We start from the raw sequence: 55617 nt of genomic DNA on the forward strand, positions 1-55617 counted from the left end.
GTAGGGCAGGTCGCGGGAGATGCGGATCTTCGAGCGGATGTAGCCGCTCAGCACTTCGCTCGGTACGCCGTCCGGGTTGAACGGGGTCGAGGCCTGCAGAATCGGCTCGATGATGCTTTCCAGCACCTCGCGATAGAGGTTTTCCTTGGATTTGAAGTAGTAGTAGACGTTGGGCTTGGGCAATCCCGCCTTGGCGGCGATGTCGCTGGTTTTGGTCGCCGCGAAGCCCTTGTCGGCAAACTCTTCGCTGGCGGCGCGCAGGATCAGTTCTTTGTTACGCTCGCGGATTGTGCTCATAAACCCGGTGGTTCCTTGCCTGTTCTGGCGGTGGCGCATGGTAGCACCGGCCTTGAGCGGCGCTCAACAATGCAGCCTGTGGCCGGCGGTCGCGTTATGCTTGGCAACATTCATACACAGAAGGAAACAGGATTCATGGCAGGAAGCAGTTTGCTGGTGCTGATCGATGACATCGCCACCGTTCTGGATGACGTTGCATTGATGACCAAGATGGCCGCGAAGAAGACCGCCGGGGTGCTCGGTGATGATCTGGCGCTCAATGCCCAGCAGGTTTCGGGCGTGCGCGCCGAGCGGGAAATTCCCGTGGTGTGGGCGGTGGCCAAGGGCTCGTTCGTCAACAAACTGATCCTCGTGCCGTCGGCGCTGGCAATCAGCGCCTTTGTGCCTTGGCTGGTGACGCCGCTGTTGATGGTCGGCGGCGCGTACCTGTGTTTCGAGGGTTTTGAAAAGCTCGCGCACAAGTTTCTGCACAGCAAAGAGGAAGACGAGGCAGAACACGCACAGTTGACCGAAGCAGTGGCCGATCCGGCGACCGATCTGGTGGCGTACGAAAAGGACAAGATCAAAGGCGCGATCCGCACTGACTTCATTCTCTCGGCAGAAATCATTGCGATCACCCTCGGCACCGTGGCAGATGCCTCGCTGACCCAGCAAGTGGTCGTCATGTCCGGCATAGCCATTGTCATGACCGTGGGCGTTTACGGTTTGGTGGCGGGCATCGTCAAGCTCGACGACCTGGGGCTGTGGCTGACGCAGAAGCCCGGGCAGATGGCGAAAAAGATCGGCGGCGGCATTCTCAGCGCCGCGCCGTACATGATGAAAACCCTGTCGGTGGTTGGCACGGCAGCGATGTTCCTGGTCGGCGGCGGCATCCTGACCCATGGCGTGCCGGTGCTGCATCACTGGATCGAAGGTGTCGGCGCAGCGGCGGGCAGTGCCGGGTTTGCCGTACCGATGCTGCTCAATGGTGTTGCGGGGATTATTGCCGGTGCTGTGGTGTTGGCGGTGGTTTCGGTCGTAGGCAAGCTCTGGAAAGCGCTGAAGGGTTAGTCAGCAACACATAACAAATGTGGGAGCGAGCCTGCTTGCGAATGCGGTAGTTCAGTCAATATCGATGTTGACTGAAACTCCGCGTTCGCGAGCAGGCTCGCTCCCACAGTGTTTTGCGCCAGCCGATTTACTCGGCGATCTGCAACTTGCGCGCTTCGGTGTAGACGTACCGCACTTTCTCGTACTCGAACGGCGAGTTCATCTGGCCGTAGCGGAAGCTGGTCTGGTAGCGCTTGTCGATCGCACGCAAGGCCCAGACTTCCGGGTGGTTGGAGCTGACTTCCGCGACGTTGAGGAAGTTGATCGCGGTGTCGGCGGTGTAATCCACGGCCAGACCTGCGGTGTCGCGGATGTTCGACGGGCCGAAGATCGGCAGTACGAAGTAGGCGCCGCCCGGTACGCCGTAGAAGCCCAGAGTCTGCCCGAAGTCCTCGTTCTGGCGCGGCAGGCCCATGGCGGTTGCCGGATCCCACAGACCGGCGATGCCGATCGTGGTGTTGAGCAGCAGGCGCGCAGTGGTTTCCATCGAGCGCTGGCCCTTGAACTGCAGCAGGCTGTTGACCAGGTTCGGCACGTCGCCAATGTTGTTGAAGAAGTTGCTCACCCCGGTACGCACGAAGCTTGGGGTGATGTAGCGATAGCCATCGACCACTGGCAGGAACACCCACTGGTCGAAGCGGTAGTTGAAGTGGTAGACCCGGCGGTTCCACGATTCCAGCGGGTCATAGACGTTCAGCGCATTGAGCGTGGAGCGTTCGAATTCGCGCTGATCCAGGCCCGGGTTGAACTTGAGTTTGGTCAGCGGCTGCTTGAAGCCATCGCTGTCGACCACCGCCGGTGCATCGGCTTTACTGTTGTCGGCCTGGGCCACGCCTGCACAGAGGAACGCTGCAATCAGCAGGAGATATTTAGCCACGGAAGAACTCCAGCATGGCGTCGCTGTTGACGCGGTAGTTAAGGTTGCCGCAGTGGCCGCCCAGTGGATAAACGGTCAGGCGATCACCGAAGGTTTTACGCAGGAAGCCCAAGTCGCCAGGGCCGAGGATGACGTCGTCGGCGTTGTGCATGACGGCGATTTTCGGGCTGTCGTGCAGGTAGTCCTTGAGCGCATACAGGCTGACCTGATCGATCAGTTGCAGCAGGCTGCCGCCGTCGGTGCGTGCGCGCCACATCGGAATAACCTGCTCGGTGATGTAGCAGTCGAAATCGCATTGCAGCGCACGCTTGAGGAACGGCGTGAGGCTGGTGCCTTCGGTGATCGGGAATTTCGGCGGGGTGATCAGGCCGCGACGGTTGACCAGGTCCGAGGTGTAGGCAATGTCGGCTGCAGAAAAGCGGAACGACGTGCCGATGAGCATGGCCATCTGTTCGTTGGTCAGGTGCTGTTTGGACTGCTGGAAGTCATACAGCAGCGCATCGTTGAGATCGATGTAGCCTTTCTGTTGGAAGTAACGGGTCAGCTTGGTCAGTACCAGTTCATAGAACGTGGTGCTGTTGTTGATGCCTTTCACCTCGGTCTGTACCAGCTTGTCGAGGTTGGTCACCGAGGTATAGAGGTTGACCGGCGGGTTCAGCAACAGGACTTTCTTGAAGTTGAAGCTGCGGCGCGTTTCGTCCAGATGCGCGACGAACGCGGCATCGAGGGCGCCGAGGCTGTAACCGGTCAGGTAATACTCGGTGACCGGCAGTTTCGGGTTCTGCGCCCGCACGGCCTGCATCACCCGGTACATGTCTTCGGCATCTTCCTTGGTCACGCCCGGCGTGGCGAAACGCGAGGCGGCGCTGATGAAGTCGAAGCTGGTCGGCGACGACAACTGCACGACATGGTAGCCGGCCTTGTAATACAGCTTTTTCAGGTATTCGTTGAGCGTGCTGTCAAAGCGCGCGCCGGTGCCGGCGATCAGGAAGATCAGCGGCGCAGGTTTGTCCTGCGTGGCGATGCGGTAGGTGAGTTTTTTGACTGCCCAGAAATTGTCCGGCAGCTGGAATTCACGCTCCGGGCGCAGGGTGAGGCTGCGGTCCGTTTGATTGATGTCGTCGTCCAGCGGCAGCTCCGGACGCAGGTCCGGTGGTGTCGTGGCGATCGTCGCCTCGAACGGGTTGGTCAGCGGGTAGCCATAGCTGGCGGCGTCGATATCCACCGCCAGCGCGGACGCACTCAAGATAAGGCCGCTGAACAGCGCGGCGAAGCGCAAGGAACGGAGCATGACTAGATCCCTTAGAGGAAGGTGCCGATTGAAGTTCGCAGGCTATGACCACCGGCCGTGCGCCAAAGTGCCATGCTGCGGCACCAAACAGGCGGAATTCGGGGTAATAGTAGCTGGACGATACACGTTGCGAGGGCTCGCTGAACAGTTAACAGTTGTTAGTGCTTGCGAATGCCGGTCGGCAGATTAAGCTGGCCGCCGATTTCCGCAGATTGGAGTGCTCCATGTCCCGCCGCTTGCCCGTTATTGTGCTGCTCGTTTTGTTGCCGCTGTGGCTGGCCGCCAGTTATGCCGCGCGCTATGGCTTCATGGAAGACGGGCAGTGGGTGGGCATCTGTGTCGACGAGGCCGGCCGTTGGGAATGCGTGGTGCGCTCGAACCTGGGGTTGATGATTCATTTCAAGGTGCTGGGCTGGGCGGCGGTGGGCGCGGCGGTATTGGCGTTTGTATTGCCGGGACGGGCAGGGTGGTGGCTGGCGGTGCTGGCGCTGGTGTTCGGCCTGCCGGCGCTGGCGTTGTACAACACTACATTAGCGGTATTTGCGGTGGTGATTGCCGGGTTGCGCCTGGTCCGCGAGTCCCGCAGCGCCTGACAGTCAGTCATCGCGGGCAAGCCCGCTCCCACAGGGATTGAGGTGAACACAACATTTGTGTGCAGCAGAAATCCTGTGGGAGCTGGCTTGCCAGCGATGGCGATTTCGAAAGCGCTGAAATCAGGCCTTGCGAACCCGCAGACAGCGCCACAACGCCACCACCATCAATCCACTCACCAGCGCCCAGCCCCACGCCTGCTGATTCAGCATCCTTTCCTGATACAACTGCGGTGCAATCCCCGCGCCAACGATAAAGGTCAGCAGAGCAATCTCCCGACGCGGCACGCTCACCGGGCGGCACAGGTAGACCAGCGCCGGCAGGACGAACGCCATGCTGGCGAAACTGCGATAGCGCGGGTCGAAGACCATTTCCAGCATCATCACCGCCGCGGCAAAACCGGCCGCCGCGATCAGCCAGCCGGCGCGCCGTTCGAGGAAATCGAAGGCTCGCGCGCGCCAACCGCTGCGTGCGCTCAACGTCAGCGCGGCATGCGCGAGCACCAACAGACTCAACCCGGTCAGCAAGCCGACCCACAGCCATTCACCGGCAAACCGTGTGGTCAATCGAGCCAGATCGCCCCAAGCGCCAATCGAGCAAGCAGCGACAGCGCCCAGCAGCGGTAGCAGCAACGCCGAACGAGTGGTGCGCACGCGTCCACCAAGGATCAGCGTGCCGAGGAAAATCAAAGCACCGACTGCCAGCCATTCTTTCCAGTACGGCACATTGCTCACCGGTCCGGCGAGCACGCCTTTGTCCTGCCGATCCGCATCGAACAGCCCCCAGTAGCCGCCGACCGCGCCTTCACTGCCGCGCTTCCACGGTTGATCAAAGGCTTCGATCAGGTTGTAACGCCAGCCTTCCTGCTCGGCCATCGCCACGAATCCACGAATGAATTTCGCCTCGTTGACCCGGCTCGGCACGGCGGTTTCGCGCTGGCGGCCTTCGCTGGGCCAACCGGTTTCGCCGATCATCACGTCCTTGGGCGCGAACTTGTTGCCGAACACCTGACGCACATCCGCCACATGCCGCAGCGCCACGTCGATATTCGACGGATCGTCTTCCCAGTACGGCAGCAAGTGGATGGTCAGAAAATCCACAGCCGGCGCGACTTCCGGGTGCTTGAGCCAGAATTCCCAAACATCGGCGTAAGTCACCGGTTGCTTGACCTGGCTTTTGACCTTGTTGATCAGCCGGGCCAGTTGCGCGCCGGTGACTTCTTTGCGCAACAGTGCCTCGTTGCCGACGATTACGGCTGTGACCACGTCGGGGTTGGCATTGGCCGATTTGATCAGCAGCTCGACTTCCTGCTCGGTGTCGACCGGGTTGCTGTTGACCCAGGCGCCGATCATCAACTTCAGACCGTGCTTGCGCGCCAGATCGGGCAGGGCGTCGAGGCCGGTCATCGAGTAGGTGCGGATGCATTCAAAGCGCGTCGCCAGCAGCGCGAGGTCGGCATCCATGCGCTCGGGGCGCAATTTGAACGGCACGTCGAACGGCGATTGGTCTTTGTCGAACGGTGTGTAGGAGGCGCATTGCAACTTGTGCGTCGGCGTCGCGGCGTCCGGCAGGATCACCGGTTGGCCGAGGCCATACCAGAAACCGCTAAGGGCCAACAGCCCGAGCAGGCAGGCGAACAGATAAGGCAGAAAAGGAAATCGGTACGTTGCGGACATGGTCAGGCCGAGTGGCTGCAAAGCGACGCATGTTACCTGCATTTATAGAAGGGCTGGTGGCTTGCAGGCGTTGTCCATGCAAAGTTCGGGCGGATTGTCTGGCGTCAATTAATCTCGCTTGATTAATGGCTTTCTGATGTCGTTTCTCGCTGCCTTGAGGTCGCTGACAGAGCAGGTCGCCGGCCGCTTGAGGTTGATGATCAAACCATCAGTACCCTTTTTGAAAAATCGGCTGATGTTCGGTGTGTGAGGTCCGGCGTGATGGGGGCGCTGTGCACCATAACAATACGTTGACGATGCCCGGCATCCGTCGGGCGCAGCATTTCGGGGAAGTAAACGATGAAGATGCGACGACTTTTAGGCGCAGGTGCCGCTTTGGCGCTTGCGATGAGTTCCACTTTCGCCAACGCTGAAAAACAGACCCTGAACATCGGTTACGTTGACGGCTGGTCCGACAGCGTCGCGACCACCCACGTGGCGGCCGAAGTGATCAAACAGAAGCTCGGTTATGACGTGAAGCTGCAAGCTGTCGCCACCGGGATCATGTGGCAGGGCGTGGCCACCGGCAAACTCGATGCGATGCTCTCGGCCTGGCTACCCGTGACCCACGGTGACTATTGGACGAAAAACAAGGATCAGGTCGTCGATTACGGCCCGAACTTCAAGGACGCGAAGATCGGCCTGATTGTGCCGGAGTACGTCAAAGCCAAATCGATCGAAGACCTGAAAACCGACGATACCTTCAAAAACCGCATTGTTGGCATCGACGCCGGTTCAGGCGTAATGCTCAAGACCGATAAGGCGATCAAGGATTACGGCCTGGACAAATACAGCCTCAAGGCCAGTTCCGGCGCCGGCATGATTGCCGAGCTGACCCGCGCCGAGAAGAAGAACGAATCCATCGCCGTCACCGGTTGGGTGCCGCACTGGATGTTCGCCAAGTGGAAACTGCGCTTCCTCGACGACCCGAAAGGCGTATATGGCCAGGCTGAAACCGTGAACAGCATCGGCAGCAAAGGCCTGGACGCCAAGGCGCCGGAAGTGGCCAAGTTCCTGAAAAACTTCCAGTGGGCGTCGAAAGACGAAATCGGCGAGGTCATGCTGGCGATTCAGGACGGCGCCAAGCCTGATGCAGCGGCCAAGGACTGGGTGGCCAAACACCCGGATCGTGTAGCTGACTGGACCAAATGATTTAAATCCCGCCGCACCCCTGTGGGAGCGAGCCTGCTCGCGAATGCAATCTGTCAGTTGATGCAATATCGACTGATACGACGCCTTCGCGAGCAGGCTCGCTCCCACAGTTTTTTTCTGTGTACCGGAAAATGGCCAAAACATCATGGCCATCTACTACTAAGGTCGTCTGGAACCTCTCTCGCAGCCGCATACATTAGCTACGTTCCAACAATAATTTGTGCTGCGAGGATAAAAACAATGAACGACAGCATTTACCTCTCGATTCAGAACAGTCCCCGATTCAAGGAGCTGGTTCAGAAACGGGAACGATTCGCCTGGATTCTCTCGGCAATCATGCTTGGGCTCTACTCCGCATTCATCCTGCTGATCGCATACGGGCCGCACGTGCTCGGGGCGAAACTCAGTCCTGAATCCTCGATCACCTGGGGCATCCCGATCGGTGTCGGTCTGATCATTTCAGCCTTCGTCCTGACCGGCATCTACGTGCGCCGCGCCAATGGCGAGTTCGACGACCTGAACAATGCGATTCTCAAGGAGGCTCAGCAATGATCCGGCGTCTACTGGCTTTATTGAGTGTTGCGGCTTTCGCGCCGAGTGTCTGGGCGGCTGACGCATTGACGGGGGAGGTGGCCAAACAGCCGCTGAACATCCCGGCGATCCTGATGTTCGTGGCCTTCGTCGGCGCGACGTTGTACATCACCTACTGGGCTTCGAAGAAAAACAATTCGGCCGCCGACTACTACGCGGCGGGCGGCAAGATCACCGGTTTCCAGAACGGCCTGGCGATTGCCGGCGACTACATGTCGGCTGCGTCTTTCCTGGGGATTTCCGCGCTGGTGTTCACCTCCGGTTATGACGGCCTGATCTACTCGATCGGCTTCCTCGTGGGCTGGCCGATCATTCTGTTCCTGATCGCCGAACGCCTGCGCAACCTGGGTAAATACACCTTTGCCGACGTGGCGTCCTACCGCCTCGGGCAAACCCAGATTCGCACCCTGTCCGCCTGCGGTTCGCTGGTGGTGGTGGCGTTCTACCTGATCGCGCAAATGGTCGGTGCCGGCAAGCTGATCCAGCTGCTGTTCGGCCTCGATTACCACGTAGCGGTGATTCTGGTCGGCGTGCTGATGTGCATGTACGTGCTGTTCGGCGGCATGCTTGCGACCACTTGGGTGCAGATCATCAAGGCAGTGTTGTTGCTGTCCGGTGCCTCGTTCATGGCGCTGATGGTGATGAAGCATGTGGGCTTCGACTTCAACACACTGTTCTCCGAAGCGATCAAGGTTCACGCCAAGGGCGAAGCGATCATGAGCCCCGGCGGTCTGGTGAAGGATCCGATCTCGGCATTCTCGCTGGGTCTGGCGCTGATGTTCGGCACCGCTGGCCTGCCGCACATTCTGATGCGCTTCTTCACCGTGAGTGACGCAAAAGAAGCGCGCAAGAGCGTGCTGTACGCTACCGGTTTCATTGGCTACTTCTACATCCTGACCTTCATCATCGGCTTCGGCGCGATCCTGCTCGTCAGCACCAACCCGGCCTTTAAAGATGCAGCGGGCGCCTTGCTCGGCGGCAACAACATGGCGGCGGTGCACCTGGCCAACGCGGTGGGCGGCAGCATCTTCCTAGGCTTCATCTCGGCAGTGGCGTTTGCAACCATTCTGGCTGTGGTAGCCGGTCTGACGCTGGCGGGTGCTTCGGCGGTTTCTCACGACCTGTACGCCAGTGTGATCAAGAAGGGCAAGGCCAACGAGAAAGATGAGATTCGCGTGTCGAAGATCACCACCATCGCCCTGGCGGTGCTGGCGATTGGTCTGGGCATTCTGTTCGAAAGCCAGAATATTGCGTTCATGGTCGGCCTGGCGTTCTCCATCGCGGCGAGCTGCAACTTCCCTGTGCTGCTGCTTTCGATGTACTGGAAGAAGCTGACCACTCGCGGCGCGATGATTGGTGGCTGGCTGGGTCTTGTCAGTGCTGTTGGTCTGATGATCCTCGGCCCAACCATCTGGGTGCAGATTCTGCATCACGAGAAGGCGATCTTCCCTTACGAATATCCGGCGCTGTTCTCGATGATGATTGCGTTCATCGGGATCTGGTTCTTCTCGATTACCGACAAGTCGGCGGCTGCGGATAACGAGCGGGCGCTGTTCTTCCCGCAGTTTGTGCGTTCGCAGACCGGGTTGGGGGCGAGTGGGGCGGTTTCGCACTAAGAGATCAGTTGTAAGCTGCAAGCTTCAAGCTTCAAGAAAACGCCCTGGTTGAGAGATTGGGGCGTTTTTTTTTGTGGGCGGTTATCGGTTGGTTTGGTGTGTATATCCGTTTTTTGCAGTGCTGCGGCTGGCGGTTTCGCCCTTACGGCGACTTACTTTTTTACAAGCGCCAAAAAAAGTAAGCAAAAAACGCTAGCTCCTGCGTTCGGCCCTCGCAGGCTCGGGTTCCTTCGCTGCGGGATCGATCCGGGCGCAGCGGCTCCGGTTTGCTTCGCTGCACCTCCTTCCGCTGTGTCTGGCTGCGCCAGACGGTCGCTGCGCTCCCACGCCCGGATCAATCCCTCCACTCAGCCTTCCGACGTCGCCGGTGGATCAAGATCAAGAGCACTCGAGCTTGCGCTCATTGTTGAGTGGTTAGAAGCGTCGCACGGCTTGAGATTTTCGGTGGATTCGCCCCTCACCCCAGCCCTCTCCCGAGGGAGAGGGAGCCGATTTGTGTGGTGTTCAAAACCTGCATTCGACTCGGTATCGCAAGTCGGCGTGTTTCGCCCAAACACCTCGGTCAGTCCCCTCTCCCTTTGGGAGAGGGCTAGGGTGAGGGGCTCTTGATCTGGCTTTGGCCTTTGCTTTTGATCTTTTGCCCTTTCGGCAGGCTTCGTTACGGGATCGATCCGGGGGTGGGAGCGCAGCGACCGTACGACGCAGTCGTACACAGCGAGTGTAGGTGCAGCGAAGCCAACCGGAGCCGCTGCGCCCGGATCGGTCCCGTAACGAAGGTACCCCGAGCCCCAGCGAGCGGGCCGTACGCCGGGGCAAAGCCTTTTGGGTTACCTTTTCGCTGGGCCGGCACTCCGGCGTTTGGAAAAGGTGACTCGCTGTAAGAGCGAAACCATAAGAGGCCGTTACCGCAGCAACGGATATGCTCAGAATTCTGGAGGGCAAACCAAACAAAAACGGCCTCTATATAAGAGGCCGTTCCTGACACACCACTAAACCATCACAAAAAAGAAAAACCTTATTTGCGATCTTCCAGCTTGGTAATGTCACGCGACTCGTAACCGGTGTACAGCTGGCGCGGACGGCCAATCTTGTACGGGCTCGAAAGCATTTCTTTCCAGTGCGAAATCCAGCCCACAGTACGCGCCAGGGCGAAAATCACCGTGAACATGCTGGTCGGAATGCCGATCGCCTTGAGGATGATCCCCGAGTAGAAGTCGACGTTCGGGTACAGCGAGCGCTCGATGAAGTACGGGTCGGTCAACGCGATCTCTTCCAGGCGCATGGCCAGTTCGAGTTGCGGATCGTTGTTGATGCCCAGTTCCTTCAGCACTTCGTCGCAGGTCTGCTTCATGACAGTCGCGCGAGGGTCGCGGTTCTTGTAGACGCGGTGACCGAAGCCCATCAACTTGAACGGATCGTTCTTGTCCTTGGCTTTGGCGATGAACTTGTCGATGTTCGACACATCGCCAATCTCGTCGAGCATGGTCAGCACGGCTTCGTTCGCACCGCCGTGGGCAGGACCCCACAGTGCGGCGATACCGGCGGCGATGCAGGCGAACGGGTTGGCACCCGAAGAGCCGGCCAGACGCACGGTGGAGGTCGAAGCGTTCTGCTCGTGGTCGGCGTGGAGGATGAAGATCCGGTCCATGGCCTTGGCGAGTACCGGGCTGATCGGTTTGATCTCGCACGGGGTGTTGAACATCATGTGCAGGAAGTTTTCCGCGTAAGTCAGATCGTTGCGCGGGTACATCATGGGTTGGCCCATGGAGTACTTGTAAACCATCGCTGCCAGGGTCGGCATCTTCGCAACCAGACGGATCGCGGAAATTTCGCGATGCTGCGGGTTATTGATGTCCAGGGAGTCGTGGTAGAAGGCCGAGAGGGCGCCGACTACACCGCACATGACGGCCATCGGGTGGGCGTCGCGACGGAAACCGTTGAAGAAGGTTTTCAGCTGCTCGTGAACCATGGTGTGGTTCTTCACGGTGCTGACGAACTGGGCCTTCTGTTCTGCGGTCGGCAATTCGCCGTTGAGCAGCAGGTAGCAGGTTTCCAGGTAGTCCGACTTTTCAGCCAGCTGTTCGATCGGGTAGCCGCGGTGCAACAAAATGCCGTTGTCGCCGTCGATATAGGTAATTTTCGATTCGCACGAAGCGGTCGACATGAAACCCGGGTCGAAAGTGAAGCGGCCCGTGGCCGTCAGGCCCCGAACATCGATTACATCGGGACCAACGGTGCCGGTTAAAATGGGCAGCTCGACGGGGGCTGCGCCCTCGATGATCAACTGCGCTTTTTTGTCAGCCATGTGGCCTCCTATTTATGCTTGAACCATCAGACAGACCCCCCACGCAGGGCCCGCACCACTATAGTGAGATAAATTCGAATGTCAATTTGCCTAAAGTCTTGCTCCAGAAGGCTTTAAGCCGACTTTTTCCTCGAAATTGCCTGCCATTTACGCCTTTTATGCAACTTGTGCAATCCGCTATTGGGGGTAGGTGAACGCGTTGTCATTAGTAGCCTAACTGTCTATACTCGGCCACCGACCGCCAAGGGCTTTTGGGCTTGCTTTCATTGGGGGTCGCATCCCTGGGTGGTGGTTACCTGACCAGTGCACTCCCCAACAACTTTGCCCTGATTGTTAGGGGCTCTTCAGTGTGAAAAAAAAGCCGTGAAAAGCCAACGACCTGTAAACCTAGACCTAAGGACCATCAAACTCCCAGTCACTGCTTACACGTCCATTCTTCACCGTATCTCCGGTGTCATCCTCTTCGTGTGCCTTGCCATCATGCTTTACGCATTGGACAAGTCGCTGAGCTCCGAGGAAGGCTTCGGTCAGGTGAAAGCGTGTCTGACCAGTCCGCTAGCCAAGCTAGTGATTTGGGGCATCCTGTCCGCTCTGCTGTATCACCTGGTAGCCGGTGTGCGCCACTTGATCATGGACATGGGCATCGGTGAGACGCTGGAAGGCGGCAAACTGGGCTCGAAAATCGTTATCGCCGTTTCCGTGGTGGTAATCGTTCTGGCAGGAGTCTGGATATGGTAACTAACGTCACTAACCTGTCGCGTTCGGGCCTCTATGACTGGATGGCACAGCGTGTGTCTGCGGTCGTTCTCGCGGCTTACTTCATCTTTCTGATCGGATACATCGTCGCCAACCCTGGCCTCGAGTATGCCCAGTGGCATGAACTGTTCGCTCACAACGGAATGCGTATTTTCAGCCTGCTGGCCCTTGTTGCTCTGGGCGCTCACGCCTGGGTCGGCATGTGGACCATCGCGACCGACTACCTGACGCCAATGGCGTTCGGCAAGTCCGCAACGGCGATACGTTTCCTTTTCCAGGCAGTATGCGGCGTTGCGATGTTCGCTTACTTCGTCTGGGGTGTGCAGATTCTCTGGGGTATCTGATTCATGGCTAACATTCCAACGATTTCTTTCGACGCCATCATTATTGGTGGTGGCGGTGCCGGCATGCGCGCTGCGCTGCAGCTGGCACAGGGCGGCCACAAGACTGCGGTGATCACCAAGGTTTTCCCGACCCGTTCGCACACTGTGTCCGCACAGGGCGGCATCACGTGCGCCATCGCTTCCGCCGACCCGAACGATGACTGGCGCTGGCACATGTACGATACCGTCAAGGGTTCCGACTACATCGGTGACCAGGACGCTATCGAATACATGTGCCAGGAAGGCCCGGCCGCTGTTTTCGAGCTGGACCACATGGGTCTGCCGTTCTCGCGTACCGAGCAAGGCCGCATCTACCAGCGTCCGTTCGGTGGCCAGTCCAAGGACTACGGCAAGGGCGGTCAGGCTGCACGTACTTGCGCTGCGTCCGACCGTACCGGTCACGCGCTGCTGCACACCCTTTATCAGGGCAACCTGAAAGCCGGTACCACGTTCCTCAACGAGTACTACGCTGTTGATCTGGTAAAAAACCAGGAAGGCGAATTCGTTGGTGTGATCGCGATCTGCATCGAAACCGGCGAAACCTCCTACATCCGTGCCAAGGCCACGGTTCTGGCCACTGGCGGTGCGGGCCGTATCTACGCGTCCACCACCAACGCCCTGATCAACACCGGTGACGGCGTCGGCATGGCTCTGCGTGCTGGCGTGCCGGTACAAGACATCGAAATGTGGCAGTTCCACCCGACCGGCATCGCCGGCGCCGGTGTACTGGTTACCGAAGGTTGCCGTGGTGAAGGTGGTTACCTGATCAACAAGCACGGCGAGCGTTTCATGGAGCGTTATGCTCCGAACGCGAAAGACCTTGCAGGTCGTGACGTGGTTGCCCGTTCGATGGTCAAGGAAATCATCGCCGGCAACGGTTGCGGTCCGAATGGCGACCACGTAATGCTCAAGCTCGACCACCTGGGCGAGGAAGTGCTGCACAGCCGTCTGCCAGGCATCTGCGAACTGTCGAAGACTTTCGCCCACGTTGACCCGGTAGTTGCTCCGGTTCCGGTCGTGCCGACCTGCCACTACATGATGGGCGGCGTTGCCACCAACATTCATGGCCAGGCGATCACCCAGAACGCCGAAGGTCAGGACCAGATCATTCCTGGCCTGTTCGCGGTAGGCGAAGTGGCTTGCGTATCGGTACACGGTGCGAACCGTCTGGGCGGCAACTCGCTGCTCGACCTGGTGGTCTTCGGTCGCGCTGCCGGCCTGCACCTGGAAAAGGCGTTGACCGATGGCATCGAATACGACGACGCTACCGAGTCCGACATCGAAGCTGCATTGTCGCGTCTGAACGCGCTGAACAACCGTACCGACGGTGAAGACGTTGCCACCCTGCGTCGCGAGCTGCAAAGCTGCATGCAGAACTACTTCGGTGTATTCCGTACCGGCGAATACATGCAGAAGGGCATCGCTCAGCTGGCCGATCTGCGCAAGCGTATCGCCAACGTGAAGATCAACGACAAGTCGCAAGCGTTCAACACTGCACGTATCGAAGCGCTGGAACTGCAGAACCTGCTGGAAGTGGCTGAAGCTACCGCCATCGCGGCCGAAGTACGTAAAGAGTCCCGCGGCGCTCACGCCCGTGAAGACTTCGAAGACCGTGATGACGAAAACTGGCTGTGCCACACCCTGTACTTCCCGGGTGACAAGCGCGTCACCAAGCGTGCCGTGAACTTCTCGCCGAAGACTGTTCCGACTTTCGAACCTAAAGTCCGGACTTATTAAGGGTGACCGCCATGTTGCAAGTCAGTGTTTATCGCTACAACCCTGATCAGGACGCCGCGCCGTTCATGCAGGATTTCCAGGTCGATACCGGTGGTAAAGACCTGATGGTGCTGGACGTGCTGGCCCTGATCAAAGAGCAGGACGAAGGTTTCTCCTATCGTCGCTCCTGCCGTGAAGGCGTCTGCGGCTCCGACGGCATGAACATCAACGGCAAGAACGGTCTGGCCTGCATCACGCCGCTGTCTGCCGTTGTAAAAGGCAACAAGCTGATCGTTCGTCCACTGCCAGGTTTGCCGGTTATCCGTGACCTGGTCGTCGATATGAGCATCTTCTACAAGCAATACGAGAAGGTGAAGCCTTACCTGCAGAACGACACGCCGGCTCCGGCCATCGAGCGTCTGCAGTCGCCAGAAGAGCGCGAAAAGCTCGACGGTCTGTACGAGTGCATCCTGTGCGCCTGCTGCTCGACCTCTTGCCCGTCCTTCTGGTGGAACCCGGACAAGTTCCTGGGTCCTGCTGCGCTGCTGCAAGCCTACCGCTTCCTGGCAGACAGCCGCGACACCAAGACCAGCGAGCGTCTGGCTTCACTTGACGACCCGTTCAGCGTTTTCCGCTGCCGGGGCATCATGAACTGCGTCAACGTATGTCCGAAAGGCCTGAACCCGACTAAGGCCATCGGTCACATCCGTAACATGCTGCTTTCGAGCGGCGTGTGATTCAGCTGCTGTAACCGTTGCACCGTAGAGGCTGTGGCGCGGGCTTCAACCCGCGTCATGGCTATAACCAGAGCAGTAGCCATAAGCTGCAGCTCTTCTTTTGAAGAAATGAGACAAGCAGGGGCATCCGGGCTGGTACCCGGACTATCAGTGTGATCCTAGGTGGCTTGTTTTAGTCGCTGCATTCGGACTTCTGCAAGTTTGCTCGGTGTCGACACCGATGGTGTTCCCCTAACCGAGGGTGACCAAGCATGCAAGAAAGCGTGATGCAGCGCATGTGGAACAGCGCCTACCTTTCAGGTGGAAACGCTGCCTATGTGGAAGAGCTTTATGAGCTCTACCTGCACGACCCTAACGCTGTGCCAGAAGAGTGGCGCACCTACTTTCAGAAGTTGCCAGCCGACGGCAACTCTGCCACTGATGTTTCGCACTCGACGATTCGCGATCATTTCGTGCTGCTGGCAAAGAACCAGCGCCGCGCCCAACCGGTTTCCGCCGGCAGCGTGAGCAGTGAGCACGAGAAGAAGCAAGTTGAAGTGCTGCGATTGATCCAGGCCTACCGTATGCGTGGCCACCAGGCAGCCCAGCTTGACCCGCTGGGGCTGTGGCAGCGTCCTGCACCTGCAGACCTGTCGATCAATCATTACGGCTTGACCAATGCCGATCTTGATACGACCTTCCGTGCCGGCGACCTGTTCATCGGCAAAGAGGAAGCGAGCCTACGCGAAATTCACGAAGCGTTGCAGCAGACATATTGCCGCACCATCGGCGCTGAGTTCACGCACATCACCGATTCCGAGCAGCGCCAGTGGTTCCAGCAGCGTCTGGAAAGCGTGCGTGGTCGTCCGACGTACTCCGCCGACATCAAGAGCCACCTGCTTGAGCGCGTGACTGCCGGTGAAGGCCTGGAAAAATACCTCGGTACCAAATACCCGGGAACCAAGCGTTTCGGTCTGGAAGGCGGCGAAAGCCTGATTCCGATGCTCGACGAACTGATCCAGCGTTCCGGCTCGTACGGCACCAAGGAAGTCGTCATCGGCATGGCCCACCGTGGCCGTCTGAACGTTCTGGTCAATACCTTCGGCAAGAACCCGCGCGAGCTGTTCGACGAGTTCGAAGGCAAGAAGAAGGTCGAGCTCGGTTCCGGTGACGTCAAATACCACCAGGGCTTCTCGTCCAACGTGATGACCACCGGCGGTGAAGTTCACCTCGCCATGGCGTTCAACCCGTCCCACCTGGAAATCGTTTCCCCGGTGGTCGAAGGTTCGGTGCGCGCCCGTCAGGACCGTCGCAACGACCTGACCGGTGAGAAAGTTCTGCCGATCTCCATCCACGGTGACGCGGCATTCGCCGGTCAGGGCGTGGTCATGGAAACCTTCCAGATGTCGCAGACCCGCGGTTTCAAGACCGGCGGTACCGTGCACATCGTGATCAACAACCAGGTTGGTTTCACCATCAGCAACCCGCTGGACTCGCGCTCCACCGAGTACGCCACCGACGTTGCCAAGATGATCCAGGCGCCGATCCTCCATGTGAATGGTGATGATCCGGAAGCCGTGCTGTTCGTGACCCAGCTGGCCATCGACTACCGCATGCAGTTCAAGCGTGACGTGGTGATCGATCTGGTCTGCTACCGTCGTCGCGGCCACAACGAGGCCGACGAGCCAAGCGGCACCCAGCCACTGATGTATCAGCAGATCACCAAGCAGCGCACCACCCGTGAGCTGTACGCTGATCGCCTGACTCAGGCCGGTGTGCTTGACGCTGAACGCGTTCAGGCCAAGGTCGACGAATACCGCAACGCGCTGGACAACGGTCTGCACGTAGTGAAATCGCTGGTCAAAGAGCCGAACAAAGAGCTGTTCGTCGACTGGCGTCCGTACCTGGGCCACGCCTGGACTGCGCGTCACGACACGCGTTTCGATCTGAAGACCCTGCAAGAGCTGTCCGCCAAGCTGCTGGAAATTCCGGAAGGCTTCGTCGTTCAGCGCCAGGTCGCGAAGATCTACGAAGACCGTCAGAAGATGCAAGCCGGCGGCCTGCCGATCAACTGGGGTTACGCTGAAACCATGGCGTACGCGACCCTCGCGTTCGAAGGTCACCCGATCCGCATGACCGGTCAGGACATCGGCCGCGGTACGTTCTCGCACCGTCACGCTGTGTTGCACAACCAGAAAGACGCGGGCACCTACATTCCGCTGCAGAACCTGTACGACGGTCAGCCACGTTTCGACCTGTACGACTCGTTCCTCTCGGAAGAAGCGGTACTGGCATTCGAATACGGTTACTCGACCACCACGCCAAACGCGCTGGTGATCTGGGAAGCCCAGTTCGGCGACTTCGCCAACGGTGCTCAGGTCGTGATCGACCAGTTCATCACCAGCGGCGAGCACAAGTGGGGCCGTCTCTGCGGTCTGACCATGCTGCTGCCACACGGTTACGAAGGCCAAGGCCCTGAGCACAGCTCGGCTCGTCTTGAGCGTTACCTGCAGCTGTGCGCCGAGCACAACATTCAGGTGTGCATGCCGACCACGCCAGCGCAGATCTACCACTTGCTGCGTCGTCAGGTGATCCGTCCGCTGCGCAAGCCGCTGGTCGTGCTGACGCCGAAGTCGCTGCTGCGCCACAAGCTGGCCATCTCGACGCTGGAAGATCTGGCCGAAGGTTCGTTCCAGACCGTGATCCCGGAAATCGATGCACTGGACCCGAAAAAGGTCGAGCGCGTGGTTCTGTGCAGCGGCAAGGTCTACTACGACCTGCTGGAAAAACGCCGTGCCGAAGGCCGCGAAGATATCGCCATCGTGCGTATCGAGCAGCTGTATCCGTTCCCTGAGGACGACTTGAAAGAAGTCCTGGCTCCGTACACCAACGTCAAACACGCCGTTTGGTGTCAGGAAGAGCCGATGAACCAGGGTGCCTGGTACTGCAGCCAGCATCACTTGCGTCGCAGCATCGCCAACCTCGACAAGACTCTCGTACTTGAGTACGCGGGCCGTGAGGCTTCGGCTGCGCCAGCTTGTGGTTACGCATCGATGCACGCCGAGCAGCAGGAAAAACTGCTGCAAGATGCTTTCACTGTTTAACGCCTTCGCGCTGACTGAAACCGAATTTTAAGGACCCACAGATAATGGCTATCGAAATCAAAGCCCCGTCATTCCCGGAATCGGTTGCCGATGGCACCGTTGCCACCTGGCACAAGAAACCAGGTGAGGCCGTCAAGCGTGACGACCTGATCGTCGACATCGAAACCGACAAAGTCGTGCTCGAAGTGTTGGCTGAAGCAGACGGCGTGCTGGGCGCAATCGTTGCCGAAGAGGGCGCTACCGTTCTGTCGAACCAGGTCCTGGGCTCGATCGAAGAGGGCGGCGCTGCTGCTGCCGCTCCTGCCGCTCCTGCCGCCGCTGCTGCTCCGGCCGCTACTGCCGCTGCCGCACCAGCTGCTGCCGATGGCGAAGATGACCCGATCGCCGCTCCTGCCGCGCGCAAGCTGGCTGAAGAAAACGGCATCAACATCGCTTCCGTTGCCGGCACCGGCAAGGGCGGTCGTGTGACCAAGGAAGACGTGGTAGCAGCAGTTGCTGCCAAGAAAGCCGCTCCGGCTGCCGCGCCTGCCAAGGCTGCTGCTCCTTCGGCTGCTGCGCCTGTGTTCGCTGCCGGCGACCGCATCGAGAAGCGCGTACCGATGACTCGCGTACGTGCCACCGTGGCCAAGCGTCTGGTTGAAGCCCAGTCGAACATGGCGATGCTGACCACGTTCAACGAAGTCGACATGACCGAAGTCATGGCGCTGCGTTCGAAGTACAAGGACCTGTTCGAGAAGTCCCACAACGGCGTACGCCTGGGCTTCATGTCGTTCTTCGTGAAAGCGGCCACCGAAGCGCTGAAACGCTTCCCGGCTGTCAACGCGTCGATCGACGGCGGCGACATCGTTTACCACGGCTACGCAGACATCGGCGTTGCCGTTTCCAGCGACCGTGGCCTGGTGGTACCGGTTCTGCGTAACGCCGAGCTGATGAGCCTGGCTGAAATCGAAGGCGGCATCGCAACATTTGGCAAGAAAGCCCGTGACGGCAAACTGTCGATGGACGAGATGACCGGTGGTACCTTCACCATCACCAACGGTGGTACCTTCGGTTCGATGATGTCGACGCCGATCGTCAACCCGCCGCAGGCAGCGATTCTGGGCATGCACAACATCATCCAGCGTCCGATGGCCATCAACGGTCAGGTCGTGATCCGTCCGATGATGTACCTGGCTCTGTCCTACGATCACCGCCTGATCGATGGCAAAGAAGCTGTGACCTTCCTGGTGACCATCAAGAACCTGCTGGAAGATCCGGCTCGTCTGTTGCTGGATATCTAAAAAGCAGCTGCAAGCTTTCAGCTACAAGCCTCAAGCTCAGGGCGAGCGGGTGGGCTTGCAGCTTGGAGCTTGCGGCTTGTAGCTTTATTGCTAAAGAGGATTTTTTGAATGTCGCAGAAATTTGACGTAGTAGTGATCGGTGCCGGCCCTGGTGGCTATGTAGCGGCCATCAAGGCTGCTCAGTTGGGCCTGACCACTGCCTGCATCGAGAAGTACACCGACGCAGAGGGCAAGCAAGCCCTGGGCGGTACCTGCCTGAACGTAGGTTGCATTCCTTCCAAGGCGCTGCTCGACAGCTCGTGGAAATACAAGGAAGCCAAAGAGAGCTTCAACGTTCACGGTATCTCGACCGGCGAAGTCAAAATGGACGTCGCTGCGATGGTTGGCCGCAAGGCTGGCATCGTCAAGAACCTGACCGGCGGCGTTGCCACCCTGTTCAAGGCCAACGGCGTTACTTCGATCCAGGGCCACGGCAAGCTGCTGGCCGGCAAGAAAGTCGAAGTCACCAAGCCGGACGGTTCGGTTGAAGTCATCGAAGCGGAAAACGTCATTCTCGCGCCAGGTTCGCGTCCGATCGACATTCCACCGGCTCCGGTTGACCAGAAAGTCATCGTCGATTCGACTGGCGCTCTGGAATTCCAGTCCGTACCTAAACGTCTGGGCGTGATCGGCGCTGGCGTGATCGGTCTGGAACTGGGTTCGGTATGGTCGCGTCTGGGTGCAGAAGTGACTGTTCTCGAAGCACTGGACACTTTCCTGATGGCAGCGGACACCGCCGTTTCCAAGGAAGCGCTGAAAACCCTGACCAAACAGGGCCTGGACATCAAGCTGGGCGCTCGCGTTACCGGTTCGAAAGTCAACGGCGAAGAAGTCGTCGTCAACTACACCGATGCCAACGGCGAACAGACCATCACTTTCGACAAGCTGATCGTAGCCGTTGGTCGCCGTCCGGTGACCACTGATCTGCTGTCTGCCGACTGCGGCGTGGAAATCGACGAGCGCGGTTTCATCGCGGTCGATGACCATTGCGTCACAGCTGTACCGGGCGTCTTCGCCATCGGTGACGTGGTTCGCGGCATGATGCTGGCCCACAAGGCTTCGGAAGAAGGCATCATGGTTGTCGAGCGCATCAAGGGCCACAAGGCTCAGATGAACTATGATTTGATCCCTTCGGTTATTTATACTCACCCGGAAATCGCGTGGGTTGGCAAAACCGAGCAGGCGCTGAAGGCCGAAGGCGTTGAAGTCAACGTCGGCACCTTCCCGTTCGCCGCTTCCGGCCGTGCCATGGCTGCCAACGATACCGGTGGTTTCGTCAAGGTCATCGCCGATGCCAAGACCGACCGCGTATTGGGCGTGCACGTGATTGGCCCGAGCGCTGCAGAACTGGTTCAGCAGGGCGCGATCGGTATGGAATTCGGCACCAGCGCTGAAGACCTGGGCATGATGGTTTTCTCCCATCCGACCCTGTCCGAAGCCTTGCACGAAGCTGCTCTGGCAGTGAATGGCGGCGCCATTCACATTGCCAACCGCAAGAAGCGTTAAGACATAATAAGAAACCACGGCGGCAACGGCCCGTCGTGAGCCTTGCGAGCAAGACTCACCGCGGAATGTCCGCCGGACGCAGTCTTGCGTAGCCCAGCTACGCAAGCAGCAGTCACAGGTGGCGCGGCACTCAAACGAGCGCAGCGCCGAATGCGCAGTACCTAACGAAGACGGTAAAAAGCATGAATCTTCACGAGTATCAGGGTAAGCAGCTGTTCGCTGAATACGGCCTGCCAGTTTCCACTGGTTACGCAGTAGACACCCCGGAAGCAGCAGCAGAAGCTTGCGACAAAATCGGCGGCAACGAGTGGGTCGTCAAAGCCCAGGTTCACGCCGGTGGTCGCGGTAAAGCGGGCGGCGTAAAGCTGGTTCGCAGCAAAGAAGACGCCAAAGCCTTCGCACAGCAGTGGCTGGGCAAGCGTCTGGTGACTTACCAGACTGACGCCAATGGCCAGCCAGTCACCAAGATCCTGGTTGAATCGTGCACTGATATCGCTAAAGAGCTGTACCTGGGCGCTGTCGTTGACCGTTCGAGCCGTCGCATCGTGTTCATGGCTTCCACCGAAGGTGGCGTGGACATCGAGAAAATCGCTCACGACACTCCAGAAAAAATTCTCAAGGCCACTATCGATCCACTGGTTGGCGCTCAGCCATCCCAGGGTCGCGAGCTGGCATTCCAGCTGGGTCTGGAAGGCAAGCAGGTCACTCAGTTCGCCAAGATCTTCGTAGGTCTGGCCAAGCTGTTCAAAGATCACGACCTGGCTCTGCTGGAAGTAAACCCGCTGGTGATCAAGGCCGACGGCGATCTGCACTGCCTCGACGCGAAGATCAACATCGACGCCAACGCCATGTACCGTCAGCCTAAGCTGAAGGCTTTCCACGATCCGTCGCAGGACGATCCGCGCGAAGCGCACGCTGCCAAGTTCGAACTGAACTACGTAGCGCTGGAAGGCAACATCGGCTGCATGGTCAACGGTGCCGGTCTGGCCATGGGTACCATGGACATCGTCAACCTGCATGGCGGCAAGCCAGCCAACTTCCTCGACGTAGGTGGTGGCGCTACCAAGGAACGCGTTACTGAAGCGTTCAAGATTATCCTGTCCGACCAGAACGTCGCGGCAGTACTGGTCAACATCTTCGGCGGCATCGTTCGTTGCGACATGATTGCCGAAGGCATCATCGGCGCCGTGAAAGAAGTCGGCGTGAAAATCCCGGTTGTTGTTCGCCTTGAAGGCAACAACGCTGAGCTGGGCGCTAAAGTACTGGCAGAAAGCGGTTTGAACATCATCGCTGCTACCAGCCTGACCGACGCTGCTCAACAAGTTGTCAAAGCTGCGGAGGGCAAATAATGAGCGTCCTGATCAATAAAGACACCAAAGTTATCTGCCAGGGTATTACCGGTTCGCAAGGTAGTTTCCACACCCAGCAAGCCATCGAATACGGCACCAAGATGGTTGGCGGCGTAACTCCGGGCAAAGGCGGCACCGAGCACCTGGGTCTGCCAGTGTTCAACACCGTCAAAGATGCAGTAGCAGCCACTGGCGCTACCGCCAGCGTGATCTACGTTCCGGCTCCGTTCTGCAAGGACTCGATCCTGGAAGCGGCATTCGGCGGCATCAAGCTGATCGTCTGCATCACCGAAGGCATTCCTACCCTGGACATGCTGGACGCCAAAGTTAAGTGTGACGAGCTGGGCGTAGTCCTGATCGGCCCTAACTGCCCAGGCGTGATCACCCCAGGCGAATGCAAGATCGGCATCATGCCAGGTCACATTCACTTGCCAGGCAAGGTCGGTATCGTTTCGCGTTCCGGCACCCTGACCTACGAAGCTGTGAAGCAGACCACTGACGCCGGTTTCGGTCAGTCGACTTGCGTCGGCATCGGTGGTGACCCGATCCCGGGTTCGAACTTCATCGACATCCTGAAGCTGTTCCAGGAAGACCCGAAGACCGAGGCGATCGTGATGATCGGCGAGATCGGCGGTTCGGCTGAAGAAGAAGCGGCTGCCTACATCAAGGCTAACGTGACCAAGCCGGTTGTTTCCTACATCGCTGGTGTGACTGCTCCTCCGGGCAAGCGCATGGGCCATGCTGGCGCAATCATCTCTGGCGGCAAAGGCACTGCAGACGAGAAATTCGCTGCGCTGCAAGACGCAGGCGTAAAAACCGTGCGTTCGCTGGCAGACATCGGCAAGGCCCTGGCCGAGCTGACTGGCTGGGAAGTGAAGAAGTAAGCTTCGGCTGACTTTTTAGCTCCAGCAACAAAGGCCACCTTCGGGTGGCCTTTGTCGTTTCTGGCGTATGAGAATTTTGAGAGCTGTTGTGGCGAGGGGATTTATCCCCGCTGGGCTGCGAAGCGGCCCCCATGCTAGCGACCATGATCAGTCAGTCATTTCCAGCTCGGATTCTTTGGGACTGCTGCGCAGCCCAACGGGGATAAATCCCCTCGCCACAGGTTCGTTGTGATGAATACAGGTTCTCTGTATGAAAAATAGATATGTAAACGCGACACTGAAACGTCGCGTATCGGATAGTTCGCCCTCTAACAGTGCGTTTGTCAGCCAAATTCGTTAGGCTGGCCGCCATTTTTGCGTCCGCCGCCCACAAGGCAGCTACGCGCTTTAAGGGTCAGTCCCATACGGATCGACAGCATTTCCCTAATCCAACAGGGCAATCCCCCTCTAAATTCCGATTTCAGTAGTGTGGTATTACCTTAATGAAAGTTTTGAAAGGTCAGGACATCCTGGCACTTGGTTTTATGACGTTTGCCCTGTTTGTCGGGGCCGGTAACATCATTTTCCCGCCGATCGTCGGCTTGCAGGCCGGACCTCACGTCTGGATGGCCGCACTGGGTTTCCTGATTACCGCCGTTGGTTTGCCGGTGGTCACCGTGGTGGCGCTGGCCAAGGTCGGCGGTGCGATGGATGCGTTGAGCAGCCCTATCGGCAAGATCGCTGGCGGTATCCTCGCGGCGGCATGCTACCTGGCCGTGGGTCCGCTGTTCGCCACCCCGCGTACCGCGACCGTATCCTTCGAGGTAGGTCTGGCGCCATTGACCGGCGAAAGCCCGCTGGCGCTGTTCCTCTACAGCTCGGTGTACTTCCTGCTGGTGTTCTTCATTTCGCTCTACCCTGGGCGGTTGCTGGATACCGTTGGCCGCTTCCTCGCACCGCTGAAAATCATTGCGCTGGCAGTACTGGGCATCGCCGCGTTCGCCTTGCCGGCGGGTGACATCGGTCACGGCACACCGGAATATGTGGCGGCACCGTTCTCTCAGGGCTTCATCAATGGTTACCTGACCATGGATACCCTCGGCGCACTGGTATTCGGCATCGTTATCGTCAACGCGATCCGCTCCCGTGGCGTCGAGTCGCCGGCGCTGATCACCCGTTACGCGATCATTGCCGGGCTGATTGCCGGCGTGGGTCTGGCACTGGTCTACGTCAGCCTGTTCCGCCTCGGTTCCGGCAGCCATGAAGTCGCGGTCGGCGCCACCAACGGCGCGGCGGTGTTGCATGCCTACGTGCAACACACCTTCGGTTCGCTGGGTAGCGGTTTCCTTGCGGTGCTGATCTCGCTGGCGTGTCTGGTCACGGCGGTCGGTCTGACCTGTGCCTGTGCTGAATACTTCAGCCGTGTGCTGCCACTGTCCTACAAGACGCTGGTGATTATCCTCGCGGCGTTCTCGCTGCTGGTCTCCAACCTCGGTCTGACCAAGCTCATTGCTTTCTCGATTCCGGTACTCACCGCGATCTACCCGCCGTGCATCGTTCTGGTCGCACTGAGCTTCTGCAAGGATTTCTGGCATGAGCACGGGCGCATTCTTGGCCCGGTGATGCTGGTTTCCTTCGTTTTCGGCACCATCGACGCCCTGAAAGGCGCTGGTCTGGCCGACTGGATGCCAACTCAGCTGACCCATCTGCCGCTGAGCGAGCAAGGGCTGGCATGGCTGGTGCCATGCGTGATGACCCTGGTGGTCGCCGTGGTCTGTGATCGCCTGCTGGGCAAGCGCAGCGAAGTCCCTGCCTGACGTGATGTGACCCGCCACAAGCGGGTCAGGCACGGTTAAACAGAAATGCCCCGTATCAATCGATACGGGGCATTTTTTATCAGAGCTGATAATCCTCAACCCAGATAACGTACGACCAGAGCTCCCACATTGACGTTGTCGCTGTCACGGCTCAGGAGTATTCGCTTGTCGGGCTGCACTGCCACCGAGATCCATTGCATACCTGGCCCCATAGAGTGAGTAACGTATCCCTTGCCATCCCCAAAGGTTGTGTCCAGTTCACCCGTTGCCAGATAGCGGCAGGCAAGCATTTGCTCCCTGGTTATTTGCCCTGTACTCCCCACCACAACCAAACCATCCTCAGGCTCCCCACTTAGATCGAACAAAGTGCAACCGTCGGTTAATCCAAGATCAGTGACAACAGGCTTACCCTGATTGAATGCGAGATTTGGTCTACCGTTCGGGTTGTACGCGGCCATCATTGCTTTGCGTCCTTTCCCCCAAACGTCGTTGGGGGATGTGTCGACCTGGCCAGCAACAAAGAAGCTGCCGTCAGCACGTAACATCAGGCTTCGTACGCTGACCGGGTAATCCGATGGAATGTAGACGGTCCCGGTGCCATCATCGCCGAAGTCTTTATGGGGCGTTCCATCGACGTTCAGGCGCACAATCTTTCCTTCTCCAGCGCTCGAACCTGTAACTGTGATTACTCCATCCTCTGCTACTGAAATCGAAGCAATGCCCATTGCAAGATCCAGCCAGCCTTTGTTGTTGAAAGCGGTATCGAAATCTCCATTCTGATCAAGTCTGAACAGTCGGTCGCTTTGACCGACGAGTATTTTTTCATCAGCAGTCAGTACTAACCTGGTTCTGGATTGCGACGTGATGGAAGCTTCCGGTTTTGGCAATTGCGATTCGGACTGTGGCAGGAAAGGGACGTAAACCGTCCCATCGGGACCGAAATCGCGATCTCTTTCACCATCAGCGAAGAATCTGGCAAGCGCAAATCGAGTTCCTTGGTCCTCATCATATTGATACCCAAAAAGCAGCGCCTTGCCGTCTTTATAAAGACAGGCGCCAGTTCCGCTGGCTTGTCCCGAACCTGTAAACGTACCTACGATCAAACCGTTTTCGTTGAAGCCAGTATCGTTAGTACCGTCCGCCAGTAATTGCGCCAAATGAAAACTGACTTTGCCCTCTACAACAGTTTGTCCCACGAGAAGGATCTTTCCATCCGGGCGCAAGCCTGCGATTTTCAAAGCCTGGCTTCCCGTAGCAAATGACTCGGCGTACCCCCGGTTGCCAAACGTTGTGTCAATGGGCAGCGCAGCGTTCAAAGGTCTCATGCTCAAATCCTTGTCTGATAGGGGAGCGGTCAGTGTTCCCGTTTGAGAAAACGACCTTATGCCTCGCCATACCCTCGGCGCTACTGTCAGAGTTGACAGGTATAAGCCTCTAAAAACTGATAGCTGCGGTCTATTTTGAATAAATTTGACTCTTCAATGAGCGTGTCTTTTTACGAGCCAACACGTCGAAACGAAGGGTTCCCTCCATCATTCCTCTTGCTCAGGACAACGAATGTCGTTCATCCAAGCCAATCTGATCCACTTGCTCGCCGCCGTCTGGTTTGTCGTCTGCTGGGGCGGTTACACCCGTTATGCCACCTGGAAGGCCCGTGATACGGCGTGTCTGGCCAGCGTGTTGCACCTGTACCGCGAAGACTGGATGCGCCGCATGCTGCTGCGTGACAACCGCATCGCCGATGCCAGCGTGATCGGCAATCTGGAACGCAACGCGTCGTTCTTCGCCTCCAGCACGCTGATCATCCTCGCCGGTATCCTCACCGTGCTCGGTGCGTCCGACCGAGCCGTGTCGTTGTTGGCGGATATTCCGATGGTGCAGCAGGCGTCGCAGGGCATGTCGGAGATCAAGTTGCTGTGTCTGGCACTGGTGTTCGTCTATGCGTTCTTTACTTTCAGCTGGTGCATGCGCCAATACAACTTCGCTGCGATTCTGGTCGGTTCAGCGCCGATGATCGGTGAGCGCCAAGTGACTGAACAAGAACGCAAGGCGTTCGCTTCGCGGGCGGCGCGGGTGATTTCGATGGCGGCCAACCAGTTCAACTTCGGCCTGCGTTCTTATTACTTCGGCATGAGTATGCTGGCGTGGTTCGTCAGCCCGTGGCTGTTCATGATCATGAGCGCGGGAGTCGTGGTGGTTTTGTATCGCCGCGAGTTTCATTCCGACGTTCTCGATGTCATGGTCTATACCCCTACAGAGGCGCCCGTCCCTGAGGCGAACAAAGAGGCTGTTTGATGAGTATTCCGTTCTGGTGTGTGTTTATCAGTGCTTTATTGATCTATGTGGCGCGTATGCCGGTGGCCAAGGCCATGAAAGAGCAGGGCGGGTATGACAATCACTTGCCGCGGCAGCAGCAGGCGCAGTTGACTGGCTTCGGTGCGAGGGCGCTGGCGGCCCATCAGAACAGCATCGAAGCCTTCATCCTCTTCGCCATCGGCGTGCTGATGGCGCATACCACGCAAACCGCGGGTTGGCTGATCGATGCGCTGGCGATCATCTTCGTGATCTCGCGGATTTTCTATCTGTGGTTCTATCTGGCCGATCTGGCGAAGTTGCGCAGCCTGATGTGGCTAGTTGGCTTCATCTGTTCGTTGTTGCTGATGATTAGTCCGACTTTTAGAACCGTGTTGCTATAACCGGTAAATCGCAGGCAAAAGAAAACCCGCACTTGGCGGGTTTTCTTTCACACCATAAAGCTTATTGCTTTTTGGCGGCTTCTTCTTGAGCAGCGGCGTTCGATTCAGCCTGAGCTTTGGCAGCTTCGGCGTTTTCTTTTGCTGCGTCGTTCACTTTATCCTGAGCTTTGTTCATGTCTTGCTGAGCTTGCTCAGCATGTTGGTTGGCATCTTGAGCTTTGTCCTCGGATTTTTTATCGCAGGCAGCGAGACCGAGGGAAGCGGTCAACATCAAGGCAACAGCTAAAGTCTTACGCATGGGGTGTATCTCCTTATGGAAAATAACTACTGGCCTTAAGAACTCGGCGCTACGGGTTAAGTTCCTCAATTGTTTCAGATATATAAGTTTGTTTTATCACGGAACTTTTGCCGCTTTTCTCACTACTGGCACAAGGCCCAAACGCGAGTAATTATCACATGGCCGAAAACCCCGTTTTTGAGCGCGCGACGCGCTTTTTATCGGCATTGCGCCACTGTCAGGTCCTCGGTCTGCAGGTGCACAGTGCCTCCAGCGAAGGGCTGACGGTGATCCTGCCGTACAGCGAAAAAATCGTCGGCAATCCCGAAACCGGAGTCATCCACGGCGGTGCCATCACTTCACTGATGGACACTGCATGCGGCATGTCGACCCTGTGCGTGCTGCCGGAGTTCGAAGTCTGTCCGACCCTCGGTCTGCGCATCGACTACATGCACGCCGCTGAACCGAACAAAGCGGTGTACGGCTTTGCCCAGTGCTACCGCGTCACCACCGACGTGATCTTTGCCCGTGGTTTTGCCTACCAGGACGATCCCGAGCAACCGATTGCCCACGTCGTCGGCACATTCATGCGCATGGGCATCGGCTTGAAGGGCAGCAAAGGTTTCGCGGGCGCGATCAAGGGAGCGAGCCAATGAGCAACGATCTCAGGGAGCAGCTGCAGCAGGCCCACGCGCAGGGCGATTACGCGCCGCTGCTGGCGTTGATTCCTTATGCCGGGCTGATCGGTATCGAATGTTCGCGGGTTGGCGATGAGCTCTTGTTCAAGCTGCCGGCGAACAAGGACAACATTGGTAACCCTTTATTGCCGGCGATCCATGGCGGGGTGATTGCCGGCTTCATGGAGCTGGCCGCGGCCCTGCATCTGCTGATTTTTACCGGCACGCCGGGCGTGCCGAAGATCATCGATTTTTCCCTCGATTACCTGCGCGCCGGGCAGTTTCGCGACACGTGGGCCAGGTGTCAGGTCTGCCGTCAGGGGCGTCGCGTGGCCAACGTTGCGGTCACGGCGTGGCAGAGTACCGAGGGCGAACCGATCGCCACCGCCCGCGCGCACTTCAAAATTGATGAGCCCTTGAAATCCTGAACAGCGCCCCCAACTCAGATGACAACCCGCCGCAGACCATTTCGGGTCGCGGCCACTGCCATCTGATTGGAGTTTGATGACCATGAGTGTGGAAACTCAAAAGGAAACCCTGGGCTTCCAGACCGAGGTAAAGCAGCTGCTGCACCTCATGATCCATTCGCTGTATTCGAATAAGGAAATTTTCCTTCGCGAATTGATCTCGAACGCCTCTGACGCTGTCGACAAGCTGCGCTTCGAAGCCCTGGCCAAGCCTGAGTTGCTCGAAGGTGGCGCTGACCTGAAAATCCGTGTGAGCTTCGACAAGGACGCCAAGACCGTCACCCTCGAAGACAACGGTATCGGTATGAACCGTGACGATGTGATCACCCACCTGGGTACCATCGCCAAATCCGGCACCGCCGATTTCATGAAAAACCTGTCCGGCGATCAGAAGAAAGATTCGCACCTGATCGGCCAGTTCGGTGTCGGCTTCTATTCGGCCTTCATCGTCGCCGACAAGGTTGATGTATATAGCCGTCGCGCCGGCACTGCCGCCAGCGAAGGCGTGCACTGGTCGTCGAAAGGCGAGGGCGAGTTCGAAGTCGCCACCATCGACAAGCCAGAGCGCGGTACCCGCATCGTCCTGCACCTGAAATCCGGTGAAGACGAATTCGCGGATGGCTGGCGTCTGCGCAACATCATCAAGAAGTACTCCGACCACATCGCTTTGCCGATCGAACTGCCGAAGGAAGTCACTCCGGCCGAAGGCGAAGAGGCTCCGGCCGTTGAATGGGAAACCGTCAACCGTGCCAGCGCCCTGTGGACCCGTCCGCGCACTGAAGTCAAAGACGAGGAATACCAGGAGTTCTACAAACACATCGCTCACGACTTTGAGAATCCGTTGTCGTGGAGCCACAACAAGGTTGAAGGCAAGCTTGAGTACAGCTCGCTGCTGTACGTGCCGGCCCGCGCGCCGTTCGACCTGTACCAGCGTGAAGCGCCGAAGGGCCTGAAGCTGTACGTGCAGCGTGTGTTTGTAATGGATCAGGCCGAGTCGTTCCTGCCGCTGTACCTGCGCTTCATCAAAGGCGTGGTCGATTCCAACGACCTGTCGCTGAACGTGTCGCGTGAGATCCTGCAGAAAGACCCGATCATCGATTCGATGAAAACCGCGCTGACCAAGCGTGTGCTCGACATGCTGGAAAAACTGGCGAAGAACGAGCCTGAGCAATACAAGGGCTTCTGGAAAAACTTCGGTCAGGTCATGAAAGAAGGCCCGGCAGAAGACTTCGCCAACAAAGAGAAAATTGCCGGTCTGCTGCGTTTTGCATCGACCCAGGGCGACGACGGCGAGCAGGTTGTCGGTCTGGCTGACTACCTGGCCCGCGCCAAGGAAGGTCAGGACAAGATCTACTACCTCACCGGCGAAACCTACGCGCAGGTCAAGAACAGCCCGCACCTGGAAGTCTTCCGCAAGAAAGGCATCGAAGTGCTGCTGCTGACCGATCGCATCGACGAGTGGCTGATGAGCTACCTCAGCGAATTCGACGGCAAGACTTTTGTCGACGTGGCGCGCGGTGACCTCGATCTGGGCAATCTGGACTCGGAAGAGGACAAGAAAGCCGCTGAAGAAGTCGCCAAGTCCAAAGAGGGTTTGGTCGAGCGCCTGAAAACTGCGCTGGGTGATTCCGTGGCTGAAGTTCGCGTGTCCCATCGTCTGACCGACTCGCCGGCCATTCTGGCCATCGGCGAACAGGATCTGGGTCTGCAAATGCGCCAGATTCTCGAAGCCAGCGGGCAGAAAGTCCCGGATTCGAAGCCGATCTTCGAGTTCAACCCGAGCCACCCGCTGATCGAGAAACTCGATGGCGAGCAGAGCGAAGAGCGTTTTGGCGATCTGTCGCACATCCTCTTCGATCAGGCCGCCCTGGCGGCGGGCGACAGCTTGAAGGATCCGGCCGCTTATGTGCGCCGTCTGAACAAGCTGCTGGTTGAACTGTCGGTTTGATCACGTTGTAGGAAAAACCCGCTTCGGCGGGTTTTTTCATTCTGGTGTTTACACAATCAGGAGTCAGAAATGAGCCAAGTCACTGTACGTTCCGTGGTCTATCAGATTGACGGCCAGACCTATGAAGGTCGCCTGGCGTTCGACGCCGAGCACAAGGCTGCGCGCCCGGGTTTGCTGATGGCGCCGAACTGGATGGGCGTCAGCGCCGGTGCTGAAGACATCGCCAAAGCCGTGGCGGCCAAGGGTTACGTGGTGCTGATTGCGGATGTCTATGGCCAGAGCGTACGTCCGCAGAACGCTGATGAGGCGCTGGCAGCGATGATGCCGCTCAAGGACGACCGCGCGCTGTTGCGCAAACGTCTGCAAGTGGCTTTCGAGCAATTGCAGAGCCAGGGCGAAGCGGCAGTGGATACCTCGAAACTGGCGGTGTTCGGTTTCTGCTTCGGTGGTTGCTGTGCGCTGGACCTGGCTCGCACCGGCGCGCCGGTAAAAGCGGCGGTGTCGTTCCACGGCACGCTGGATTCGCCGAACCCGGCGGATGCGCAGAACATCAAGGGCTCGGTGCTGGTGCTGCATGGCGCGTCCGATCCATTGGTGCCGAAAGAGCAACTGCCGGCATTCGAAGATGAGATGAACGCGGCGAAGGTCGACTGGCAACTGCTCAGCTACGGCGGCGCGGTGCACTCCTTTACCGATCCGCACGCCAATGTGCCGGGCAAGATGATGTACGACGAAAAGACCGCCAAGCGCGCGTTCAAGTCGATGCATGATTTGCTGGATGAAGTGTTCAACGGTTAAAAGCGAAAAGCCCCTCACCCTAGCCCTCTCCCGGAGGGAGAGGGGACTGATTGAGGGTTGCTCGGGAGTGGCGTCGACCTGAACGTGAATAGGCGAATCCATAATCGCCGAGACTTTTCAGGTCGATGTATAACGCAAGACGCCTCGGTCGGCTCCCTATCCCTCTGGGATAGGCGACTGATTGAGGGTTGCTCGGGAGTGACGTCGACCTGAACTTGAATAGGCGAATCCATAATCGCCGGGATTTTTCAGGTCGATGTATAAAGCAAGGCGCCTCGGTCGGCTCCCTATCCCTCTGGGAGAGGGGACTGATTGGGGGTTGCTCGGGAGTGGCGTCGACCTGAACGTGAATAGGCGAATCCATAATCGCCGAGACTTTTCAGGTCGATGTATAACGCAAGACGCCTCGGTCGGCTCCCTCTCCCTCTGGGAGAGGGCTGGGGTGAGGGTAAGCGGCCTAGCGCGGTAGTTCGATCCGCTCGACTTCCCCCGGCACCGTCGGCCAATCCCCGGCCGCCCACTTGCGCCGTGCCTCATCAATCGCCGCCGGATCGCTTGCAACAAAATTCCAGTTGATCCGTCTCGGCCCATCCAGCGCCGCGCCGCCGAACACCACGGCGTGTACATCGGTTTCGGCAAACAGGCTCATCTCTTCGCCAACCGGCAACACCACCAGCGCATGCGGCTCGATCGCCTCGCCATTCAACTGCGCATCCCCGCTCAACACATACACCGCGCGTTCTTCATGCTCGGCCGGAATCAGCAATGTGGTCGCGGTCTGCATCTTCACTTCCGCATACAACGTAGGAGAAAGCACCGGCACCGGCGATTCCAGGCAAAAGCCTGACCCGGCAATCATGCGAATCTGCACGCCGAGGTTATCGCTGACCGGCAACGTCGCTGCCGGGTGATGACTGTAATGCCCCGGGCCTTCTTCGTGTGCCTTGGGCGAGGCCAGCCAGACTTGCAGGCCGTGCAGGGTGAAGGTCTCGGCAAGCAGTGGCGCAGGCGTACGCTCGACGTGGGCGATGGCGCTGCCAGCGGTCATCCAGCTGACATCGCCGGCGCCGACCACTTGATCGGAGCCCAGACTGTCCTTGTGCTGCAATTGCCCTTCGAACAAGTAGGTAAGCGTCGACAGACCGATATGCGGATGCTGTCGGATATCCATGCCTTTACCCGTCGGATAAATCGTCTCGAGCATGTGGTCGAAAAACACGAAAGGCCCGACGTTGCGGCATTTGGCTGACGGCAGCGGGCGCAGGATCGGCTGACCTTCGACGTCTTCGGCGCGCGGGCGGATGATCAGGAGTGGCGTGTCCATGGTGCATTCCAGGCTGAGCGGGTGATGCCAGAAGCATAACCCGCCGCTGGCATCAGGAGGATTATTGGCTGTCGAAGCCTTGTGGTGCGTGGGTTTCGATACTGACTTCGCTGGTGGTCATCAATTTGTGAATCGGGCAGCGATCGGCCACACGCAGCAGTTCCTCGCGCTGGGCGTCAGTCAGCACGCCTTTGAGCGTCAGGGTGACATGCAGGGCGTATTTGCCTTTCTGCTCTTGGCTGTTGTCGCGCTTCACTTCGACTCCCACGCCGGTCAGCGGGATGTCTTTTTTCTTCGCGTACATCTTCAGGGTCAGCGCTTTACAGGCGCCAAGCGCGGCGTCGAAGTAGTCGTGTGGCTCTGGCGCGGTGCCTTCACCCCCAGCGTTTTTCGGTACATCGGCAAACAATTCGTGGTCGTTGATCTGGACGGTGTGACGAAAACCTTCGGCAGAGACGGTATTGACGGTAACAGTCATGGAAACCTCACAGGCGGCAGGAAAAATCGTTCGAACAAAACAGACCTTGCAGTTATAGAGCATTCGCAGCAGTGGGCGTTCCGCTTTTCGGCAGGGCTGAACCCTTGTCGTTCGGGCGCGGTCTAGGCTATGCCCATCTGCCGGAGATTACTTGTGTCCTTGTCTCGTCTGAGTCTTGCCTGTCTGCTGCTGTTCGCTGGCAGCGCCAGTGCCCGCGAATACACCTACAGCGATGCGCACCTGCATTACGTGGATTTTTTCCAGGAAAGCGCCGGCATGCAGAAATTGCTCACGGCCATGAAGGACAATTCCATCGAGCACGTGATGATTTCCGGCATTCCCGTGGCGAAGAAATGGCATGAAGACGAACCCAAGCGCCCGCGTTATTACGCCGGTGATGACGCCGATGCCTATTGGTACAGCGCCACCGATGTGATCATTGCCGACGCGGTGGAAAAACTTGCGCCGGAGCAGCGCCAGTACTTTCATCCGTTCCTGTCCGGCTTCAATCCCAATGACAAGAATTCCGCCGCGCACATCCAGCGCATGCTCGACCTGTATCCGGGGTTGTGGCAGGGCATCGGCGAGGTGTTCACCCGGCACGATGACCTGACGGCGCTGACCTCCGGCGACACGCCCCGAGCCAACAACGAGGCAATGACCAAGATCTATCACCTCGCTGCGGAAAACGATCTGCCGGTGATGCTGCATTCCAACATCACTTCCAAGCGTGAGAAAAATCCGCTGTACCTGAAGGAAGTCGAAGAGCCGCTGCGCAACCATCCGCACACGCGATTCATCTGGGCGCATGCCGGCACCAGCGCCGAGATCCATCGGCATCAGACCCAGTTGCCGTTTCTCCTGCCAACCCTGACGCGCATGCTTGAGGCTTATCCGAATCTGTTTATCGACCTGTCGTGGAGCATGCTCACGCCGTATCTGCTGGACGAGCAGGGCAAGCCGCGCGCCGAATGGCTGGCGCTGGTGGAAAAGTATCCCGAGCGCTTCATGCTCGGCTCTGACGTGGTAGGACGGTTCAACAAGCTTGGTCAGGAAATGCACAGCTACAAGCCGTTTCTCGATGCGCTGCCGGAAGGGGTGGCGCGCAAAGTCGCGCGCGATAACTTCCTGGCAATACTGCCGCGCAACACAGAAAAACCCGCTGCTCCGCGCTGAAACGTCAAAGCCATGAGTTCGGACTAGCCGCTCGTTTGCCTATCGCTTTTTCGTCTTACGCAATTTCACGGCAATGCCGATACCTTCTAAAGCACCCCGCTGCAGGCTGATGCAGCGCTTTTGGAAGGAGCCAGAGTGATGAATATCCGTAGTCTCAATATTGCCCCGCGCGCCGGTCTCGGTTTCGGCCTGCTGGCCCTGATGGTGTTTGCCCTCGGCGCGTTCGCCTTGCTGCAAATGTCGAACATGCGAGCGCAGTCCGATGAAGTCGACAACAACTGGCTGCCAAGCGTGATGGCGGTCGGTGAAATGAGTCAGGACATGCTGCGCCTGCGTGCGCTGACCATGCGCCTGTTGCTCAACCGTGACCCCAAGGCACTGGAGCAGAATGTCGCCAAGCTCGACGAGCTGCGCAGTGGCTTGAGCGAAGCGCAGCAGCGTTATGACGGTCTGATCGTGCTGCCTGAAGAGCGCGTATTGTTCGAACGCTTCAAGGGCACCGAGCACAAATACCTTGAGCTTCAGGCACAAGTCCTACAGCTGTCGGCGCAGAATCGGATCGCTGAAGCTTCGACGATTCTCAATGATCAGATGAGCCCGCTGGCCGATGAAATCGCCGCCACTTTGCGTGAGCTGGTCGAGTTGAATAAACAGAATGCCGGTCTGGCCACTGAGGCCGCGCGACTGGTGTTCAAGCAATCGCGGCTATGGGTCGCAGTAATGATCGCCATGGCTGCGCTGATTACCGTCGGCCTGGCGTTGCTGCTGACGCGCAGCATCGTCGTGCCATTGTCGCAATCGCTCAGCGTGGCCGAGGTGGTGGCCGGTGGGGATTTGACCGGTGACATTCACATCACTGGCAAAGACGAGCCGGCGCGTCTGCTGCAAGCGTTGAAAAGCATGCAGCACAATCTGCGCGACACGATCCGGCGCATCTCCGAGTCGTCAACGCAGTTGGCCTCGGCAGCCGAAGAACTCAGCAGTGTCACCGAAGACGCCACTCGCGGCCTGCATCAGCAGAGCCAGGAAATCGAACAGGCCGCCACTGCGGTCAACCAGATGACAGCAGCGGTGGAAGAGGTGGCGAACAACGCCGTGGCCACGTCCGAAGCCTCCCGCGAGTCCGACCGCATCGCCCGGCAAGGGCGCGAGCAAGTGCAGCAGACGGTGACGTCGATCGAGTTTCTCGCTGGCGATGTCACCAATAATGCCGCGCAGGTCGAGGCGCTGGCGCAAAAGGTTCATGGCATCAGCAAAGTGCTGGACGTGATTCGCTCGATCGCTGAACAAACCAATCTGCTCGCCCTCAACGCCGCGATCGAAGCCGCGCGCGCCGGTGATGCCGGGCGTGGTTTTGCAGTAGTGGCAGATGAAGTGCGGGCGCTGGCGCATCGCACCCAGCAGTCGACCCAGGAAATCGAGCAAATGATCGGCGGGATCCAGCAGGGCACCGATTCAGCGGTCAGTTCGATGCAGCAAAGCAACTCAAGGGCGCGCTCGACCCTCGAGCTGGCGAAGAGCGCAGGCTCGGCCCTGGAGGAAATTGCCTCGGCGTTTACCTTGATCAACGAGCGCAATCTGGTCATCGCCAGCGCCTCGGAAGAGCAGGCAGCGGTGGCGCGGGAGGTGGATCGCAACCTGATGAATATTCGTGATCTGGCGATGCAGACATCGGCGGGGGCCAATCAGACCAGTGCGGCGAGTCAGGAGTTGTCGAAGTTGGCGGTGGATCTGAACGGGATGGTGGCGCGGTTTTCGGTGTGAGTTTGACCTTCAAAAGCCCCTCACCCTAACCCTCTCCCGGAGGGAGAGGGGACTAATCGTGCGATGCTTTGGAATCCATATTCGACTCGGTTTCTCAGGTCGATGGTTAGCGGCAGACACCTCGGTCGGCTCCCTCTCCCTCGGGAGAGGGCTGGGGTGAGGGGTAGGGCCGCCGCGCAGTATCATCGAACAGATAAACAAAAGCCCCGCATTCGCGGGGCTCTCTGTTCTTGCGACGGATCAGCTGCCTTTGACAGTCTTACCGTTGACCGTACCGTCCTGGAGCATGATGTTGTACTCCTTGCCGTCAGTCTCGACCTGTTGCAGGCGCACCAGCAGGTAATCCCAGTCCTTGGCGAACCACAGCACGGTGATGCGTTTGCTTTGTGTCGGATCGCGCACGCGCTCGACCTTGATCGCATCGATCTGGCCGGCCTTGGTGTCGACCTTTTCCGAACCCAGCACGCGGAAGTCGTAGGTATCGACTTCGCCATCATCAACCACCTGATAGCTCATGCTTTTCTTGCCGGCGGCAACGTCGTGCTGCAGCGCCAGTTGATAGGTCGACTTGTCGACCATGCCACGGTTCAGCGGGATCTTCACCGCGTCGCCACGGTCGGTGCCGGTCACCAGTTTATTGGCCCAGTCGAAGTCCAGATCAGCTTTTTTCGCTTTGCCCAGACCACCGCGTTCAAAGTGGTAGGACTGCGGCAGCAGGGTGTCCTTGTCCAGCTTCAGGGTGCTTTCTTCAGTCAGGCTGGCGATCATCATCGAGGCCTTGAAGCTGAGCTTCCAGACGCCGTCGGCTTCCTTGGTCAGGCTGCGTTCGGCGGTGCCGCTCATGGGCAGCTGCTTCCAGTCGGCGGTGTAGCTGGCGGAGAACGGTTGAAGGTCCGCTGCCTGCGCGAAGGGCAGGGCGAGCAGAGCGCAAGCGAAGAGCAGGGCGCGACGCATAATATCTCCTAGTGTCGAATCAAGTGGCCGCTGGCGGCGAGTGGCTGACCGTCGAGTAAAGCACCCTGGTCACCGAGTGTCAGCCTGCCTTCGGCAAACCAGCGTACTGCCATCGGATAGATCAGGTGTTCCTGGGCGTGGACTCGTTGCGCCAGACTTTGCGGCGTGTCGTGCAACTCTACCGGTAATACTGCTTGTACGACCAGTGGTCCGCCATCGAGTTCCTCGGTGACGAAGTGCACGGAGCAGCCATGTTCCGTATCGCCGGCCTCCAGCGCGCGCTGATGAGTGTGTAACCCTTTGTATTTGGGCAGCAGCGACGGGTGGATGTTGAGCAGGCGACCCTGGTAGTGACGCACGAAATCAGCGCTGAGAATGCGCATGAAGCCGGCCAGTACCACGAGTTCGGGGTTGAATTGGTCGATCAGTTCGATCAGCGCGGCATCGAAGGCCTCGCGGCCCTCGAATGCCTTGTGATTCAGCGAGCGGGTGGCGATACCCGCGTCGCGGGCGCGTTGCAGGCCGTAGGCGTCGGCGCGGTTGGAAATCACCGCAGCGATGCGGACCGGGCTGTCGCCGGTCCGCGTGCTGTCGATCAGAGCCTGCAAGTTACTGCCGGTGCCGGACAACAGCACCACGACATCACAGGACTTTGGCATCAGTGAGCCTTGAGGTTCTTCAGCTCGACCTGCGCAGCGCCTTCGGCGGCCACGGCGATCTGACCGATGACCCAAGGCTGCTCGCCGGCGTCACGCAGGGTGTTCAGGGCCACTTCGACGTGCTCCTGAGCCACGCAGATGACCATGCCGACGCCGCAGTTGAGCACGCGGTGCATTTCGGTTTCATCAACGTTGCCTTTCTCTTGCAGCCAGTCGAATACGGCCGGGCGAGTCCAGCTTGCCACGTCAACCACAGCTTGCGCGCCTTTTGGCAACACGCGCGGGATGTTGTCGAGCAGGCCGCCACCGGTGATGTGGGCCATGGCCTTCACAGCGCCAGTGTCCTTGATCAGCTTGAGCAGTGGCTTGACGTAGATGCGGGTCGGGGCCATCAGCAGGTCGGTCAGCGGTTTGCCGTCGAGCTGGGTGTTTTCGATGTCGGCGCCGGAGACTTCGATGATCTTGCGGATCAGCGAGTAGCCGTTGGAGTGCGGGCCGGACGATGGCAGGGCGATCAGGGCGTCACCGGTGGCGACTTTCGAGCCGTCGATGATTTCCGCTTTTTCCACGACGCCGACGCAGAAGCCGGCCAGGTCGTAGTCTTCGCCTTCGTACATGCCTGGCATTTCAGCGGTTTCGCCGCCGACCAGCGAGCAACCCGACAGTTCGCAACCAGCGCCGATGCCGGTGACAACCTGGGCAGCGGTGTCGACGTTCAGTTTGCCGGTGGCGTAGTAGTCGAGGAAGAACAGCGGCTCGGCGCCGCACACCACCAGATCGTTGACGCACATGGCGACCAGGTCGATGCCGATGCTGTCGTGCTTGTTCAGGTTCAGCGCCAGACGCAGCTTGGTGCCGACGCCGTCGGTGCCGGAGACCAGCACCGGCTGCTTGTAGCCGGCCGGGATTTCGCAGAGGGCGCCGAAACCGCCCAGGCCGCCCATGACTTCCGGGCGCGCAGTGCGCTTGGCGACGCTCTTGATGCGTTCGACCAATGCTTCACCGGCGTCGATGTCTACACCGGCGTCCTTGTAGCTCAGGGAGGGTTGCTTGCTCATGATCCAGGCCTTTAGGGGAGGGGATTCAGGGGGTAACGACCGAGTTCAGCGGGAACATCGAACTCGATGGGCGATCGCCTCACGCGAGTTTCGAGGGGCCCGGCTGTTGCCGGTCTGCGAAGGCGCGCGATTTTATCAGGCTTGAGGGGCAGCGGCCATCCTCGCACCGACGGGCAGGGCCATATCGGCGGAAATTTTTTGCAATCGCAGGGTATGACTGCCTGTATAAGGTGTGGCGATTAACCGTCTATCGTTAGGACTGTGCAAAAACTTACCGCCACCGTGTGAATGTTTTGCAAGAGGTGGGGGTCACAGCCTTGCTCAACCGGTTCACGCGGCGTGTTCCAGCCGCTCCTGTCGACGGGAATTTTCCATGCGTTTTTGTAAATTGTTATTTGTAGGCTGCCTGACGCTGGTCAGCCTGGCGAGCCATGCCGAAAACCTCAAAGGCCTGTATCAGGTGCGTCAGCCGGTCAACGGCCAGGCGCCGGAAGAGCGCGATCGCGCCACGCAGGCAGCGCTCGATACCCTGGTGCTGCGCCTGACCGGCGACCCGAAAGCCGCGCAGAACCCGGGGCTGGCGCCGATCCGCAAGGACCCGCAGCAGATCATCAGCCAGTTCGGTTTCGATGCCGGGCCACCGGAAGTGCTGAAAGTCGATTTCGATCCGGCAACCACCGAGCAGGCCTTGCGCCGGGCCGGGTTGCCGGTGTGGGGCACCAGTCGGCCGTCGATCCTCGGCTGGTGGCTGAACGATTCAACTGAAGGTGCGAGCCTGGTCGGTGACGGTCAAACCGCAGCCTCAGCGTTGCGCACGGCCGCACAACATCGCGGTTTGCCACTGCGCTTGCCGCTGGCTGATCTCAGCGAGCAATTGGTTGCCACCGCACCCGCGCTGGAAAGCGCTGACCCCGCGCCCTTGCGCAGTGCTTCGGAGCGCTACAACGCCGACGCCTTGCTGGCGGTGCATGCCCGCGAAGAGGGCGGACAGTGGCAGGCAAAATGGCGCTTGTGGCTCGGTGATCAGAAAGAGGCCGGCAGCGTGCAGGGCGCCGATCAGGCTGCGATTGCCGATGCGGTGATGCTGGCGGTGGCCGAGCGTCTGGCGCCGCGATTCGTCGCCAAACCCGGCGCATCGGGTCAGCAGACGCTGGAAGTGCAGGGCATGAATCTGGAGCATTATGCGGCGCTGCTGCGGTTACTCGAACCGTTCGGCGTGCGTCTGCAAAGCGTGCAGGGCGATCGGATCGTCTATCGGCTCAATGGCAGCGCCGATCAGTTGCGCGCGCAATTGTCGCTGGCGAAGTTGCAGGAGCTGCCGGCCGAAGCGCCGGTTCCGGTGGCGCCTGCCCAGCCAGCGGCGGATGGTACGCCTGCGGTTGCAGCGCCAGCGCCAGCCCCGGCAGCGGCGGCACCGTCGTTGCGGTTTCGCTGGTAAGTCTTTCCTTATATAGAAGCATCAGGAGTGGTAAATGGCCGATACGCGGCGTTGGTTCTGGCTCGGTGGGGTAGTCCTGCTTTGCGCGTTTGTATGGTTGCTGCATCCGATCCTCACGCCGTTTCTGGTCGCGTTGTTGCTGGCTTATCTGTTCGATCCGCTGGTGGATCGTCTGGAGCGGCTCGGGCTGTCGCGAACCTGGGGCGTGATTGCCGTGTTTGCCTTGTTCACCTTGATCGTCACGGCGTTGATGCTGGTGCTGGTACCGATGCTCGCCAAGCAGTTGCTGCGTCTGTACGAGCTGGCGCCGCAGATGCTCGACTGGTTGCAGCACACCGCTGTGCCGTGGGCGCAAGCGAAGCTTGGTTTGTCGGACGGCTTCTGGAAGTTCGATAAAGTCAAAGCTGCGATCAGCGAGCACATGGGCCAGACCACCGACATCGTCGGCGTGGTGCTGAGTCAGGCGACGGCCTCGAGCCTGGCGCTGATCGGCTGGTTGGCGAATCTGGTGCTGATTCCGGTGGTGAGCTTCTATCTGCTGCGCGACTGGGACGTGATGATGGGCAAGATCCGCAGCCTGTTGCCCCGTGATCGCGAAGAGCGCGTGGTTGCGCTGGCGGGGGAGTGCCACGAAGTGCTCGGCGCGTTTGTGCGCGGGCAGTTGCTGGTGATGGTTGCGCTGGGCGTAATCTACGCCGCCGGCCTGATGATCGTCGGTCTGGAGCTGGGGCTGTTGATCGGCCTGATTGCCGGGCTCGCGGCGATTGTGCCGTACATGGGTTTTGTCATCGGCATCGGTGCGGCATTGATCGCCGGATTGTTCCAGTTCGGGGGCGATCTGTACCCGATGGTCGGGATCGTTGCAGTGTTCATGGTCGGTCAGGCACTGGAAGGCATGGTGCTGACGCCGCTGCTGGTCGGGGACCGCATCGGCTTGCACCCGGTGGCGGTGATCTTCGCGATCCTCGCTGGCGGCGAGCTGTTCGGTTTCACCGGCGTGCTGCTGGCGTTGCCGGTGGCGGCGGTGATCATGGTGCTGGTGCGTCATGTCCACGACTTGTATAAGGATTCCGGGATCTACAGCGGCGTTGACGAACCTGAGCTGTGATGGCGCGGGCCGCCCGGCGCTTGGCCGGGCTGGTCCGTTTCGTTCGAGCGAGGGCGCCAGAGAATCTGTCATCAAACCGCTGCGTCAACGCAAACCTTTGATTTTGCTTGGGGTCTGTCGCATTGTGCGCTCAGCCTCACGGGTATAAACTTCGCCAACTTTACACAGAGGCCACTAACGGTTCCTTTGAGAACTGTTCAGTCAGCATGAAACCGATTCAGCTGCCCCTAGGTGTGCGTCTGCGTGACGACGCCACCTTCATCAACTACTACCCAGGCGCCAATGCCGCTGCACTCGGCTATGTCGAGCGTCTCTGCGAAGCCGACGCCGGGTGGACGGAGAGCCTGATCTACCTGTGGGGCAAACACGGCGTCGGGCGCACGCATCTGTTGCAGGCCGCGTGCCTGCGCTTCGAGCAGATGGGCGAACCGGCGGTATATCTGCCGCTGGCCGAGTTGATGGATCGCGGCGTGGAAATCCTCGACAACCTTGAGCAGTACGAACTGGTCTGCCTGGATGACTTGCAGGTGATTGCCGGCAAGGCCGACTGGGAAGAGGCGATGTTTCATCTGTTCAATCGTCTGCGTGACAGCGGCCGGCGCCTGCTGATCGCCGCGTCCACTTCGCCGCGCGAATTGCCAGTGAAGCTGGCCGACCTGAAATCGCGCCTGACCCTGGCGCTGATCTTCCAGATGCGCCCACTCTCCGATGAAGACAAATTGCGTGCGCTGCAATTGCGCGCATCCCGTCGCGGTCTGCACCTGACCGATGAAGTCGGGCACTTCATTCTCACTCGCGGCACGCGCAGCATGAGCGCGCTGTTCGATCTTCTCGAGCAGCTTGATCAGGCGTCCCTGCAAGCGCAACGCAAGCTGACCATTCCCTTCCTCAAGGAAACTCTTGGCTGGTAGTAGTGGGCTTTTGCCAGCTTTCGGGCGCCAGAAAACCCACGTCCCTACGCCGATTCACCGGCCAGACGAGTTACGCGCTTAGATGTAAACGCGAAACCGGGAAGTCACATAAAGTTCGATTGAATTTGCAAATGAGGACGATAGCGGGCATAGTCTCGGCTTCTTTACAACTATCAGCCACGGTCGTGCCCATGCTAAAGCGCTTCGCACCCCTCGTGCCTCTCGCACTCGTTACCCTGTTATTCGGTTGTGCTGCTCATTCTCCGGTTCAAGAGCCGCCGCAACAGGTCAAGAATTCTGCTACCGCCCAGTCTTCCGTTATTTACCAGGAAGAGCTGGACACCGAAAAAGAACTCAACCAGTTCAACGGCAGCAAGCCTTATCAGCTTCCTGTACTGGCTGACAGCATCCTCGAACGCGGTATGTCCCTGATCGGTACTCGTTACCGCTTCGGCGGTACCTCTGAAGCCGGCTTCGATTGCAGCGGTTTCATCGGTTACCTGTTCCGCGAAGAGGCGGGCATGAACCTGCCGCGCTCCACTCGCGAAATGATCAACGTTGATGCGCCGCTGGTTTCGCGCAGCAACCTTGAGCCGGGGGATCTGCTGTTCTTCGCCACCAATGGTCGTCGCGGTCGTGTCAGTCACGCCGGCATCTACCTGGGTGACAACCAGTTCATTCACTCCAGCAGTCGTCGCAGCGGCGGTGTTCGCATCGACAGCCTGGGTGACAGCTACTGGAGCAAGACTTTCATCGAAGCCAAGCGTGCACTCGCCATGGCGCCGACCGTTGTCACCGCTCGCAAGTAACCTGCATGTCGCTGCGTTCGCGGCGACAAAACGGCACGGCAACGGAGTAGACCTAAACTTTACAAGGTGAAGTTAAAGTCTTACTTGAAGTTTGCCGCGTAGCCGCTAGAATCCTGAATCTATATTGATGGCAAACCGCCTGCGTGATGATGCAGGCGGTTTTGTTTCTGTCCATTCGGCAGAGAAAGCCGCAGCCAGATCAGGATGTTCTGCTTATGACGATGTCGGCCCGCCTCACCTTGATCCTTTGCGCCGCGCTGCTCAGCGCCTGCGCCAGCCGCACACCGCCGCCAGCCCCCGTGGTTCGCGCGCCGATCGTGTTCGCTCCCTCCCAGGCTTTTTCCCCCGTTGCTGAAGACGTGTTGTTCCGTGCCCTCGGCCTGGTCGGTACGCCGTATCGCTGGGGCGGCAACACGCCAGATTCCGGTTTCGATTGCAGTGGTCTGATCGGTTTCGTATACCGGGACGCGGCGGGAATTTCGCTGCCACGCTCGACCCGCGAAATGATCGTCATGCAGGCGCCGAATGTCGGCAAGGAAGGCCTGCAGACCGGCGACCTGATCTTCTTCGCCACCAATGGCGGCTCGCAGGTCAGTCACGCGGGGATTTACGTCGGCGAGGGGCGCTTCGTGCATGCGCCGGCCACGGGCGGCACGGTCAAGCTCGATAGCCTGTCGAAGGCGTATTGGCAGAAGGCGTATCTGAGCGCCAAGCGGGTGTTGCAGCCGGGGCAGCTGGCGCATAACCCCTAGTGCGTATGCATAACTAAATGTGGGAGCGAGCCTGCTCGCGAAGGCGGAGTGTCAGTCGACAATGATTTGACTGATAAACCGCTTTCGCGAGCAGGCTCGCTCCCACTTTTTTTGCGTTGCGCTTAGCTTATTTGCTGGCCGACACGCGCCACACTTTGTTCCCGACATCATCCGCCACCAGCAAGCCGCCTTGCTGATCGATGACCACGCCAACTGGGCGGCCCAGCGCGTTCTCGTCCTTGTCGAGGAAACCGGTCAGCACATCCACCGGCTGCCCGGTCGGCTTGCCGCCAGTAAACGGCACGAAAATCACCTTGTAGCCACTGTGCGGTTTGCGGTTCCACGAGCCGTGCTGGCCAATGAATGCGCCTTCCTTGAATTGCGCCGGCAAGCGGTTGCCATCGGCGAAGGTCAGGCCCAGCGAAGCGGTGTGCGGACCGACCGCGTAATCCGGAGCGATGGCCTTGGCCACCAGATCAGGATTCTGCGGTTTGACCCGCACATCGACGTGCTGGCCGTAGTAGCTGAACGGCCAGCCATAGAAGCCGCCGTCCTTGACCGAGGTGATGTAGTCCGGCACCAGATCGCTGCCGATTTCGTCACGCTCGTTGACTGCTGTCCACAATGCGCCGCTGGTAGGTTCCCAGGCGAGGCCGTTGGGGTTGCGGATACCCGAGGCGAAGATCCGGTGATTGCCGGTCGCACGATCCACTTCCCAGATCGCCGCGCGGCCTTCTTCCTGATCCAGGCCGTTTTCGCCGACGTTACTATTCGAGCCGACGGTGACGTAGAGCTTGTTGCCATCCTTGCTGGCGATGACGTTTTTGGTCCAGTGGTGATTCAGCGTGCCGCCGGGCAAGTCGACGACTTTGATCGGTTGGGTCTTGATCTCGGTGGCGCCCGGCTCGTAGTTGAAGCGCAGCAGGCGGTCGGTGTCGGCAACGTACAAATCGTTGCCGACCAGCGTCATTCCAAACGGCGAATTGAGGTTCTGCAGGAACACCGTGCGGGTTTCTGCGACGCCGTCGTGGTCGGCATCACGCAGCAGGGTGATGCGGTTCGGGCTGGGCACGCCGGCGCCGGCCTTGCCCATGACTTTCTTCATCACCCAGCCACGAATGCCTTTGCTGTCATCGGGCTTGGGCGGCGCATTGGTCTCCGCCACCAGCACATCGCCGTTGGGCAGCACGTAGAGCCAGCGCGGGTGATCAAGGCCTTCGGCAAACGCGGCGACCTGGGTGCCGGCCGCTGCGGTCGGTTTCGCGCCTTCCGGCCAGCCCACCGCCGGGGCGATGTTGACTGTCGGGATCAGCGTCTTGTTCGGTTCGGGCAGTTTCGGTGACGGGCCGGTGCCGTCGGAGACTTGCAGGCTGGAGGTTTCACCGCAGGCGGCGAGCCCGCCAGCGACGGCGATGATAAGAGCGAGTTGGGCCTTGCGCATTGCTGATCTTCCCTATGAATGCATTCCTAAACATAGAGGAGGGCGCAGGCCCGATGGTTCAACTGCTCAACCGCGGGCTTCCTTGAACAGCACGGCGATGCCCGGATGATAGTTGCCCGCGTCGCTGTGCAATTTGCGATAGGCGTAGGGGAAATACCAGGCCACGGCGCAGGTGTGTTCCTTTTGCAGGTCGTCGACCATGTCCTGCAATTCTTCGGGGCTGGCGCTGTGCTGAGGTTTTTGCGGGGCAACAAAGAGGCAGCCGAGCTTGAGATCGCTGGCGTAGCTGATGCGCTTGGCATCAACGGTGATGTCGAGCAGTGCCTGGGTCAGGTTGAGGTTGTTGACCCGTGGCCAGCGTTGCGTGGCCTGAATGAACGCGCGGTCTTCGGCGCCGGCAATCAGCAGGTCGGCGCGAGCATTGCGTTCGCCTTCTTCGTTCTGTTTGCGCGTGGCCGTGTCGTTCATCGTGACCATTTCAGCCATCCACGCCGCTGCCGCGAGCAGGCCGAGATTGGCTTTCTCGTCGTGCCAATATGGCGTGTCGTTGTCGCCGCGTACGGTGTTGTAGCGATCGATACAGTCAAACCAGCGTTCCAGCACCGGGCGCAGGAATTCCAGGCGCGGGTTGCTGATGATCATGCCTTGCATCGTCGTCATCCTTATTGTTGTAGTGGGCTTTCGAAAAAAAGCATGGCTCTTTGATATCACTTGTCGCAGTCTGGCACAAGATTGCCGCTGCACAATGGATCAGCGGCAGTTATTCGCGCGCAAAGCGCCTCTTCAATTGACGCTCCACCCCCAACCCTCTAACCTTCGCCGCTTGTTTCAGGTGCTCTGTGGCCCCGCGTCGACAGAGTGAAACAGGGAAGCCGGTGAGGGTGGTCTTCAAGCGAAGCCACGACGATCCCGGCGCTGCCCCCGCAACGGTAAATGAGTGAAAACTGCGCCTTGAGCCACTGCCTCGAAAGAAGCGGGAAGGCGCGCAGTCCGGCGAAACGCCGCTCATGAGCCCGGAGACCGGCCTGATCCATCTCAGCGGCATCACGGTGGGCGATGCCAGGCTTTTTGCCGTCTATTCTTGTGCCTGCCCGCCGTTATCCAGCCTCAACGGAGAGCTCCCCCCATGACTGATTCCCCCGAGCGTGACGAACGCCATCTGGCGCGCATGCAGCGCAAGAAGGCCGTGATCGACGAACGCATCGCCAGCTCGCCCGACGAATGTGGCCTGGTGCTGGTGCTGACCGGCAATGGCAAAGGCAAGAGCAGCTCGGCGTTCGGCATGCTCGCCCGCGCGATGGGCCACGGCATGCAGTGCGGCGTGGTGCAGTTCATCAAGGGCCGCAACAGCACTGGCGAAGAATTGTTTTTCCGCCGCTTCCCCGAGCAAGTGCGTTTCCACGTCATGGGCGAAGGCTTCACCTGGGAAACCCAGGATCGTCAGCGCGACATCGCCGCGGCGACCGCCGCTTGGGAAGTCTCGCGCGAATTGTTGCGTGACCCTTCGATCGGTCTGGTGGTGCTCGATGAATTGAACATCGCCCTCAAGCACGGCTACCTCGATCTCGATCAGGTGCTCAGCGATTTGCAGGCGCGTCCGCCGATGCAGCACGTGGTGGTCACCGGTCGCGGCGCCAAGCCGGAAATGATCGAGATGGGCGACACGGTTACCGAGATGGGCATGCTCAAGCACGCCTTTCAGGCCGGGATCAAAGCGCAGAAAGGCGTCGAACTTTGAAGCCACCACGTCACTGCCCGGCGGTGTTGATCGCCGCGCCGGCCTCCGGTCAGGGCAAGACCACCGTCACCGCCGCGCTCGCCCGGTTGCATCGCAATCAGGGGCGCAAGGTGCGCGTGTTCAAGTGCGGGCCGGACTTTCTCGACCCGATGATCCTCGAGCGCGCGAGCGGTGCGCCGGTGTATCAACTGGACATGTGGATGGTCGGCGAGCAGGAAAGTCGCCGGCTGTTGTGGGAAGCCGCCGCCGAGGCTGACCTGATTCTGATCGAGGGCGTGATGGGCCTTTTCGACGGCACGCCATCCAGCGCTGATCTGGCGCGCCACTTCGGTGTGCCGGTGCTCGGCGTGATCGATGGCACCGCCATGGCGCAGACCTTTGGCGCCTTGGCGCTGGGCCTGGCCAAGTATCAGCCGGACTTGCCGTTCGCTGGCGTGCTGGCCAACCGCGTCGGCACCTTGCGCCATGCGCAATTACTCGAAGGCAGCCTCACCGAAGGTCTGCGCTGGTACGGTGCGCTGTCCCGCGAAACCGGTATCGAATTGCCGAGCCGCCACCTCGGCCTGGTTCAGGCCAGCGAATTGAATGATCTGGATCTGCGCCTCGACGCGGCCGCCGATGCGCTGGCCAGCAGTTGCGAGGTCGCGCTGCCACCGGCCGTTGAATTCGCCGGGCCTGACGTCATCGCCGCCGAGCCTCTATTAAAAGGTGTGCGCATCGCCGTTGCCCGCGATGAAGCCTTTGCCTTCACCTATGGCGCCAGTCTCGATCTGCTGCGGGCGATGGGCGCCGAATTGCGCTTCTTCTCGCCGATTCGCGACACCCGATTGCCCGAGGCGGACAGCCTGTATCTGCCGGGCGGCTATCCAGAGCTGCATCACGTCGCGCTGGCGCAAAACGCCTCAATGCTGGCGGCGATCCGCGCGCACCATGCGGCGGGCAAGCCGTTGCTCGCCGAGTGTGGCGGCATGCTTTATCTGCTTGATTCGCTGACCGACGTGGAAGGCACCCGTGCTGAGCTGGTCGGTTTGCTCAAGGGCGAGGCGGTGATGCAGAAGCGTCTGGCGGCGCTGGCGTTGCAGGCGGTTGAGCTGCCGGAAGGTTCCTTGCGTGGGCATACCTATCATCATTCCCTGACCACCACAGAGCTGACGCCGATTGCCCGGGGGGTGAGTCCTAATGGCGGGCGTGGGGCCGAGGCGGTTTATCGCGAGGGGCGGATGACGGCTTCTTATGTGCATTTTTATTTCCCGTCGAATCCGACTGCGATTGCCGCATTGTTTGCGCCAGATCGTGAGGCCGCCTTCGCGAGCAGGCTCGCTCCCACAATGGATGACCTGAACCCTGTGGGAGCGAGCCTGCTCGCGAAAGGGCCATGACCGACAACACCTTCTCCGAAGCCGAACGCGCGGCGGTCTACAAGGCCATCGCCGAGCGCCGCGACATGCGCCACTTCACCGGCGGCAGCGTCGAGCCGCAACTGCTGCGTCGTCTGCTCGAAGCCGCTCATCAAGCGCCGAGCGTCGGTCTGATGCAGCCCTGGCGCTTCATCCGCATCAGCGATCGTGCTCTGCGCGGGCAGATCCGCGATCTGGTGGAAGAAGAGCGCATCCGCACTGCCGAAGCCCTTGGCGAGCGCAGCGATGAGTTCATGCAGCTCAAGGTCGAAGGCATCAACGATTGCGCCGAAGTGCTGGTCGCAGCGCTGATGGACGATCGCGAAAAACACATTTTCGGTCGGCGCACGTTGCCGGAAATGGACATGGCCTCGTTGTCCTGCGCGATCCAGAATTTGTGGCTGGCCTCCCGTGCCGAGGGCCTGGGCATGGGCTGGGTCTCGCTGTTCGAACCGCAGGCACTGGCGGATTTGCTCAAGTTGCCGGCCGGTGCCAAGCCGCTGGCGGTGTTGTGTCTCGGCCCGGTCAAGGAATTCTATCCGGCGCCGATGCTGGTACTTGAAGGCTGGGCGCAGGCGCGGCCGCTCAACGAGTTGCTGTACGAAAATTATTGGGGAGTGAGTCAATGAGTGTGGCGTTGCTGAGTGTCGCCGCAGTAGCGCTGGATGCGCTGCTTGGTGAACCGAAACGCTGGCATCCGCTGGTGGCGTTCGGCAATTTTGCCGGGCGCATCGAGCAACGCTTCAACGCCGGCGGCCGTGGCTGGCGCAGCCATGGTGTGACCGCGTGGGTGCTCGCGGTGCTGCCGCTGACTCTGCTCGCCACCGCATTTTCCTGGGCGCCCTATGTGGGCTGGATTGTCGAGATTCTCGCGCTGTATTGCGCCCTCGGCATGCGCAGCCTCGGCGAACATGTCGCGCCGGTCGCGGCTGCGTTGCGCGCCGATGATCTGGACGAGGCGCGCAAGCGTGTCGGTTATCTGGTCAGCCGCCAGACCGATGAACTCGACAGCACTGCCGTGGCCCGTGCCGCCACTGAATCGGTGCTGGAGAACGGCAGCGATGCGGTGTTCGCTGCGCTGTTCTGGTTTGCCGTCGCCGGCGCGCCGGGCGTGGTCCTGTATCGCTTGAGCAATACCCTTGATGCGATGTGGGGTTATCGCAACGAACGCTTTGAACGTTTCGGCTGGGCGGCGGCGAAAATCGACGACGTGTTGAACTACATTCCTGCGCGTCTGGTGGCGTTGACCTACGCGCTACTGGGCAAGACCCGCCTCGCGCTGAAGTGCTGGCGCACCCAAGCGCCGCAGTGGGACAGCCCTAACGCCGGCCCGGTGATGGCGGCCGGTGCCGGTGCGCTCGGCGTCGAGTTGGGTGGACCGGCGATCTATCACGGCGAACTGCATGAGCGCCCACAACTGGGCGAAGGTGCGCCGGCGGATGCCGATTCCATTGACCGTGGCTGGCAATTGGTCCAGCACGGCGTATGGTTATGGCTGCTGATGCTTTGCCTGGGGGCGGAATTTTATGCTTGAGCACGGTGGCCGGTTGCGCAAGGCTGCACTCGATTACGGGATTGCCGAAGCCGACTGGCTCGACCTGTCCAGCGGCCTCGCGCCGTGGCCGTTCCCGATCCCGGAGATCCCGCTGCGCGCCTGGGCGCGCTTGCCGGAAACCGACGACGGTCTGGAACAGGCCGCCTGCGATTACTACGGCGCCGCGCAGGTGTTGCCGGTGGCCGGCTCGCAAATGGCCATCCAGTTGCTGCCGCGTCTGCGCCGGGCCGGCAAGGTCGGCGTGTTGTCGCCGTGCTATGCCGAGCATGCCGAAGCCTGGCGGCGCAGCGGTTACATCGTCCGTGAAGTGCTCGAGCAGGAAGTCGAGTTCTTTCTCGACAGCCTCGATGTATTGGTGGTGGTCAATCCGAACAATCCGACCGGCCTCAGCCTGACCCCGGCACGCCTGCTCGACTGGCATGCGCGGCTGGCGCAACGCGGCGGCTGGCTGGTGGTCGACGAAGCGTTTATGGACAACACGCCGCAACTGAGCCTGGCGCCCTATGCGCATCAGGTCGGGCTGGTGGTGTTGCGTTCGTTCGGCAAGTTTTTCGGTCTGGCCGGGGTGCGCCTCGGTTTCGTTCTGGCCGAGCGCAAGTTGCTCAAACTGCTCGCCGAACAGGTCGGGCCGTGGGCGGTGAGCGGGCCGACGCGGGTGCTCGGTACGGCGTGCCTGCAAGACACCGAGGGTCACACTCGTCAGCGGATTCGCAGCGATGAAGCGAGCGAACGGCTGGCGGCGCTGCTGACCCGTTGCGGTTTTGCACCGCAGGGTGGCTGCGCACTGTTTCAGTGGCTGATCACCGAGCACGCCGAAGCGCTGCACGAATTCCTCGCCCGGCGCGGCATCCTCCTGCGGCTGTTCAGCCACAACAGCAGCGTGCGTTTCGGCCTGCCAGCGGATGCCGCGCAAGCGCTGCGTCTCGAACAGGCTTTGCAAGCTTTCACCAAGGACCATCCATGACCACTCTGATGGTGCAAGGCACCACGTCCGATGCCGGCAAAAGCACTTTGGTGACGGCGTTGTGCCGCTGGGCCACCCGCCAGGGCGTGGCGGTGGTGCCGTTCAAACCGCAGAACATGGCGCTCAACAGCGCAGTCACCGCTGACGGCGGCGAGATCGGCCGCGCGCAGGCAGTGCAGGCGCAAGCGGCCTTTCTCGAACCCCACACCGACATGAACCCGGTATTGCTCAAACCCAACAGCGACACCGGCGCGCAAGTGATCATTCATGGCCGCGCGGTGACGACGATGAACGCCGTCGCCTATCACGATTACAAGGCTATCGCGATGCAAGCGGTGCTCGCCTCGCACGAGCGACTCAGCGCTGCGTATCCGCTGGTAATGGTCGAAGGCGCCGGTTCGCCGGCGGAGATCAATCTGCGCGCCGGCGACATTGCCAACATGGGCTTTGCCGAAGCGGTGGATTGCCCGGTTTTGCTGATCGCCGACATCAATCGCGGCGGCGTGTTTGCGCATTTGGTCGGTACCCTGGAATTGCTTTCACCGAGCGAACAGGCGCGAGTCAAAGGCTTCATCATCAACCGCTTTCGCGGCGATATCGCCTTGTTGCAACCGGGCCTCGACTGGCTGGAGCAGCGCACTGGCAAACCGGTGGTCGGCGTCTTGCCCTACGTGATGGACCTGCACCTTGAGGCCGAGGACGGCATCGACCAACGCCAGACCGACAAGGCCGAGCAGGTGTTGAAAGTGGTGGTGCCGGTGCTGCCGCGCATCAGCAATCACACCGACTTCGACCCGCTGCGTCTGCATCCGCAGGTGGATCTGCAGTTCGTCGGCCCGGGCCAGGCGATTCCCGCCGCCGACCTGATCATCCTGCCGGGCTCGAAAAGCGTGCGCAGTGATCTGGCTTATCTGCGCGCCAACGGTTGGGATGCGGCGATCAATCGGCATCTGCGCTACGGCGGCAAGGTGCTGGGGATTTGCGGCGGTCTGCAGATGCTCGGTGAGCAGGTGCACGATCCGCTTGGGCTGGAAGGCGCTGCCGGCTCCAGCGCCGGTCTGGGGCTGCTGGCGTTCGAAACCCAACTCGAAGCCGAGAAGCAATTGCGCAACGTGCGCGGGCGGCTGGCGTTGGAAAGCGCCGCAGTCAGCGGTTACGAAATACATGCTGGCGTAACCAGCGGGCCGGCGCTGGAGAATCCGGCGGTGCATTTGGACGACGGTCGTTGCGATGGTGCGCAAAGTGCTGATGGTCAGGTGTTCGGCACCTATCTGCATGGCTTGTTCGAATCCCCCGAGGCGAGCGCGGCGTTGCTGCGCTGGGCCGGGCTGAGTGATGTACAAGAGGTCGATTACCACGGCTTGCGCGAACGCGATATCGAGCGGCTGGCGGATCTGGTGGAGAAGCATCTGAATACCGGGCTGTTGCGTCAGCTCTGCGGGATTTGAGTTGTCTGGACTGGCCTCTTCGCGAGCAGGCTCGCTCCCACAGGGAGACGCGATCAACGGTGGGAGCGAGCCTGCTCGCGAAGGGGCCGGTTGTCTCACCACACATTTTTGGATGAACCCATGCTCCAACTGATCCTCGGCGGCGCCCGCTCCGGCAAGAGTCGTCTGGCGGAAAAACTCGCCAGCGACAGCCATCTGGCGGTCACCTACATCGCCACCAGCCAACCGCTCGACGGCGAAATGAACCAGCGCGTCGCCCATCACCGCGCGCGCCGCCCGGTCGAATGGGCGTTGATCGAAGAGCCACTGGAACTGGCCCGCGTGCTGCGCGAATTCGCTGGCGCCGAGCGCTGCCTGCTGGTCGATTGCCTGACCCTGTGGCTGACCAATCTGCTCATGCTCGACGACGCCGAACGTCTCGCCGCCGAGCGTGAAGCGCTGCTCGACTGCCTGGCGTCGTTGCCGGGTGAAATCATTTTTGTCAGCAACGAGACCGGAATGGGTGTCGTGCCGCTGGGCGAATTGACTCGCCGCTATGTCGATGAAGCCGGTTGGCTGCATCAAGCTCTGGCCGAGCGTTGTCAGCGAGTTGTCCTGACCGTCGCCGGCCTGCCCCTGACTTTGAAAGGACCTGCGTTATGAGCCCGACCTGGTGGCTGAACCCGTGCAAAACCGTGAACTCGGACATCATCGCGCAAGCGACCGAGCGCCAGCAGCAACTGACCAAACCGGCCGGTTCGCTGGGGCGCCTTGAATCGGTGGCCGTGCAACTGGCCGGTCTGCAAGGTCAGCTCAAGCCAACGCTGGATCAAGTCTGGATCGCGATTTTCGCTGGCGACCATGGCGTGGTAGCCGAAGGCGTATCGGCTTATCCGCAGGAAGTCACCGGGCAGATGCTGCTCAACTTTGTCAGCGGCGGCGCGGCGATCAGCGTGCTGGCGCGTCAGCTCGGTGCGCAACTGGAAGTGGTCGATCTGGGCACAGTGAATCCGACGCTGAATCTGCCCGGCGTGCGCCATCTGAACATCGGCGCGGGAACGGCGAACTTCGCTCAGGGCGCAGCGATGACTCAGGCACAGGGCGAATCGGCCTTGCAGGCCGGTCGCGACAGCGTCTTGCGCGCGAAAGCCGCCGGCACCCAGTTATTTATCGGCGGCGAAATGGGCATCGGCAACACCACGGCGGCCAGTGCGCTGGCCTGTGCCTTGCTCGATTGCCCGGTAGCGCACCTGACCGGCCCCGGTACCGGGCTGAAAGCCGCTGGCGTCAGCCACAAGGCGCAAGTCATCGAACGCGCGCTGGCGCTGCATGCCGCACAGCGTGGCGATGCCTTGCAGACACTGTTCAATCTCGGCGGGTTCGAGATTGCCGCGTTGGTCGGCGCCTATCTGGCCTGCGCGCAGGAAGGCATTGCGGTGCTGGTCGACGGCTTCATCTGCACTGTCGCGGCGCTGGTCGCGGTGCGCTTGAATCCGGCCTGTCGCGAGTGGCTGTTGTTCGGCCATCGCGGTGCCGAGCCGGGCCATCGTCATGTGCTGGAAACCTTGAGCGCCGAACCGTTGCTGGAACTCGACCTGCGCCTTGGCGAGGGCAGTGGCGCGGCGTTGGCGGTGCCGTTGTTGCGCCTGGCCTGTGACCTGCACGGACAAATGGCGACGTTCGCCGAAGCGGCTGTCGCGGATCGCCCGGCATGAGTCTGCGTCTGGATCTGCTGCGCCACGGCGAAACGGAACTCGGCGGCGGCTTGCGCGGCAGCCTCGACGATGCGCTGACCGCAAACGGCTGGACGCAGATGCGTGCAGCGGTGGTCGACGGCGGGCCGTGGGATCGAATTGTCAGTTCGCCATTGCAGCGTTGCGCGCGCTTCGCCGCCGAACTTGGCGAGCAATTGAACCTGTCCGTGCATCTGGACAAGGATCTGCAGGAACTGCATTTCGGCGCGTGGGAAGGGCAAAGCGCGGCGGCGTTGATGGAAACGGACGCCGAAGCGCTGGGGCTGTTCTGGGCTGATCCGTATGGCTTCACGCCACCGCAGGGGGAGCCGGTCAGCGCGTTTTCCGCGCGGGTGTTGGCGGCGGTCGCGCGGTTGCAGGCGGCTTACGCCGGCGAACGGATTCTGCTGGTCAGCCACGGCGGCGTGATGCGTTTGTTGCTGGCGCAGGCCCGAGGTTTGCCCCGCGAGCAACTGCTCAATGTCGAAGTCGGCCACGGCGCGCTGTTTGCGCTGACGGTCGAGGCTGACGGCGCGCTCAAGGAAGGTCACTGAGATGTTACCGCTGTGGATCGCCTTGCAGTTTCTCAGCAGCCTGCCGATTCGCCTGCCGGGCATGCCCGAGCCGCAACAGCTTGGCCGTTCGCTGCTGTTTTATCCGCTGGTGGGATTGCTGTTCGGGTTGATCCTCTACGCCTCGAATCTACTGCTTGGCGGCACACCAATGTTGCTGCATGCGGCGCTGTTGTTGACCGTGTGGGTATTGCTCAGCGGCGCGCTGCATCTCGATGGCTTGGCGGACAGCGCCGATGCCTGGCTCGGCGGTTTTGGTGATCGTGAACGTACGCTGACGATCATGAAAGATCCGCGCAGCGGGCCGATCGCGGTGGTCACGCTGGTGCTGGTGTTGTTGCTGAAATTCGCCGCGCTGCTGGCGCTGATCGAGCAAGCGCATACCCTGGCGCTGATCATCGTCCCGGTGCTCGGGCGAGCGGCGCTGTTGGGGTTGTTTCTGA

The 55617-nt window shown here is 59.9% G+C and carries 52 protein-coding genes, 1 pseudogene and 1 riboswitch (2 of these 54 cut by a window edge); of the genes and pseudogenes, 39 read left to right on the top strand and 14 right to left on the bottom strand.

Annotation, left to right across the window (positions count from 1 at the left end; genetic code table 11):
* Positions 1–297, bottom strand: the beginning of a protein-coding gene (locus J2Y39_RS03155; protein ID WP_041479604.1) for a TetR/AcrR family transcriptional regulator. Its footprint begins 312 nt before the window's first position; only the first 297 of its 609 coding nucleotides appear in the window; it begins with the start codon at positions 295–297; its stop codon lies beyond the left edge, outside the window.
* A gap of 135 nt (positions 298–432) precedes the next feature.
* On the opposite strand from J2Y39_RS03155, the gene J2Y39_RS03160 reads away from it, so the two are divergent.
* Entirely contained in the window at positions 433–1347 is a 915-nt protein-coding gene (locus J2Y39_RS03160; RefSeq protein WP_310215026.1) for a DUF808 domain-containing protein, read from the top strand.
* Positions 1348–1474: 127 nt separating this feature from the next.
* On the opposite strand, the gene J2Y39_RS03165 is transcribed toward J2Y39_RS03160, so the two are convergent.
* Both J2Y39_RS03165 and J2Y39_RS03170 read right to left on the bottom strand, forming a co-directional pair.
* Positions 1475–2263 carry a VacJ family lipoprotein gene (locus tag J2Y39_RS03165; protein ID WP_310215028.1) on the bottom strand — a complete coding sequence of 263 codons (789 nt, stop codon included), beginning with the start codon at positions 2261–2263 and terminating at the stop codon, positions 1475–1477.
* A complete protein-coding gene (locus J2Y39_RS03170) occupies positions 2256–3554 on the bottom strand; it encodes a serine protein kinase PrkA (RefSeq protein ID WP_024012145.1) in 1299 nt (432 codons plus the stop codon). Before J2Y39_RS03170 ends, J2Y39_RS03165 begins: the two co-directional genes overlap by 8 nt.
* 224 nt (positions 3555–3778) lie before the next feature.
* Here J2Y39_RS03170 and J2Y39_RS03175 point away from each other — a divergent pair, with 224 nt between their 5' ends.
* Positions 3779–4147, top strand: a complete 369-nt coding sequence (locus J2Y39_RS03175) for a hypothetical protein (protein ID WP_310215032.1) — start codon at positions 3779–3781, stop codon at positions 4145–4147.
* 120 nt (positions 4148–4267) lie between these two features.
* On the opposite strand, the gene J2Y39_RS03180 is transcribed toward J2Y39_RS03175, so the two are convergent.
* A complete protein-coding gene (locus J2Y39_RS03180; RefSeq protein ID WP_310215035.1) occupies positions 4268–5863 on the bottom strand; it encodes a beta (1-6) glucans synthase in 1596 nt (531 codons plus the stop codon).
* 297 nt (positions 5864–6160) lie between these two features.
* Between J2Y39_RS03180 and J2Y39_RS03185 the strand changes: the two genes are divergently transcribed.
* The 3 genes from J2Y39_RS03185 to J2Y39_RS03195 all read left to right on the top strand — a co-directional run bounded on the left by J2Y39_RS03185 (position 6161) and on the right by J2Y39_RS03195 (position 9219).
* Entirely contained in the window at positions 6161–7012 is an 852-nt protein-coding gene (locus J2Y39_RS03185) for a glycine betaine ABC transporter substrate-binding protein (protein ID WP_310215037.1), read from the top strand.
* A 240-nt stretch (positions 7013–7252) separates the two neighbouring features.
* Positions 7253–7564, top strand: coding sequence for a DUF485 domain-containing protein (locus J2Y39_RS03190; RefSeq protein ID WP_016771016.1), 312 nt, complete (start codon positions 7253–7255; stop codon positions 7562–7564).
* Positions 7561–9219, top strand: a complete 1659-nt coding sequence (locus J2Y39_RS03195; RefSeq protein ID WP_016771015.1) for a cation acetate symporter — start codon at positions 7561–7563, stop codon at positions 9217–9219. Before J2Y39_RS03190 ends, J2Y39_RS03195 begins: the two co-directional genes overlap by 4 nt.
* 1015 nt (positions 9220–10234) lie before the next feature.
* On the opposite strand, the gene gltA is transcribed toward J2Y39_RS03195, so the two are convergent.
* Positions 10235–11524, bottom strand: coding sequence for a citrate synthase (gene gltA / locus J2Y39_RS03200; protein ID WP_003222994.1), 1290 nt, complete (start codon positions 11522–11524; stop codon positions 10235–10237).
* 363 nt (positions 11525–11887) lie between these two features.
* Between gltA and sdhC the strand changes: the two genes are divergently transcribed.
* The 10 genes from sdhC to brnQ all read left to right on the top strand — a co-directional run bounded on the left by sdhC (position 11888) and on the right by brnQ (position 25053).
* Complete coding sequence (gene sdhC / locus J2Y39_RS03205) at positions 11888–12262, top strand: succinate dehydrogenase, cytochrome b556 subunit (RefSeq protein WP_016773673.1); 375 nt, start codon at positions 11888–11890, stop codon at positions 12260–12262.
* On the top strand, positions 12256–12624 hold the full coding sequence (gene sdhD, locus J2Y39_RS03210; protein WP_008049683.1) for a succinate dehydrogenase, hydrophobic membrane anchor protein: 369 nt from the start codon (positions 12256–12258) through the stop codon (positions 12622–12624). The genes sdhC and sdhD overlap by 7 nt, the downstream gene beginning before the upstream one ends.
* A 3-nt stretch (positions 12625–12627) precedes the next feature.
* Positions 12628–14400 (top strand): succinate dehydrogenase flavoprotein subunit, encoded by a 1773-nt coding sequence (gene sdhA / locus J2Y39_RS03215; RefSeq protein ID WP_024012149.1) that lies wholly within the window; start codon positions 12628–12630, stop codon positions 14398–14400.
* An 11-nt stretch (positions 14401–14411) separates the two neighbouring features.
* Positions 14412–15116 (top strand): succinate dehydrogenase iron-sulfur subunit, encoded by a 705-nt coding sequence (locus tag J2Y39_RS03220; RefSeq protein WP_016773675.1) that lies wholly within the window; start codon positions 14412–14414, stop codon positions 15114–15116.
* A 251-nt stretch (positions 15117–15367) separates the two neighbouring features.
* A complete protein-coding gene (locus J2Y39_RS03225) occupies positions 15368–18199 on the top strand; it encodes a 2-oxoglutarate dehydrogenase E1 component (protein WP_041479560.1) in 2832 nt (943 codons plus the stop codon).
* A gap of 44 nt (positions 18200–18243) precedes the next feature.
* Positions 18244–19479 (top strand): 2-oxoglutarate dehydrogenase complex dihydrolipoyllysine-residue succinyltransferase, encoded by a 1236-nt coding sequence (gene odhB, locus J2Y39_RS03230; RefSeq protein WP_130927502.1) that lies wholly within the window; start codon positions 18244–18246, stop codon positions 19477–19479.
* 108 nt (positions 19480–19587) lie between these two features.
* Positions 19588–21024, top strand: a complete 1437-nt coding sequence (lpdA, locus tag J2Y39_RS03235; RefSeq protein ID WP_016773678.1) for a dihydrolipoyl dehydrogenase — start codon at positions 19588–19590, stop codon at positions 21022–21024.
* Positions 21025–21206: 182 nt separating this feature from the next.
* The gene (gene sucC / locus J2Y39_RS03240) at positions 21207–22373 is read left to right on the top strand and encodes an ADP-forming succinate--CoA ligase subunit beta (protein WP_016773679.1); all 1167 of its coding nucleotides are present in this window, start codon (positions 21207–21209) and stop codon (positions 22371–22373) included.
* Positions 22373–23257 (top strand): succinate--CoA ligase subunit alpha, encoded by an 885-nt coding sequence (sucD, locus tag J2Y39_RS03245; RefSeq protein ID WP_016773680.1) that lies wholly within the window; start codon positions 22373–22375, stop codon positions 23255–23257. The genes sucC and sucD overlap by 1 nt, the downstream gene beginning before the upstream one ends.
* Positions 23258–23739: 482 nt before the next feature.
* Complete coding sequence (gene brnQ / locus J2Y39_RS03250; protein ID WP_056783892.1) at positions 23740–25053, top strand: branched-chain amino acid transport system II carrier protein; 1314 nt, start codon at positions 23740–23742, stop codon at positions 25051–25053.
* A gap of 95 nt (positions 25054–25148) precedes the next feature.
* On the opposite strand, the gene J2Y39_RS03255 is transcribed toward brnQ, so the two are convergent.
* A complete protein-coding gene (locus J2Y39_RS03255) occupies positions 25149–26378 on the bottom strand; it encodes a hypothetical protein (protein WP_310215051.1) in 1230 nt (409 codons plus the stop codon).
* A gap of 232 nt (positions 26379–26610) precedes the next feature.
* Between J2Y39_RS03255 and J2Y39_RS03260 the strand changes: the two genes are divergently transcribed.
* Positions 26611–27348, top strand: a complete 738-nt coding sequence (locus tag J2Y39_RS03260) for a DUF599 domain-containing protein (protein WP_016773682.1) — start codon at positions 26611–26613, stop codon at positions 27346–27348.
* Complete coding sequence (locus J2Y39_RS03265; RefSeq protein WP_310215060.1) at positions 27348–27749, top strand: MAPEG family protein; 402 nt, start codon at positions 27348–27350, stop codon at positions 27747–27749. The genes J2Y39_RS03260 and J2Y39_RS03265 overlap by 1 nt, the downstream gene beginning before the upstream one ends.
* 61 nt (positions 27750–27810) lie before the next feature.
* On the opposite strand, the gene J2Y39_RS03270 is transcribed toward J2Y39_RS03265, so the two are convergent.
* Complete coding sequence (locus J2Y39_RS03270; RefSeq protein ID WP_056783899.1) at positions 27811–28047, bottom strand: hypothetical protein; 237 nt, start codon at positions 28045–28047, stop codon at positions 27811–27813.
* A gap of 158 nt (positions 28048–28205) precedes the next feature.
* Between J2Y39_RS03270 and J2Y39_RS03275 the strand changes: the two genes are divergently transcribed.
* The 4 genes from J2Y39_RS03275 (at position 28206) to J2Y39_RS03290 (ending at position 31916) form a co-directional block, all read left to right on the top strand.
* On the top strand, positions 28206–28682 hold the full coding sequence (locus tag J2Y39_RS03275) for a PaaI family thioesterase (protein ID WP_310215064.1): 477 nt from the start codon (positions 28206–28208) through the stop codon (positions 28680–28682).
* Positions 28679–29131, top strand: coding sequence for a PaaI family thioesterase (locus J2Y39_RS03280; RefSeq protein ID WP_042607592.1), 453 nt, complete (start codon positions 28679–28681; stop codon positions 29129–29131). The genes J2Y39_RS03275 and J2Y39_RS03280 overlap by 4 nt, the downstream gene beginning before the upstream one ends.
* Positions 29132–29213: 82 nt before the next feature.
* A complete protein-coding gene (htpG, locus tag J2Y39_RS03285; protein WP_071171478.1) occupies positions 29214–31118 on the top strand; it encodes a molecular chaperone HtpG in 1905 nt (634 codons plus the stop codon).
* 69 nt (positions 31119–31187) lie between these two features.
* The gene (locus J2Y39_RS03290; protein ID WP_310215068.1) at positions 31188–31916 is read left to right on the top strand and encodes a dienelactone hydrolase family protein; all 729 of its coding nucleotides are present in this window, start codon (positions 31188–31190) and stop codon (positions 31914–31916) included.
* A 457-nt stretch (positions 31917–32373) separates the two neighbouring features.
* Here the strand turns inward: J2Y39_RS03290 and J2Y39_RS03295 are convergent, their stop codons facing one another.
* Positions 32374–33240, bottom strand: coding sequence for a pirin family protein (locus J2Y39_RS03295; protein WP_095180750.1), 867 nt, complete (start codon positions 33238–33240; stop codon positions 32374–32376).
* Positions 33241–33301: 61 nt separating this feature from the next.
* The gene (locus tag J2Y39_RS03300) at positions 33302–33718 is read right to left on the bottom strand and encodes an OsmC family protein (RefSeq protein ID WP_310215072.1); all 417 of its coding nucleotides are present in this window, start codon (positions 33716–33718) and stop codon (positions 33302–33304) included.
* A 129-nt stretch (positions 33719–33847) separates the two neighbouring features.
* Between J2Y39_RS03300 and J2Y39_RS03305 the strand changes: the two genes are divergently transcribed.
* The 3 genes and pseudogenes from J2Y39_RS03305 (at position 33848) to J2Y39_RS26405 (ending at position 36658) form a co-directional block, all read left to right on the top strand.
* Complete coding sequence (locus J2Y39_RS03305) at positions 33848–34894, top strand: amidohydrolase family protein (protein WP_150741312.1); 1047 nt, start codon at positions 33848–33850, stop codon at positions 34892–34894.
* Between the two features lie 138 nt (positions 34895–35032).
* Positions 35033–35803, top strand: a pseudogene (locus tag J2Y39_RS26400) (MCP four helix bundle domain-containing protein); the annotation flags it as partial.
* Positions 35795–36658 (top strand): methyl-accepting chemotaxis protein, encoded by an 864-nt coding sequence (locus tag J2Y39_RS26405; protein ID WP_371699267.1) that lies wholly within the window; start codon positions 35795–35797, stop codon positions 36656–36658. The pseudogene J2Y39_RS26400 and the gene J2Y39_RS26405, both read left to right, overlap by 9 nt.
* Before the next feature lie 240 nt (positions 36659–36898).
* Here J2Y39_RS26405 and J2Y39_RS03315 read toward each other — a convergent pair whose 3' ends face one another.
* From J2Y39_RS03315 to purM, 3 genes are read right to left on the bottom strand one after another with little or no spacing between them, the layout of a single operon-like run.
* Positions 36899–37612, bottom strand: coding sequence for a DUF3108 domain-containing protein (locus J2Y39_RS03315; protein WP_056783915.1), 714 nt, complete (start codon positions 37610–37612; stop codon positions 36899–36901).
* Positions 37613–37620: 8 nt separating this feature from the next.
* Entirely contained in the window at positions 37621–38271 is a 651-nt protein-coding gene (purN, locus tag J2Y39_RS03320) for a phosphoribosylglycinamide formyltransferase (protein ID WP_310215080.1), read from the bottom strand.
* On the bottom strand, positions 38271–39329 hold the full coding sequence (purM, locus tag J2Y39_RS03325) for a phosphoribosylformylglycinamidine cyclo-ligase (RefSeq protein WP_016773695.1): 1059 nt from the start codon (positions 39327–39329) through the stop codon (positions 38271–38273). The genes purN and purM overlap by 1 nt, the downstream gene beginning before the upstream one ends.
* Positions 39330–39702: 373 nt before the next feature.
* Here purM and J2Y39_RS03330 point away from each other — a divergent pair, with 373 nt between their 5' ends.
* From J2Y39_RS03330 to J2Y39_RS03350, 5 genes are all read left to right on the top strand, one after another.
* Positions 39703–40767, top strand: coding sequence for a DUF2066 domain-containing protein (locus J2Y39_RS03330; RefSeq protein WP_310215082.1), 1065 nt, complete (start codon positions 39703–39705; stop codon positions 40765–40767).
* Between the two features lie 34 nt (positions 40768–40801).
* Complete coding sequence (locus J2Y39_RS03335; protein WP_095180755.1) at positions 40802–41875, top strand: AI-2E family transporter; 1074 nt, start codon at positions 40802–40804, stop codon at positions 41873–41875.
* Positions 41876–42081: 206 nt separating this feature from the next.
* Positions 42082–42786, top strand: coding sequence for a DnaA regulatory inactivator Hda (gene hda, locus J2Y39_RS03340; RefSeq protein WP_007919828.1), 705 nt, complete (start codon positions 42082–42084; stop codon positions 42784–42786).
* A gap of 191 nt (positions 42787–42977) precedes the next feature.
* Positions 42978–43595 carry a C40 family peptidase gene (locus J2Y39_RS03345; RefSeq protein WP_016773699.1) on the top strand — a complete coding sequence of 206 codons (618 nt, stop codon included), beginning with the start codon at positions 42978–42980 and terminating at the stop codon, positions 43593–43595.
* 215 nt (positions 43596–43810) lie between these two features.
* Complete coding sequence (locus tag J2Y39_RS03350) at positions 43811–44347, top strand: C40 family peptidase (protein ID WP_041479547.1); 537 nt, start codon at positions 43811–43813, stop codon at positions 44345–44347.
* Positions 44348–44474: 127 nt separating this feature from the next.
* Here J2Y39_RS03350 and J2Y39_RS03355 read toward each other — a convergent pair whose 3' ends face one another.
* Complete coding sequence (locus J2Y39_RS03355; protein WP_212615612.1) at positions 44475–45788, bottom strand: sorbosone dehydrogenase family protein; 1314 nt, start codon at positions 45786–45788, stop codon at positions 44475–44477.
* 66 nt (positions 45789–45854) lie between these two features.
* A complete protein-coding gene (locus tag J2Y39_RS03360) occupies positions 45855–46439 on the bottom strand; it encodes a hypothetical protein (RefSeq protein WP_310215094.1) in 585 nt (194 codons plus the stop codon).
* A 162-nt stretch (positions 46440–46601) separates the two neighbouring features.
* Positions 46602–46832: riboswitch (cobalamin riboswitch) on the top strand.
* 82 nt (positions 46833–46914) lie between these two features.
* Here J2Y39_RS03360 and cobO point away from each other — a divergent pair.
* From cobO to J2Y39_RS03410, 10 genes are all read left to right on the top strand, one after another.
* Positions 46915–47526, top strand: a complete 612-nt coding sequence (gene cobO, locus J2Y39_RS03365) for a cob(I)yrinic acid a,c-diamide adenosyltransferase (RefSeq protein ID WP_150636720.1) — start codon at positions 46915–46917, stop codon at positions 47524–47526.
* Positions 47523–48905 (top strand): cobyrinate a,c-diamide synthase, encoded by a 1383-nt coding sequence (locus J2Y39_RS03370; protein WP_310215098.1) that lies wholly within the window; start codon positions 47523–47525, stop codon positions 48903–48905. The genes cobO and J2Y39_RS03370 overlap by 4 nt, the downstream gene beginning before the upstream one ends.
* Positions 48902–49552 carry a 5,6-dimethylbenzimidazole synthase gene (gene bluB, locus J2Y39_RS03375; protein ID WP_024012169.1) on the top strand — a complete coding sequence of 217 codons (651 nt, stop codon included), beginning with the start codon at positions 48902–48904 and terminating at the stop codon, positions 49550–49552. Before J2Y39_RS03370 ends, bluB begins: the two co-directional genes overlap by 4 nt.
* Positions 49549–50457: an adenosylcobinamide-phosphate synthase CbiB gene (cbiB, locus tag J2Y39_RS03380; protein ID WP_310215101.1), complete on the top strand. Its 909-nt coding sequence runs from the start codon at positions 49549–49551 to the stop codon at positions 50455–50457. The genes bluB and cbiB overlap by 4 nt, the downstream gene beginning before the upstream one ends.
* A complete protein-coding gene (gene cobD, locus J2Y39_RS03385) occupies positions 50450–51442 on the top strand; it encodes a threonine-phosphate decarboxylase CobD (RefSeq protein ID WP_073472676.1) in 993 nt (330 codons plus the stop codon). The genes cbiB and cobD overlap by 8 nt, the downstream gene beginning before the upstream one ends.
* Positions 51439–52890, top strand: a complete 1452-nt coding sequence (locus J2Y39_RS03390; RefSeq protein WP_310215104.1) for a cobyric acid synthase — start codon at positions 51439–51441, stop codon at positions 52888–52890. Before cobD ends, J2Y39_RS03390 begins: the two co-directional genes overlap by 4 nt.
* A gap of 120 nt (positions 52891–53010) precedes the next feature.
* Entirely contained in the window at positions 53011–53532 is a 522-nt protein-coding gene (gene cobU, locus J2Y39_RS03395; protein WP_310215107.1) for a bifunctional adenosylcobinamide kinase/adenosylcobinamide-phosphate guanylyltransferase, read from the top strand.
* On the top strand, positions 53529–54584 hold the full coding sequence (cobT, locus tag J2Y39_RS03400; RefSeq protein WP_310215109.1) for a nicotinate-nucleotide--dimethylbenzimidazole phosphoribosyltransferase: 1056 nt from the start codon (positions 53529–53531) through the stop codon (positions 54582–54584). The genes cobU and cobT overlap by 4 nt, the downstream gene beginning before the upstream one ends.
* The gene (gene cobC / locus J2Y39_RS03405) at positions 54581–55156 is read left to right on the top strand and encodes an alpha-ribazole phosphatase family protein (RefSeq protein WP_150741323.1); all 576 of its coding nucleotides are present in this window, start codon (positions 54581–54583) and stop codon (positions 55154–55156) included. The genes cobT and cobC overlap by 4 nt, the downstream gene beginning before the upstream one ends.
* A 1-nt stretch (position 55157) precedes the next feature.
* On the top strand, positions 55158–55617 hold the 5' portion of the coding sequence (locus J2Y39_RS03410; RefSeq protein WP_310215111.1) for an adenosylcobinamide-GDP ribazoletransferase. 263 nt of this gene lie beyond the right edge of the window; 460 of the gene's 723 nt are visible here — the first part of the coding sequence; its start codon is at positions 55158–55160; its stop codon lies off the right edge, out of view.

Origin of the sequence: Pseudomonas sp. 2957 (genome assembly GCF_031456345.1) — a bacterium.
Taxonomy (GTDB): domain Bacteria; phylum Pseudomonadota; class Gammaproteobacteria; order Pseudomonadales; family Pseudomonadaceae; genus Aquipseudomonas; species Aquipseudomonas siliginis.

Excerpts from the sequence above, each read along its gene's own strand:
- J2Y39_RS03160 (WP_310215026.1), top strand. The coding sequence starts at position 433 with ATGGCAGGAAGCAGTTTGCTGGTGCTGATCGATGACATCGCCACCGTT.
- J2Y39_RS03170 (WP_024012145.1), bottom strand. The coding sequence starts at position 3,554 with ATGCTCCGTTCCTTGCGCTTCGCCGCGCTGTTCAGCGGCCTTATCTTG.
- J2Y39_RS03175 (WP_310215032.1), top strand. The coding sequence starts at position 3,779 with ATGTCCCGCCGCTTGCCCGTTATTGTGCTGCTCGTTTTGTTGCCGCTG.
- J2Y39_RS03180 (WP_310215035.1), bottom strand. The coding sequence starts at position 5,863 with ATGCAGGTAACATGCGTCGCTTTGCAGCCACTCGGCCTGACCATGTCC.
- J2Y39_RS03185 (WP_310215037.1), top strand. The coding sequence starts at position 6,161 with ATGAAGATGCGACGACTTTTAGGCGCAGGTGCCGCTTTGGCGCTTGCG.
- J2Y39_RS03190 (WP_016771016.1), top strand. The coding sequence starts at position 7,253 with ATGAACGACAGCATTTACCTCTCGATTCAGAACAGTCCCCGATTCAAG.
- J2Y39_RS03195 (WP_016771015.1), top strand. The coding sequence starts at position 7,561 with ATGATCCGGCGTCTACTGGCTTTATTGAGTGTTGCGGCTTTCGCGCCG.
- gltA (WP_003222994.1), bottom strand. The coding sequence starts at position 11,524 with ATGGCTGACAAAAAAGCGCAGTTGATCATCGAGGGCGCAGCCCCCGTC.
- sdhD (WP_008049683.1), top strand. The coding sequence starts at position 12,256 with ATGGTAACTAACGTCACTAACCTGTCGCGTTCGGGCCTCTATGACTGG.
- sdhA (WP_024012149.1), top strand. The coding sequence starts at position 12,628 with ATGGCTAACATTCCAACGATTTCTTTCGACGCCATCATTATTGGTGGT.
- J2Y39_RS03220 (WP_016773675.1), top strand. The coding sequence starts at position 14,412 with ATGTTGCAAGTCAGTGTTTATCGCTACAACCCTGATCAGGACGCCGCG.
- J2Y39_RS03225 (WP_041479560.1), top strand. The coding sequence starts at position 15,368 with ATGCAAGAAAGCGTGATGCAGCGCATGTGGAACAGCGCCTACCTTTCA.
- odhB (WP_130927502.1), top strand. The coding sequence starts at position 18,244 with ATGGCTATCGAAATCAAAGCCCCGTCATTCCCGGAATCGGTTGCCGAT.
- lpdA (WP_016773678.1), top strand. The coding sequence starts at position 19,588 with ATGTCGCAGAAATTTGACGTAGTAGTGATCGGTGCCGGCCCTGGTGGC.
- sucC (WP_016773679.1), top strand. The coding sequence starts at position 21,207 with ATGAATCTTCACGAGTATCAGGGTAAGCAGCTGTTCGCTGAATACGGC.
- sucD (WP_016773680.1), top strand. The coding sequence starts at position 22,373 with ATGAGCGTCCTGATCAATAAAGACACCAAAGTTATCTGCCAGGGTATT.
- brnQ (WP_056783892.1), top strand. The coding sequence starts at position 23,740 with ATGAAAGTTTTGAAAGGTCAGGACATCCTGGCACTTGGTTTTATGACG.
- J2Y39_RS03255 (WP_310215051.1), bottom strand. The coding sequence starts at position 26,378 with ATGAGACCTTTGAACGCTGCGCTGCCCATTGACACAACGTTTGGCAAC.
- J2Y39_RS03260 (WP_016773682.1), top strand. The coding sequence starts at position 26,611 with ATGTCGTTCATCCAAGCCAATCTGATCCACTTGCTCGCCGCCGTCTGG.
- J2Y39_RS03265 (WP_310215060.1), top strand. The coding sequence starts at position 27,348 with ATGAGTATTCCGTTCTGGTGTGTGTTTATCAGTGCTTTATTGATCTAT.
- J2Y39_RS03270 (WP_056783899.1), bottom strand. The coding sequence starts at position 28,047 with ATGCGTAAGACTTTAGCTGTTGCCTTGATGTTGACCGCTTCCCTCGGT.
- J2Y39_RS03275 (WP_310215064.1), top strand. The coding sequence starts at position 28,206 with ATGGCCGAAAACCCCGTTTTTGAGCGCGCGACGCGCTTTTTATCGGCA.
- J2Y39_RS03280 (WP_042607592.1), top strand. The coding sequence starts at position 28,679 with ATGAGCAACGATCTCAGGGAGCAGCTGCAGCAGGCCCACGCGCAGGGC.
- htpG (WP_071171478.1), top strand. The coding sequence starts at position 29,214 with ATGAGTGTGGAAACTCAAAAGGAAACCCTGGGCTTCCAGACCGAGGTA.
- J2Y39_RS03290 (WP_310215068.1), top strand. The coding sequence starts at position 31,188 with ATGAGCCAAGTCACTGTACGTTCCGTGGTCTATCAGATTGACGGCCAG.
- J2Y39_RS03295 (WP_095180750.1), bottom strand. The coding sequence starts at position 33,240 with ATGGACACGCCACTCCTGATCATCCGCCCGCGCGCCGAAGACGTCGAA.
- J2Y39_RS03300 (WP_310215072.1), bottom strand. The coding sequence starts at position 33,718 with ATGACTGTTACCGTCAATACCGTCTCTGCCGAAGGTTTTCGTCACACC.
- J2Y39_RS03305 (WP_150741312.1), top strand. The coding sequence starts at position 33,848 with ATGCCCATCTGCCGGAGATTACTTGTGTCCTTGTCTCGTCTGAGTCTT.
- J2Y39_RS26405 (WP_371699267.1), top strand. The coding sequence starts at position 35,795 with ATGCAGCACAATCTGCGCGACACGATCCGGCGCATCTCCGAGTCGTCA.
- J2Y39_RS03315 (WP_056783915.1), bottom strand. The coding sequence starts at position 37,612 with ATGCGTCGCGCCCTGCTCTTCGCTTGCGCTCTGCTCGCCCTGCCCTTC.
- purN (WP_310215080.1), bottom strand. The coding sequence starts at position 38,271 with ATGCCAAAGTCCTGTGATGTCGTGGTGCTGTTGTCCGGCACCGGCAGT.
- purM (WP_016773695.1), bottom strand. The coding sequence starts at position 39,329 with ATGAGCAAGCAACCCTCCCTGAGCTACAAGGACGCCGGTGTAGACATC.
- J2Y39_RS03330 (WP_310215082.1), top strand. The coding sequence starts at position 39,703 with ATGCGTTTTTGTAAATTGTTATTTGTAGGCTGCCTGACGCTGGTCAGC.
- J2Y39_RS03335 (WP_095180755.1), top strand. The coding sequence starts at position 40,802 with ATGGCCGATACGCGGCGTTGGTTCTGGCTCGGTGGGGTAGTCCTGCTT.
- hda (WP_007919828.1), top strand. The coding sequence starts at position 42,082 with ATGAAACCGATTCAGCTGCCCCTAGGTGTGCGTCTGCGTGACGACGCC.
- J2Y39_RS03345 (WP_016773699.1), top strand. The coding sequence starts at position 42,978 with ATGCTAAAGCGCTTCGCACCCCTCGTGCCTCTCGCACTCGTTACCCTG.
- J2Y39_RS03350 (WP_041479547.1), top strand. The coding sequence starts at position 43,811 with ATGACGATGTCGGCCCGCCTCACCTTGATCCTTTGCGCCGCGCTGCTC.
- J2Y39_RS03355 (WP_212615612.1), bottom strand. The coding sequence starts at position 45,788 with ATGCGCAAGGCCCAACTCGCTCTTATCATCGCCGTCGCTGGCGGGCTC.
- J2Y39_RS03360 (WP_310215094.1), bottom strand. The coding sequence starts at position 46,439 with ATGCAAGGCATGATCATCAGCAACCCGCGCCTGGAATTCCTGCGCCCG.
- cobO (WP_150636720.1), top strand. The coding sequence starts at position 46,915 with ATGACTGATTCCCCCGAGCGTGACGAACGCCATCTGGCGCGCATGCAG.
- bluB (WP_024012169.1), top strand. The coding sequence starts at position 48,902 with ATGACCGACAACACCTTCTCCGAAGCCGAACGCGCGGCGGTCTACAAG.
- cbiB (WP_310215101.1), top strand. The coding sequence starts at position 49,549 with ATGAGTGTGGCGTTGCTGAGTGTCGCCGCAGTAGCGCTGGATGCGCTG.
- cobD (WP_073472676.1), top strand. The coding sequence starts at position 50,450 with ATGCTTGAGCACGGTGGCCGGTTGCGCAAGGCTGCACTCGATTACGGG.
- J2Y39_RS03390 (WP_310215104.1), top strand. The coding sequence starts at position 51,439 with ATGACCACTCTGATGGTGCAAGGCACCACGTCCGATGCCGGCAAAAGC.
- cobU (WP_310215107.1), top strand. The coding sequence starts at position 53,011 with ATGCTCCAACTGATCCTCGGCGGCGCCCGCTCCGGCAAGAGTCGTCTG.
- cobT (WP_310215109.1), top strand. The coding sequence starts at position 53,529 with ATGAGCCCGACCTGGTGGCTGAACCCGTGCAAAACCGTGAACTCGGAC.
- cobC (WP_150741323.1), top strand. The coding sequence starts at position 54,581 with ATGAGTCTGCGTCTGGATCTGCTGCGCCACGGCGAAACGGAACTCGGC.